Source organism: Pseudomonas sp. efr-133-TYG-23, from assembly GCF_030209215.1.
Lineage (GTDB): Bacteria > Pseudomonadota > Gammaproteobacteria > Pseudomonadales > Pseudomonadaceae > Aquipseudomonas > Aquipseudomonas rhodesiae.
This window is the reverse complement of the sequence record NZ_JARVSL010000016.1, coordinates 57,527-113,075: the sequence shown is the minus strand read 5'-3', so window position 1 is coordinate 113,075 and position 55,549 is coordinate 57,527. Positions and strand designations below refer to the sequence as shown.

Here is a 55,549-nt window from a genome sequence, read left to right as displayed (position 1 = left end):
GCTTCCTGACTCAGGTCAAACTTGAACTCAAATTGGATAACCTGCAGGTTATCCACAGCCGCGTCGAAGCCTTTACGCCTGAACAGCCCTTCAACGGAATTGTTTCCCGGGCGTTCAGTAGCATGGAAAACTTCAGCAACTGGACCCGCCACCTGGGCGACCAAGACACCCGTTGGCTGGCAATGAAGGGCGTCCATCCAAGCGATGAGCTGTTAGCATTGCCGACGGACTTCCACCTTGATAGCGAACACGCCTTGGCCGTACCCGGTTGCCAAGGCCAACGCCATCTGCTGATACTGCGCCGCACGGCATGATTGGGAACACAAGCAAGAATGGCTAAGGTATTCGCGATAGCGAACCAAAAAGGTGGCGTGGGCAAAACCACCACCTGCATCAACCTCGCAGCATCCCTGGTGGCCACCAAGCGCCGGGTGCTGTTGATCGATCTTGATCCACAGGGCAACGCCACCATGGGTAGCGGTGTGGATAAACACGGCCTGGAAAACTCAGTCTATGACTTGCTGATCGGCGAGTGCGACCTGGCCCAGGCCATGCACTATTCCGAACACGGCGGTTATCAGCTACTACCGGCCAACCGCGATCTGACTGCGGCCGAAGTGGTGCTGCTGGAAATGCAGATGAAAGAAAGCCGTCTGCGCAGCGCCTTGGCACCGATCCGCGAGAATTACGATTACATTTTGATCGACTGCCCACCCTCATTGTCGATGCTCACGCTCAACGCGCTGGTCGCTGCCGATGGGGTGATCATCCCCATGCAGTGCGAGTACTACGCGCTCGAAGGCTTGAGTGACCTTGTGGATAACATCAAGCGGATTGCCGAGTTGCTCAACCCGAACCTGCAGATCGAAGGTCTTTTGCGGACTATGTTCGATCCGCGCCTGAGCCTGATGAACGATGTGTCGGCGCAGCTCAAGGAACACTTCGGCGACCAGCTCTACGATACGGTGATCCCGCGCAACATCCGTTTGGCCGAAGCCCCGAGCTACGGCATGCCTGCCCTGGCTTACGACAAATCGTCCCGTGGCGCCATTGCCTACCTGGCACTGGCCGGCGAGATGGTCCGTCGCCAACGCCGCAACTCACGCACCGCTGCCGCCCAGCCAACTTAAGGAATCCCCATGGCCGTCAAGAAACGAGGTCTCGGACGTGGACTGGATGCACTGTTGAGTGGTCCGACCGTTACATCCCTTGAAGAACAAGCGGTGCAGGCTGACGAGCGCGAGTTGCAGCACCTGCCCCTGGACCTGATCCAGCGCGGCAAATACCAGCCGCGCCGGGATATGGATCCCCAGGCGCTGGAAGAACTGGCCAATTCGATCAAGGCCCAGGGTGTGATGCAACCGATCGTGGTTCGCCCGATCGGTGGGGGCCGTTTTGAGATCATCGCCGGCGAGCGCCGCTGGCGCGCCAGCCAGCAGGCCGGCAAAGAGACTATCCCGGCGATGGTCCGCGATGTGCCGGACGAAACCGCGATCGCCATGGCCTTGATCGAGAATATCCAGCGTGAAGACCTCAACCCCATCGAAGAAGCGATTGCGTTGCAGCGTCTGCAGCAAGAATTCCAGCTGACCCAGCAACAGGTGGCCGAGGCGGTAGGTAAATCCCGCGTAACTGTGTCCAACCTGCTGCGTCTGATCGCGCTGCCGGAAGTCATCAAGACCATGTTGTCCCACGGTGACCTGGAAATGGGCCATGCCCGTGCGTTGCTCGGTTTGCCGGAAAATCAACAGGTTGAAGGGGCGCGACACGTTGTCGCACGAGGGCTCACTGTTCGTCAGACCGAGGCATTGGTCCGGCAGTGGCTCAGTGGTAAACCTGCACCGGTCGAAACGGCCAAACCTGATCCGGATATCGCACGCCTCGAGCAGCGCCTGGCCGAGCGCCTGGGCTCTGCGGTGCAAATTCGCCATGGCAAGAAAGGCAAAGGCCAATTGGTCATCGGATATAACTCCCTCGATGAGCTTCAGGGCGTCCTTGCCCACATCCGCTGAAACATTTGCTTATGTAGCGCGTGATCGGAAATCACTACCCGACAGTTGAATAGGGGCTGAACCGCCCCTATACTCTGCGCGCATTTTGTCGGCACAAATTATGCCAAGTTATTGATTTCCGGCAGCCGACCATTGAGGAGCAAGAGTGATGGAAACCCGCACGCCAAACACGTTGCCGTTCCATCGCTTGGCCGTTTTCCCGGTTTTATTGGCTCAATTTGTCATCCTGCTGATCGCCGCATTGGCGCTTTGGTATTGGCATGGAGTCGTAGCCGGATATTCAGGACTCTGCGGAGGCCTGATAGCCTTGCTGCCCAATATGTACTTTGCTCATAGGGCCTTTCGGTTTTCCGGCGCCCGAGCAGCCCAGGCCATCGTCCGGTCTTTTTATGCCGGCGAGGCGGGGAAACTGATTTTGACGGCAGTGCTTTTTGCACTGACCTTTGCAGGTGTGAAGCCATTGGCGCCGCTGGCTGTATTCGGTGTCTTCGTGTTGACCCAACTGGTCAGCTGGTTCGCTCCCCTGCTAATGAAAACAAGACTTTCGAAACCTTAGGGCGTTTGAGGCAACCATGGCAGAAACAACCGCTTCGGGCTATATCCAGCACCACTTGCAGAACCTGACCTTCGGTCAGCTTCCCAACGGCGGCTGGGGCTTCGCCCACACCGCAGCAGAAGCCAAAGAAATGGGCTTTTGGGCTTTCCACCTGGATACTCTGGGCTGGTCGGTCGCACTGGGTCTGATCTTCGTCCTGATTTTCCGCATGGCGGCGAAAAAGGCGACTTCCGGTCAGCCGGGTGCCCTGCAAAACTTCGTTGAGGTATTGGTCGAATTCGTCGATGGCAGCGTGAAAGACAGCTTCCATGGCCGTAGCCCGGTGATCGCACCGCTGGCACTGACCATCTTCGTCTGGGTGTTCCTGATGAACGCCGTCGACCTGATCCCGGTCGACTGGATTCCTCAATTGGCGATCCTGATCTCCGGCGATCACCACATTCCATTCCGTGCCGTTTCCACCACGGACCCTAACGCCACCCTGGGCATGGCCCTGTCGGTGTTCGCGTTGATCATTTTCTACAGCATCAAAGTCAAGGGCATCGGCGGCTTCATCGGCGAGCTGACCTTGCACCCGTTCGGCAGCAAGAACATTTTCGTTCAGGCCCTGCTGATTCCGGTGAACTTCCTGCTGGAGTTCGTCACCCTGGTCGCCAAGCCGATTTCCCTGGCACTGCGACTGTTCGGCAACATGTATGCCGGCGAACTGGTGTTCATTCTGATCGCTGTGATGTTCGGCAGCGGTCTGCTCTGGCTTAGCGGCCTGGGCGTTGTTCTGCAGTGGGCGTGGGCTGTATTCCACATCCTGATCATTACCCTGCAGGCCTTCATCTTCATGATGCTGACCATCGTCTACCTGTCGATGGCGCACGAAGAGAACCATTAAGGCCGGTCTCGACCAGTCTGATGTCCTTCCCGGTGAAACGGGAAGGTGGCCCACCAGGGCTAATGAAACGATTTGTTTTACCGCTTTAAAATCTAAAAAACCTAAACCATACGACGTAAAAGTCGGGAGGAAAGATGGAAACTGTAGTTGGTCTAACCGCTATCGCTGTTGCACTGTTGATCGGCCTGGGCGCCCTGGGTACTGCCATTGGTTTCGGCCTGCTGGGCGGCAAGTTCCTGGAAGGCGCAGCGCGTCAGCCAGAAATGGTCCCAATGCTGCAAGTTAAAATGTTCATCGTCGCCGGCCTGCTCGACGCCGTGACCATGATCGGCGTTGGTATCGCACTGTTCTTCACCTTCGCGAACCCCTTCGTTGGTCAACTCGCTGGCTAATCACTCGATTTCGAGTGATTGGGGTGATGGACAACGAATGAGCGAGGTGTTGGCGTGAACATTAATGCAACCCTGATTGGCCAATCCGTTGCGTTCTTCATTTTTGTAGTGTTTTGCATGAAGTTCGTGTGGCCTCCGGTCATCGCGGCTTTGCACGAACGTCAGAAGAAGATCGCGGACGGCTTGGACGCTGCCAGCCGTGCAGCTCGCGACCTGGAGTTGGCCCAAGAAAAAGTGGGTCATCAACTGCGCGAAGCTAAAGCACAGGCAGCTGAGATCATTGAGCAAGCCAAGAAACGCGGTAACCAGATCGTCGAAGAGGCTGTTGAAAAAGCCCGCGTCGAAGCTGACCGTGTGAAGGCTTCGGCTCATGCCGAGATCGAACAGGAACTGAACGGCGTCAAAGACGCGCTGCGTGCCCAACTGGGTGCTCTGGCGGTCGGCGGTGCTGAGAAGATCCTCGGTGCCACAATCGATCAAAACGCGCACGCGGAGCTGGTTAACAAACTGGCTGCTGAAATTTAAGCGAGGGCGATCATGGCAGAACTGACCACGTTGGCCCGACCTTACGCTAAGGCAGCCTTCGAGCACGCCCAGGCCCACCAGCAGCTGGCCTCTTGGTCAGCCATGCTCGGCCTGGCTGCAGCAGTGTCGCAAGACGACACCATGCAGCGCGTGCTCAAGGCCCCGCGCCTGACGAGCGCAGACAAGGCCGCCACTTTTATTGAAGTGTGCGGCGACAAGTTTGATGTGAAGGTGCAGAACTTCATTCACGTCATTGCCGAAAACGACCGTCTCCCGCTGTTGCCGGAGATCGCCGCGCTGTTCGACCTGTACAAGGCTGAAGCAGAGAAATCGGTAGACGTTGAAGTGACCAGTGCTTTCGCATTGAACCAAGAACAGCAAGACAAACTCGCCAAGGTTCTCAGTGCACGACTCAATCGGGAAGTGCGCCTGCAAGCTTCGGAGGACGCATCCCTGATTGGTGGTGTTGTTATCCGTGCCGGCGACCTGGTTATCGATGGCTCGATTCGCGGCAAAATCGCGAAACTTGCCGAAGCATTGAAATCTTGAGTTTGAAGGGGCAGCAGAGCAATGCAGCAACTCAATCCTTCCGAAATAAGTGAAATTATCAAGGGCCGCATCGACAAGCTCGATGTGACCTCCCAAGCCCGTAACGAAGGCACTGTCGTCAGCGTATCTGACGGCATCGTGCGGATTCACGGTCTGGCCGACGTTATGTACGGCGAGATGATCGAGTTTCCGGGCGGCGTCTACGGTATGGCCCTCAACCTGGAGCAAGACTCCGTAGGTGCCGTTGTACTGGGCGCATACACCAGTCTGGCTGAAGGCATGAGCGCCAAGTGCACTGGCCGCATCCTGGAAGTTCCGGTTGGTAAGGAACTGCTGGGTCGCGTAGTCGACGCACTGGGTAACCCTGTTGACGGCAAAGGTCCACTGGGCAACACCGAGACCGACGCGGTCGAGAAAGTTGCTCCAGGCGTGATCTGGCGTAAGTCGGTAGACCAGCCTGTACAGACTGGCTACAAGGCTGTCGATGCCATGATCCCTGTCGGCCGTGGCCAGCGTGAGCTGATCATCGGTGACCGTCAGATCGGTAAAACCGCTCTGGCGATCGACGCGATCATCAACCAGAAGAACAGCGGCATTTTCTGCGTCTACGTAGCCATCGGTCAGAAGCAATCGACCATCGCCAACGTGGTTCGCAAGCTGGAAGAAAACGGCGCCCTGGCCAACACGATCATCGTGGCTGCCAGTGCTTCGGAATCTCCTGCGCTGCAATTCCTGGCACCGTACTCCGGTTGCACCATGGGTGAATTCTTCCGCGACCGCGGTGAAGACGCGCTGATCGTTTATGACGATCTGTCCAAGCAAGCAGTGGCTTACCGCCAGATTTCCCTGCTGCTGCGCCGTCCACCAGGCCGTGAAGCTTACCCAGGCGACGTGTTCTACCTCCACTCCCGTCTGCTGGAGCGCGCATCCCGCGTTTCGGAAGAGTACGTAGAGAAGTTCACCAACGGCGCAGTGACCGGCAAAACCGGTTCCCTGACCGCACTGCCGATCATCGAAACCCAGGCTGGCGACGTTTCCGCGTTCGTTCCGACCAACGTGATTTCCATCACCGACGGTCAGATCTTCCTGGAATCGGCCATGTTCAACTCGGGCATCCGCCCTGCAGTGAACGCCGGTGTTTCGGTATCCCGTGTGGGTGGTGCCGCTCAGACCAAGATCATCAAGAAGCTCTCCGGTGGTATCCGTACCGCTCTGGCTCAGTACCGTGAACTGGCGGCATTCGCCCAGTTCGCTTCTGACCTGGACGAAGCGACCCGTAAGCAACTTGAGCATGGTCAGCGCGTTACCGAGCTGATGAAGCAGAAGCAATACGCCCCAATGTCGATCGCTGACATGGCGTTGACGCTGTATGCCGCTGAGCGTGGGTTCCTGACCGACGTTGAAATCGCCAAGGTCGGCAGCTTTGAACAAGCGCTGATTGCTTACTTCAACCGCGATCACGCCGATTTGATGGCGAAGATCAACGTGAAGGGTGACTTCAATGACGATATCGACGCTGGCATGAAAGCCGGTATCGAGAAGTTCAAGGCCACCCAAACCTGGTAAGCCGCAGCGGGAGCCGCAAGGCTCCCGCTTGCTAACCTGATAGGTGTTACATGGCAGGCGCAAAAGAGATTCGCAGTAAGATTGCGAGCATCAAAAGCACGCAAAAAATTACCAGCGCCATGGAAAAAGTGGCGGTCAGCAAAATGCGCAAGGCACAAATGCGCATGGCTGCTAGCCGTCCTTATGCGGAGCGTATCCGCCAGGTAATTGGGCATCTGGCCAACGCCAACCCGGAATACCGCCACCCGTTCATGATCGACCGCGAAGTTAAGCGTGTTGGTTATGTCGTAGTGAGCAGTGACCGTGGTTTGTGCGGTGGTTTGAATACCAACCTGTTCAAGGCCCTGGTCAAGGACATGGCGGTAAACCGCGAAAAAGGCGTCGAGATCGATCTGTGTGTTGTTGGTAGCAAGGGTGCGGCCTTTTTCCGTAACTTCGGCGGTAACGTCGTTGCAGCTATCAGCCACCTGGGTGAAGAGCCGTCGATCAATGATTTGATCGGCAGTGTGAAGGTGATGCTGGATGCGTACCTGGAAGGCCGGATAGACCGCCTGTCCGTGGTATCCAACAAATTCATCAACACCATGACCCAGCAGCCGACCGTGGAGCAATTGATTCCACTGGTGGCGACCCCGGATCAGGAACTCAAGCACCACTGGGACTACCTCTACGAACCAGATGCCAAAGAGCTGCTTGACGGCTTGATGGTGCGCTACGTGGAGTCGCAGGTGTACCAGGCGGTGGTCGAGAACAACGCAGCTGAACAAGCGGCGCGGATGATCGCGATGAAAAACGCTACCGATAACGCCGGTGATCTGATCAGCGATTTGCAGCTGATCTACAACAAGGCGCGTCAGGCTGCGATCACCCAAGAGATCTCGGAAATCGTCGGCGGCGCTGCCGCGGTTTAACGGTTCAAATATTCAGAGGATCCAGCTATGAGTAGCGGACGTATCGTTCAAATCATCGGCGCCGTTATCGACGTGGAATTTCCACGCGACAGCGTACCGAGCATCTACAACGCGCTGAAAGTACAAGGCGCGGACACTACCCTGGAAGTTCAGCAGCAGCTGGGCGACGGCGTAGTTCGTACCATTGCGATGGGTTCCACCGAAGGCTTGAAGCGCGGTCTGGACGTTATCGACTCTGGCGCAGCCATCTCCGTACCGGTCGGTAAAGCGACCCTGGGCCGGATCATGGACGTACTGGGCAACCCGATCGACGAAGCTGGCCCGATTGCCACCGACGAACGTTGGGGTATCCACCGCGCCGCGCCGTCGTTCGCAGAACAGGCGGGCGGCAACGACCTGCTGGAAACCGGCATCAAGGTTATCGACCTGGTTTGCCCGTTCGCCAAAGGCGGTAAAGTCGGTCTGTTCGGTGGTGCCGGTGTAGGCAAGACCGTAAACATGATGGAACTGATCCGTAACATCGCCATCGAGCACAGCGGTTATTCCGTGTTCGCCGGTGTGGGTGAGCGTACTCGTGAGGGTAACGACTTCTACCACGAGATGAAGGACTCCAACGTTCTGGACAAAGTGGCACTGGTTTACGGTCAGATGAACGAGCCGCCGGGAAACCGTCTGCGCGTAGCACTGACTGGCCTGACCATGGCCGAGAAGTTCCGTGACGAAGGTAACGACGTTCTGCTGTTCGTCGACAACATCTACCGTTACACCCTGGCCGGTACTGAAGTATCCGCACTGCTGGGCCGTATGCCTTCTGCAGTAGGTTACCAGCCGACCCTGGCTGAAGAGATGGGCGTTCTGCAAGAACGTATCACTTCGACCAAGGAAGGTTCGATCACCTCGATCCAAGCGGTATACGTACCTGCGGATGACTTGACCGACCCGTCCCCAGCGACCACCTTCGCCCACTTGGACGCCACCGTTGTACTGTCCCGTGACATCGCTTCCCTGGGTATCTACCCAGCGGTCGATCCACTGGACTCGACTTCGCGCCAGCTGGACCCGAACGTGATCGGCCAGGAGCACTACGACACCGCTCGCGGCGTTCAGTACGTGCTGCAGCGTTACAAAGAACTGAAGGACATCATTGCGATCCTGGGTATGGACGAGCTGTCGGAAGCCGACAAGCAGTTGGTAAACCGTGCTCGTAAGATCCAGCGCTTCTTGTCGCAGCCGTTCTTCGTGGCTGAAGTCTTCACCGGTGCTTCGGGTAAATACGTTTCCCTGAAAGACACCATTGCTGGCTTCAAAGGCATCCTCAACGGTGACTACGACCACCTGCCAGAACAAGCGTTCTACATGGTCGGCGGCATCGAAGAAGCGATCGAGAAAGCCAAGAAACTGTAATCCAGGCGCCCGGAAACGGGCGCTCATCAGGTTGAGGCAATCAGATGGCTATGACAGTCCATTGCGATATCGTCAGCGCGGAAGGGGAAATCTTCTCCGGTCTGGTAGAAATGGTGATTGCACACGGCGAACTCGGTGACTTGGGTATTGCCATGGGCCACGCGCCATTGATCACCAGCTTGAAGCCAGGTCCGATCACTCTGACCAAGCAAGGCGGGGAAAAGGAGGTGTTTTACATCTCCGGCGGTTTCCTCGAGGTTCAGCCGAACATGGTCAAGGTACTTGCCGACACCGTGCAACGTGCGAGTGACCTGGATGAAGCCTCCGCTCAGGAAGCCGTCAAGGCTGCCGAGAAGGCCCTGAACGAAAAGGGTGCGGACTTCGACTACAGCGCTGCAGCTGTACGTCTGGCCGAGGCTGCAGCTCAGCTGCGCACGCTCCAGCAGATCCGCAAGAAGTAAGCGGCCACGCCGTCATGCTTCATGCGCGATTGATTAAAAAGGGTAGCCTCGGCTACCCTTTTTCTTTTTTTGCAAAACACTTCTTTGGTCTGAACCCGGACCGCCCAGGATTGGTAGCCATTCATGTCTCTTGAAATCGTCATTCTCGCCGCAGGCCAGGGCACCCGTATGCGTTCGGCCCTGCCTAAGGTGCTGCACCCGGTCGCCGGTCATTCAATGCTGGGTCACGTTATCCACAGCGCCCGGCAACTGCAGCCCCAGCGTATCCACGTGGTTATTGGCCACGGTGCCGATGTGGTGCGCGAACGCCTGGCGGCGGACGATCTCAACTTCGTCCTCCAAGACAAGCAATTGGGCACCGGGCACGCCACTGCGCAGGCGGTACCCTTTATCAGCGCAGATACTGTGTTGATCCTTTATGGCGACGTGCCGCTTATTGAAGTCGACACGTTGCAACGTCTGCTCCAGCACGTAGTTCCAGGCCAAATGGGCCTGCTCACCGTGGAACTGGATGACCCGACCGGTTACGGTCGCATCGTGCGCAACGCCGACGGTAAGGTCGCGGCTATTGTTGAGCACAAAGACGCCACCCAAGCCCAACGCGCCATTACCGAAGGCAACACCGGGATTCTGGCTGTGCCTGCCAAGAACCTCGCGGATTGGATGGGCCGCGTGTCCAACAACAATGCCCAGGGCGAGTACTACCTCACCGACGTCATCGAAATGGCGGTGAGCGATGGTTTGCTGGTGGCCACCGAGCAGCCCCACGACCCGATGGAAGTGCAGGGTGCTAACGACCGCAAGCAACTGGCCGAGCTTGAGCGTCACTACCAACTGCGCGAAGGTCGTCGCCTGATGGCCCAGGGCGTTACCCTGCGTGATCCGGCACGTTTCGACATCCGTGGTGAGGTGACCGTGGGCCGCGACGTGCTGATCGATATCAACGTGATCCTCGAAGGCCGCGTGATCATCGAAGACGACGTAGTGATTGGCCCGAACTGCGTGATCAAGGACAGCACCCTGCGCAAAGGCGTGGTGATCAAGGCCAACAGCCATATCGACGGTGCCGTAATGGGCGAGGGCAGCGATGCCGGCCCGTTTGCGCGGCTGCGCCCCGGCAGCGTGCTGGAAGCCAAGGCCCATGTGGGTAACTTCGTTGAACTGAAAAATGCCCATCTGGGCGAAGGCGCCAAGGCCGGTCACCTGGCTTACCTTGGGGACGCGGTCATCGGTGCGCGCACCAATATCGGCGCTGGCACCATCACCTGCAATTACGACGGCGCCAATAAACACCAGACCGTATTGGGCGAAGACGTATTTATCGGCTCCAACAATTCGTTGGTCGCGCCGGTCAAAGTGGGCGATGGCGCGACTACTGCCGCCGGTTCCACCATCAACCAGGATGTGGATAACTTGCAGCTGGGCGTCGCACGCGCTCGCCAGCGCAACATCGACGGCTGGAAGCGCCCGGTCAAGATCAAGAAGACCTGAGTTATCCACAGTTACATAAGCAGCTAGCTTCAAAGGGGGAGGGGGCTTGCCCCCGATGGCGGTGCGTCAGTGGCAGATGAGCTGACTGACCCAGCGCTATCGGGGGCAAGCCCCCTCCCACATTTTCATATGTGTCGTTTAAAAAATCTCTTCTCGACGCTTGACGATACCATCCCAATAGGTTTTGATTGCCTTCGTTATCTTTCGAAACGAAACTTATCACTACCATGTCGAAACGTAATACCCCCCAACGGCGCCACAACATCCTCACCTTGCTCAACGAGCAAGGCGAAGTCAGTGTGGATGAATTGGCCAAGCGTTTCGAAACCTCGGAAGTCACCATTCGCAAGGATCTGGCCGCGCTGGAAAGCAATGGCCTGTTACTGCGGCGCTACGGTGGCGCAATCACCATGCCTCAGGAATTGGTCGGTGATCCTGCCCAACCCATTTCCGCGTACAAACGCGCCATCGCCCGTGCTGCGGTCAAGCGCTTGCGTGAGCATGCGCGAATCATCATCGACAGCGGCAGCACCACAGCGGCCATGATCCCCGAGCTGGGCCATCAGCCCGGCCTGGTGGTGATGACCAACTCCTTGCATGTGGCCAGCGCGTTGAGCGAACTGGAACACGAGCCAGTGCTGTTGATGACCGGCGGCACCTGGGACCCGCATTCGGACTCGTTCCAAGGCCAGGTCGCCGAGCAGGTGCTGCGTTCCTACGACTTTGATCAACTGTTCATCGGCGCCGACGGCATCGATTTACAGCGCGGTACCACCACCTTCAACGAATTGCTGGGCCTGAGCCGCGTAATGGCCGAGGTCGCCCGTGAAGTGGTGGTGATGGTCGAGTCCGACAAGATCGGCCGCAAAATTCCCAACCTGGAACTGCCCTGGAGCAGCGTCCATACCCTTATTACCGATGATCGCCTGCCGCTTGAGGCCCGCGACCAGATCCAAGCCCGCGGCATTACGCTGATATGCGCGGCAATCATCTAGGAGAAATACCATGTGTGGCATTGTTGGCGCAGTCGCTGAACGTAACGTAACGCCCATCCTGATCGAAGGCCTCAAGCGCCTGGAATACCGCGGCTATGACAGCGCCGGTGTGGCGGTTTTTACCAACGCCGGCAAGCTTGAGCGCACGCGTCGCCCGGGCAAGGTCAGCGAATTGGAGCAGGCCCTGGCCGGCGAGCCGCTGGTCGGCCGCCTGGGCATCGCCCATACCCGCTGGGCCACTCACGGTGCACCGTGCGAGCGCAATGCCCACCCGCATTTTTCCGGTGATTTGGCGGTGGTGCACAACGGCATCATCGAAAACCACGAAGTGTTGCGCGAGCAACTCAAGGGTCTGGGTTATGGGTTCACCTCGGACACCGACACCGAAGTGATCGCCCACCTGCTCAACCATAAGCTCAAAGACCTCGGCGACCTGACCACCGCGCTCAAGGCCACCGTCAAGGAACTGCACGGCGCTTACGGCCTGGCGGTGATCAGCGCCAGCCAGCCCGACCGCGTCGTGGCCGCCCGCAGTGGCAGCCCGTTGGTGATTGGCCTGGGCCTGGGTGAAAACTTTCTGGCTTCCGACCAACTGGCCCTGCGCCAGGTGACTGACCGCTTCATGTATCTGGAAGAAGGCGATATTGCCGACATCCGTCGCGAAAGCGTGGCGATCTGGGACGTCAACGGCAACTCTGTCGAGCGCGAGGCGGTGCAATACCGTGATGGCGCCGAAGCCGCCGACAAGGGCGAGTTTCGCCACTTCATGCTCAAGGAAATCCATGAGCAACCATCCGTGGTGCAACGCACCCTGGAAGGTCGCTTGAGCCAGAACCAGGTCCTGGTCAACGCCTTCGGTCCACAGGCCGCCGAGCTGTTCGCCAAGGTCCGCAACGTGCAGATCGTTGCCTGCGGCACCAGCTACCACGCTGGCATGGTCGCGCGTTACTGGTTGGAAGAACTGGCCGGCATCCCGTGCCAGGTCGAAGTGGCCAGCGAGTTCCGTTACCGCAAGGTGGTGGTACAGCCCGATACGTTGTTCGTGACCATCTCCCAGTCCGGCGAAACCGCCGACACCCTGGCCGCCCTGCGCAACGCCAAGGAGCTGGGCTTCCTGGCCAGCCTCGCGATCTGCAACGTCAGCATCAGTTCCCTGGTGCGTGAGTCGGACCTGACCTTACTGACCCAGGCCGGTCGCGAAATCGGCGTGGCCTCCACCAAGGCATTCACCACCCAGCTGGTCGGCCTGTTGCTGCTGACCCTGTCCCTGGGCCAAGTGCGTGGCACTCTTGCCGCTGGCGTCGAAGCCACCTTGGTCGAAGAACTGCGTCGCCTACCAACCCGTTTGGGCGAAGCCCTGGCCATGGACAGCACCGTGGAGAAAGTCGCCGAACTGTTCGCCGACAAGAACCACACCCTGTTCCTCGGCCGTGGCGCGCAGTACCCAGTAGCAATGGAAGGCTCGCTCAAACTCAAGGAAATCTCGTACATCCACGCCGAAGCCTACCCAGCCGGCGAACTCAAACACGGCCCGCTGGCCCTGGTGGATGACGACATGCCAGTGGTCACCGTGGCGCCGAACAATGAACTGTTGGAAAAGCTCAAGTCCAACCTGCAGGAAGTGCGTGCCCGAGGCGGCCAACTGATTGTGTTCGCCGACGAAAAGGCCGGCATGACCAATGGCGAAGGCACCCACGTCATCAACATGCCGCACATCCACGACACCCTGTCGCCGATCCTTTACACCATCCCGCTGCAACTTCTGTCGTACTACGTGGCTGTGCTCAAGGGTACTGACGTCGACCAGCCGCGTAACTTGGCGAAGTCGGTGACGGTGGAGTAATACCGCACGCGCCTGGGGCCCATTCTGGGTCACCAGGCGCCTATGCAAGGACGCGACGCAGATGACACCAACCTTTTCCCAACTTGGCGAGCGTTTGCACAATCGTCGATTTGCGGTCACCAACAATACCCACGGGCTATCCGGTGCCGGCACGGTGTTTCACTACCTTGTTGAGGGTGACGCTATTTCCAGCACCTACAAGGGCGGTCGAATTCGCCTAGGCATGCAAGTCGGACGCGTAACCGGAGTCGATACCATCGAGCTGCTTTTTCATTGTCTGACACTGGACGGTGAACTGCTGTCCGGTTGGTCGCGGGGCACGGTGGGTGTGGATCAGACCGGGCGTACTATCCTGAGTTTTGTCTGGGGTTGGTTGTCGGGGGCTGTGGGAGGAGGGGAGTCCAGCTACGTAGAGGTTGTTGAGAACAAGCGGCATGCCTAAGGCACAAACTCCACCCGCAAGCCCCGACTCGCACTGCGGCCCTGATCGTCACTGACCCGCAACCGATAATCCCCCGACTTTCCCGGTCGCCAATTCAGCGTGGCCTGTGGTGGGCCCTGGCCGATCAACGTTTGGTCAGCAAACCAGTACAGGGTCACCGCGTCGCTGGCCGCGTTCGCGTTCAGCGGGATGCTTTCCTGGGGCTGGGACAGGCGCAGTTGGTAGCTCACTTGGGTCAACGGCGATCGAATCTGCGGCGCTTCGCTCTGGTCGCTGATGCGGTTGGGCTGGCAGTTCTTCATCACGTTGGGCGGTGTGCGGCGCGGCAGGCCGGCGGCGCGGTACAGGCGTTGTACGTCGCTGGGCCAGAATTCGAAGACTTCCTCGCGGGTGTACTGCGCCTCGAACGGTGGGCACGCCGCTTTGCCGGTGCGGGTGTCGATAAGTACCGGGCGGTGCAGGTTGGACACGCGAATCGGTGAGACGCCAGGGATGTACCAGGTCTTGCGGGTTTGCGGGCACCAGCGGTTGGGCAGTTCGCCGGAGGCGGCGCAGACGTCAATGCGCACCAGCCCGGTGGGCGGTTTGTCGGGTTTGATCACCACGTTGGGCAAGGCCAGGGGCAAGGCGTCGGCGATACGGAAGAACAGCGGCGCGGCGGTCTTGGCGCCGATAAACGCCGGGTTCGGGCGCCCGTCGAAGTTACCCACCCACACCACCAACACATACGGACCCACCAGGCCGGCGCTCCACGCATCATGAAAGCCCCAGGACGTGCCGGTTTTCCATGCGGTGCGCCAATGGCGCGCGGGCAGGCCATCCGGACGCGGGTTACGGCGCAGCATATCGCGCACCATGAAGGCGGCCTGAGGGGTGAGCAATTGCGCCCCTGTGGATGGCGCTTGTTCCTGCACATAGCGCAACGCCCGCAGATGCCCGTCACCCGCCAGCATTACGTATAGCCGCGCCAACTCTTCCGGAGTCATTTCGCCGCCGCCAAGGGCGAGGGCCAGGCCGTAATGGCTCTCATCGCGCAGGCCTTTGATGCCGGCACGTTGCAGCAAACCATACAACGACGGCGACTTGACCTGGCTGGCCAGCCACACCGCCGGGATATTGCGACTACGGATCAAAGCATCCCGCGCCGTCAGCGGGCCGACAAAACTGCCGTCGAAATTTTCCGGCTGGAAGTAGCCGAAGTTACTGGGCAAATCCTTGAGGATACTCATGGGATGGATAATCCCTTGGTCCAGCGCCAGCCCGTACAGAAAGGGCTTGAGCGTCGACCCCGGCGAGCGTCGCGACAACACGCCGTTGACCTGGCCGTGGATGCCTGTGGATAAGTAATTCGCCGAGCCCACCAGCGCCTTGACGCTCTGGTCGCGGCTGTCGATCAGGATGGCCGTGGCGTTTTCCACGCCGGTGCTGCGTCGCTCGGCAATAAAGCCGCTGATCAGACGTTCCAGCAATTGCTGGAGCGGCAGGTTGAGGGTGCTGTTGATTTGCGTGCCGGTCTCGGAGGCCAGCAGCTGTTCGCTCAGGTGCGGCGCCAGAAACGGGATCTGCTGGCGATTGCGCGCCTCCAGCGGCAGGTCGAGCAGACTGTCGTTGCGCGGGTCTTGTGGATAAGTCTCGCGCCAGTCGGCCATCAAGCGCAGCCGTGCGTTTTGCAGCGACGGCCCGAAGCGCGCACGCCGCCCCGGTTGCTGCGGAATCACCGCCAGCGCCAGCGCTTCGGACAGCGATAACTGCGCTGCCGATTTACCGAAGTAGATACGACTGGCCGCCTCGGCCCCCTCGATATTGCCGCCCATGGGCGCCAGGTTGAGGTAGGCCTCAAGGATGTCGTGCTTGCTGTAGCGCGCCTCCAGCCACAGCGCCAAGGCCATCTGCTGCAACTTGCCCGGTACCTGGCGAGTGTTCAGGTCCCACAGGCGCCGCGCCAGTTGCATGCTCAGGGTCGACCCACCCTGGCGTTGGCCGCCGCTGTAGGTAGCAAGGGCCGCGCGCAGCAATGCCGGGGGATTGATCCCCGGGTGCCAGTAGAAGTTGCGATCCTCCTTGAGCAATAAGGCTTCGATCAATGAAGGCGATATCCGCTCCAGCGGTAGCCATAGACGGTATTGGTCGTCATCCGCCAAGGTCATGCGCAGTAGCGCGCCGTCGTCGGCCAGCACCACCCGCGATGAGGTAACGGCCTGTTCCAGCGGGGCATGGGGCCACAGGCGCAGCCCCGCCACCACCACCGCCGCTGCGAGCAGCGGCGTCAGGCGCTTAAGGCTTGGTAATTTCAAGCTGGCCTACTTTGCCGCGCCCTTGCAGGGTGGTTTCGTACATGCCTTCGGCGTAGGCCGGTGGGGTATTGAAGGTCCCCGCGTTGGTGGCGCGCACGCGGTACACGAAGGTGCCTGCGTCACGCAGGGCAGTGCCGTACAGCACCACTCGATCATCGCGTACGTCCACATAGTCCGGCTGCCAATTACTTAGCTCGGTTTCGCCGATGGGGGCTTGCCATGTGTCCGCCTCTTGGCTGTCTTCACTGGTTTCCACGTACTCGGCGTCGTCACCTTCGCCTTCACTTTCCTCAGTGCTCGCCGCTTCCGGCTCCGGCGGCAAGTTATACACAGGCTCGACGCCGCCAGGCAGCAGATCGACCACCGCCACTTGCTGCACTTGGTCACGGTCAGTGGCGCGCAGACGCAGGCGCACCAAGAATTCATCGCCCACGGCCACCTTGCTTACGGGCTCGCCCTTGAGATCGAGGTACTCGTGGATGATTTCCAGGCCATTGTTGATCGGCTTGAGCTTGGCACCCTTGTCGAAACCGGCTTCGCTGAGCATGTAAAACGCCGCCGGGCCGTCGGACTTCTCCATCACCAGCTTCTTCGTGGCCGCCGGCACGGCAGCCCGCGGCGGCTGGCCGGCCATCTCCAACAGTTGTTGCTGCTTGTCGCTCAACCAGGCGCTGGCCTTGAGGGTCATGTCGCTTTGCGCCCGCTGGCCGTAGTTGTCCAGGGCGCGCAGCAGCAGGGCCGCCGACAGCGAGTTGTAGCGCTGTTCGTTGAGGCGCTTGCCGAGTTTATCCAGCAACGCTGTCGGTACGTCGTCCAGCATTTGCGGGAAGTGCCGGGCCAGCAGGTGCAGGTGTTCAGCATCGTGTACCAGCGGGTCGTAATAAAGGCCGTCGCTGTCCCACTTATCCACAAGGGCGCGCCATGGGATTTTGCGGAACAAGGCATCGGCCTGACGATCCTGTTTGAGCAACTTGTAGCTGGCGGCCAAGTAAGCTGCGCCCAAGTCGTTCTGCCAGGTGTCCTTGAAGTAGCTTTCGTAACGTTCGCGGATATCGCTTAAGGCGCCGCTGACCAGAATCCCCTGACGGCTCAACAGGTAACTGGCGTAAGCGCGATTGCGCAATTCCGACAGGCCTTCGCTAGGACCATTGGCCAGGTCTGTCAGATAAGCATTCGAGCGAACCAACAGGTCTTCCGGTACCAGCAGCCCGCGCTCCTTGGCTTCGATCAGGAAGTCGGTGGCGTATAGGCTGGCGTACGGCGCCACGTCGGGGTTGGCAGCCCACAAACCGAAGCCACCGGCCTGGTTCTGGCGCTGGCGCAGCATGCGTACCGCACTGCCGAAGGCTTGCTCGGCCTCCGGTGCCGTGCCGCCCCAGATCAACGCCGGCATGGCCTTGGACACCAATTGCTCGGTGCACGCGTAGCCGTAGTCATCCAAGTAATGCTTGAGGCCGTTGGCCCATACCAGCGGCGAAGCAGCCACGCCCAGTTGCACGTCTCGCAGTTGGCCGAACAGTTCGCGGGTCGGTTTCAGTTCTTTGCTGGCGCTGTCGAAGCGACCCAGGCTCAGGGCCACGCGATGCTCGCTCAGAGGACGGATCGACGTGGTTTCGGCCACTTGAATACGTTTGCCGTCCGGCAGCACCGCGACAAAGCGCAGGTCTGCCGAACCCAGGGTTTCGCCGACCTTGATCTTGAATTCGGCGGTGCCTTCCTTGCGCGGTTGCAAGGACAACGTGCTGCCCTTGTCACCCTGTACCACCAGACCGGTGCTGGTTTGCAGTTCAAACTTCACGTCCGCCGCCGCGTCGAGGTTGCTGAACACCCCGGCGCTGACATTGAACACGTCACCCGGCGCCACGAAGGCGGGTACGTTTGGCGTGATCACGATGGGGCTGCGCACTTCGGTGTTGGCTTCGCTGACGCCAACGCTGTCGCTGTCTACCGCCACCGCAAACAGGTGCAACTTGCCGTTGAAGCTGTCCGGCACCTGGTAGTGCAGCACGGTTTCACCGGCCGGCAAATCCACCAGGCCGGACCACCAGGCCACTGGTGGCTGGTGTTTGCGCTTGAACGGGTTGAGATGATTGGCCAGGGCGCCTTCCGTATCGCCACCGGGCGCCGCCCCACTGAGCAGGCGGCTGAATTCCGGCAGGATCAGGTCAAGGATCTGACTGGTGCCGACCTCCAACGCGCGCTTCTGGAAGAAAAAGCCCAGCGGGTCCGGCGTCTGATAGCGCGCCACCTGCAAGATGCCTTCGTCCACCGCGTACACCACTGCACGGCCCGGCCGATCGGTACTGACTTTGATGTCCAATGTCTGCCCCGGCTCGATCTTCGCCGGGCCTTCCACTTTCAACGCCATGCGCCGTGCATCCAGGTTGATGCTGAACGGCACCACCCCGTAGGACAACGGGCTCATGTACACCTCCGGCGAGCCCATATCGCGTACGAACTGCACGTTAACGTAGGCATTGCCCTCAAGGCCCGCAGGTACGCGGATATGTTGCACGCTGGTGGTGCTGTCGGCCTTGAACCACTGCTGGGTGTAGACCTTGTCGCGTTCGATGGTGATCAGGCCCGCCCCGGTGTACGGCGCCCGCAGGCTGATAGCGATCTCGTCACCGGTGGCATAGCTGCGTTTATCCAGGCGCAATTGCAGTTCGGCGTTGCGCTCCAGAGAGCGTGAGGTATTGCCATGGCCAGCGACGCTGTAGTCGATCTGGTTGAGCAGGTTGCCGTTGGCGTCCTTGACTTGCAGGGTGAAGTCGCCCGGTGTCGCGGTGTTCAACGTCTGTGTAGCGCCCTCCTTGGTCATCGCCAGCGGTGAGGCTGGCTGGCTGATGTTCTTGATACGCGACTCGTACTTGTAGGTACCGTTGGATTGTTTCACCAGCACCGAGACATAGCGGTGCTCGACCACTTCGCTGGTCAGGCCATCCACCGCCAGCGGCGTGAGGTCCGGCGCCACGGCCAGCCATTGCACCTGGCGCGGCGCATCCTTGGCGACGTACGACAGCGAATCCTGACTTTTCACACCCACCAGGTAGGGCGCGGACGACACCAGCAAGGCACTCTGCGCTGCCACATTGCGACCGCCCTCGGCTTCATACACCTGGGTCATCACTTGCAGGCGGTAAGTGCTGTTGGCGAAACGTTGCAGGTTGAGGTCGAGCACGGCTTGGCCTTTGTCGTCGAGTTTGCTTTCGGCGAGGTCTTCGGTGCTTGCGTCTTCCAGAGAGTCGTTAAGACGGAAGCGGTAATCGGGGTAGCGATCAAAGGCCGCGAGCGTCGGGCTCAGGGACATTTTGCCGGTGACGCGACGGTCCGCCGCCGGCGCGCCGAACAGGTGCATGGCAGTGACCTTGGCCACCACTTGGTCCGGCGCAATCCAACCCGCCACCGGGGTGTCGTGCAGGCTCAGGCTGACTTTCATGCGGTCCGGTTCGAAGTCACGCACCTTGAAGTTGACGCTGCCCAGGTCGGTGCGCGTCTGTTTCTGGCCGATCAGCTGCAGCGTTGCGGTGTAATCCCCGGCGGGGGCGACTTCGCTGCTGGGGAAATCAAAACTCTCAAAACCGCTGGCGGACAGCTTCAGCGGCTGGCGGATCACTTCCAGGCCGCGTGGATCGGTGATTTGCAGTTCCACCGGCAAGCCTTGCAGGGCGCCTTTCCAGTTACCACTGCGCACGATCATGCCCAGGTGCGCGGTTTCGCCGGGCCGGTACAGGCCGCGGTCGGTGAACAGGTAAGCGCTGAGGCGATCGATCGCACCGTCTTCTTCCAAACCGCCTACATCAAAACGCGATAAATCCAGTTGTTGGGACTGACGGGCAATGGGCAGGAAGGACTGGTCATTGCCGCGAGTGACCACATACATCAGCGGCGTTTTCTCACGGCGCAGTTCATCGAGCTTGGCGAAATGCGCATGGCCTTCGGCATCCGAATGGCCACTGGCGACCGGCAGGCCGTTGCGACCAATGATGTCGACCTGCGCATCGGCCACCGGAGAACCGCTGCCGATGGATTGCACATACACATCGTGGCTGCCATCGCTGGAACGTTTGGCGATGATGCCCAGGTCGGTCACCACGATAAACCGCAGGTCGCGGGTGCCGCTGCGGTCATAGTCGAAGGTGCGTTCGGCCTGTTCATCCTGGGGGCTGAGCTTAAGTACAAAAATACCGCGCCGGCCGCCATTGGCGGTGAGGTAGTGGCTCAGGTCCACATTGTCGTAGACGGTTTTGGCCGGGTCATTGGACGACAGGGGAATGTCCAGAGCCTGACGCTCGACCATGCGATCGAAGTACTCGTTACCAAAATTAGGGCGGGCGAAGCTGCCGCTGCTCTGGTCCACCAGGTGCTGCAGTTGATTAGGCAGCAGTCGCGCAATTTCCACATGGGCGCCGGGCACGCCACGGGCCATGAAGCCCAAGCGCTTTTCGCCGTTGAGGCTGAGCAACGCGCCGTCGGACAGAAACTGCAACGTGCGCGGATACGCCGGCATGCTTATCAGGGACGCCGTGGGATTTTTCGCCAAGTAGCCGCCGATAGCTTCCAAATTGGCGGGTACGCGCACGTAAAGGGCCCGGCCGGCCGGGGCCTTGAACTTGAACGCGTGCAGGGTGTTCAGCGGTTCCACGCTGGGCACGTGGGTGAGGCTGACTTTGGTGCTGCGGGCGAGCAGGGCATCGTCAATGTCGACGGTGGTGTAGGGACGGGTGTCGTCCTCGGCTTTTTCTGGCAACAGCCAGGCCTGCACCTTACCGGCGATGGTGTCATCGGCTACGGCGCTGGAACTGCTGAACATCAGCACCGGCTCCGGCTCGCCGCGCGCATTGTCCACAAAGCTCACTTCGGCACCGGTAAACGTCAGGCGATAACGCCCGGGCACAGTCACTTCCGCTACCAGCGGTGCAGTGCTGGCGTTGCCACCGTCGCGGGCCTTGATGCCTTCATCCAACTTGGCACTGACGGGCGTGCTTTCCAGCGGCGTGGCCAGCGCGGCGGAGCGCACATAGGCGTTGAGTTTGTGCTCGTCGAAGGTGATTTCCGGGCGATTGGGCAGCTGCGCATCACGGTACGCCAGGCCTTTGCCGAGGATGACCGACACGCGCTTACGTAGGCTGTCTTCATCTACCGGGTGGGAAAAATGGAAGGTCGCCACCAGCTGTTTTAGCGTCGGGTTGGACGGGTCTTGATACAACTCGTTTTGCGCCAGGGTGGCGCGGAAGGGCTGGGTGGAAAACTGGCTGCTGTATTGGCTGAGCAATACGCCATCGGCCAGCAGGTTTTTCTTGGCCAGGTCCAGGGTGTAACCCGCATCCACAGGCCAGTCTTTCTCCGGTACGAACAACAAGGTGCGGTCATCGGCCCAGCGCCAGGTGCCGGCCACGGTAGGCTTGAGGCTGATGCCTTCGCTCACCGGTTTGCCGATGGCCGCCAATGGGGCCACCGATTCGGCAAAACGCACCTGCAAGTTATCCACAACGGGGGATGGCTGTGTGTAGTCGGTCAGATTGGGTTTGTGCAGCGAATAGCCCACGGTGTGCGGCTGCGGCAGGTTGGAATACCACTGCCAACCATAAAAGCCCATGGCCGCCAGCAGCATCAGGCCCAAAACCCCGGCACCGGCTTGGCGTGGATAAGCACGCGCCTTGCGGCCCAGATTCGCCAGGCCATGGCCAATAGCACGCAGCCAGCGCGGCGGATGCCACTGGCCAAACACGGCCCCCACCAGAGTCAGAAACACACCCACAACACGGCGGCTGATGGCTTTAAGCGAATCGAACATGGTGAGCATCCCTGGCTGAGTGCGGCGTATCTTACACGGGTCTTTGTAACAAAAAGTGGGAGGGTTTTACCCCTCCCACCGTTTGATCATTAGTTGTTTGAGTGCGGTGATGTCAGGTCCACCAGTAGCGCACCAGATGAAAGAAAATCGGCGCAGCAAAACACACCGAATCCAGCCGATCCAACATGCCGCCATGACCTTCGATCATATGCCCCCAGTCCTTCACCCCCCGGTCGCGCTTGATCGCCGACATCACAATCCCGCCGGCGAAGCCGAGCAGATTGATCAGCAAGGCGATCAGGAATGACTGCCACGGGTTGAACGGCGTGGTCCACCACAACGCCGCGCCGATCAGGGAGGACAGCAGAATGCCGCCGACGAAGCCTTCCACGGTTTTGGACGGCGACAGGTTGGGCGCGATCTTACGTTTGCCGAATAACTTGCCGCACACGTACTGCAGCACGTCCGACAGTTGCACCACGATCACCAGGTAGGCGATCAGCAGCAGGTTGCGGCCTTCGTAGCCGGGAATGTCGAGGGTCAATAGCGCCGGCACGAACGACACGCAGAACACCGCGATCATCAGCCCCCACTGCACTTTCGACGCGCGCTCCAGAAAGTGCGTGCTGTCGCCGCCCAGGGACGCGAGGATCGGCAGCAGCAGGAACACGTACACCGGGATAAAGATCGAGAACAAACCGTACCAGTCCGAGTAAATCAGCAGGTATTGCAGCGGCAGCGCCAGGTAGAACGCGGCCACCAGCGCGGGGTAGTCGCTGCGTCGGGTGGGCGTGAGGGTCAGGAATTCGCGCAGGGCATAGAACGACACGGCGTAGAACAACAGGATCACCGCGCCGGTGCCGAGCCAGAAGGCAATGCCGATCACCACCACCATCACCCACCAGGCATTGATGCGTGCGTTGAGGTTGTCGATCACCGCGTTTGGCGTGCCACGGGTGCGCAGTTTGAGGATCAGCCCGATCAACGACGCCAGCACCAGGATCGCGCCGATCCCGCCGAACAACATCAGGGTTTGGCTAGGCATATCAGAAATGCTCCGGGGCGAGGGCGAGCAAGGCATCGCGGGTACGGGCGAGGAACGTGGCTTTGTCTTCGCCGTCCTCCAGGTGCAGCGGTGCGCCGAAGCTGGTGGTACACAGCAGCGGCAGCGGCAGAACTCGGCCCTTGGGCATGACCCGGTTGAGGTTGGCTATCCACACCGGCACCAGTTCGGCCTGTGGGTAACTTTTTGCCAGGTGGTACAGGCCGCTTTTGAATTGCAGCAGTCCGTCTTCCAGATTGCGCGTGCCTTCGGGAAAAATGATCAGTGAATCGCCGCCCTCAAGGGCATCGAGCATCGGCTGCAAGGGGTTATCCACAGGCTCTTTGCGCTCCCGATCAATCAGCACGCCATTGAATACGCGGTTGATGATGTAGCGACGCAGGGCGCTCTTGTTCCAGTAGTCGCTACCGGCCACTGGGCGCGTGAATGCGCGCAGATTTTGCGGCAGCGAGGCCCACAGCAGCACAAAGTCGCCGTGGCTGCTGTGGTTGGCGAAGTAGATACGTTGCACCGGCACCGGCGCGCAACCCAGCCACAGGCTGCGGGCGCCGGTGACGGTGCGGGCCATGGAGGTAATCAGCGTAGCAACCACAGGTTCGAACATGGGGATTCCTTATCCGGCAAAAGGCAGCCAAGGGCTGGCGAGGATCACGGCCAGGGTCAGCAGGGCTTGCGCGCCTAGCAACCAGGCTTGTTTGCGCAGCAGTTTGAGGGCGCCGCGACGGCGCTCGGCCCAAGGCCGGCCGGCGCGCTTGGCCGATTGCAGGCCCAGGCTTTGCAGCGCTTGGTCGAGGTCGGCGGTGCGTTCGGTGTCGCGGGCCAGCAACGCAAACAGGTCTGCATCGAAGGCCACGCGCAGCGCCCAATACTTTTGCAGCAAGCCAAGAATAATCATCCACAGGCTGAGCAACAGGCAGATCGGCGACACGCTGGCCATCAGCAACTGAGCGAGGCCGAACAATACACCGACCAGCGTAAGGCCTGTGGATAACTGATCCAGCGAGCGGCCGCGGCGCAGCAGGCTGGCGACGACCTGGAGTTCCATATCAGCGGGCATGGGGCAAACCCTCCAGCGCTAAACGGTGAGCAGGATGCAGGACCACTTCGGCCCGCGCTGTACGAATCATAGCCAGCGCCTCATCCACCGTTGCGGCGCGCCCGCTGTTTAGCAACCAGGCGGCGACGGCGGTGGCGCTGCGCGAATAACCCAGGGCGCAGCACACCAGCAATGGGCCGTCGTCGTGCAAACGCTCGATGGCCTGGGCCGCTTGCAGGCATTCGGCGGGTGTGGGCGTGGTCAGGTCCAACACCGGAATGCACTGATAGGCACGACCCTGTGGATGAATCGGTAACTCTGCGCATAGATCGATGATGGCGTTGAAGGAAGTTTGCTCGCCAGTTGTGGGAATTCGCCCGAGCCAGACGTTATCCACAATCAGATCCGGCTGGGGATGTTTGCGTGTCCACAGCCGCGAATTTATCCACGCCCCGGCCAGGTAAGGTGCGTACAGCCAGCGAGCGGCTGGCGTCAGTCGACCATCGCTGCGTTTTTGAAAACCGGCAGCGCCCAGCACGCAATAGTTCGTACTGACCAACCCCAGCGACACCGCCGGCCACAGCAGCCATAACCAGCCGCCGCCAAACGCCAAGGCCAGTATTGCCAGGGCCACGGCCATCAGCCCGTAGCGCAACCCCAGTCGCCAGCGCTTAGGGTCGCGGGCCAGGTGGGCATTCAGCAGCGGGCTCGGGTGCTCCACCGGCCACAACCACACGCACAGCCAGCCGGCAAGGGCGCCTGTGGGTAAGTCGATAAAGTGATGTTGATAAGTAGTCAGTACGGAAATACCGATCAAGGCAAACCAGCCATGCACCACCCAGCGCCACACGCCTTGAGCGTGCCGCTGGTACATCACCCACAGAATCACCAGCAGCGCGATATGCAGCGAGGGCGCCTGGTTGAAGGGTTTGTCGAAGCCCGCCAGTACGGCAAACAACCAGCCGAATACGCCATCCAGTTCGGGCCGCTCGAAGGTGAAGCGCAGCGGCCAGATCAAAAAGCAGCTGACAGCGATGACCTGGGCGGACAGCAAGCGCAGGGCGTGTTGTTTCAATTCATGGCGGCTGTTGGGCAGCAGCAGGGAGAAGCCATACAGCAGGTCAATGGACCAGTAGGGCACGATGGTCCAGGCCCAAAAGGGCATATGGCTTTCCCAATCGAACACCAGTGTGCCGACATCGCTGCGCTGGCTGGTGACCCAGGTGGCAAAGCCGTAGGTGCTGAAAAACAGCGGTGCCAACAGTAGCAGCCACAGAACGGCAGGCTTTAACAGGCCGGGTTCGCGCATGATCAGATCTTCTGGGCCAGGGACACGGTGAAAATGCCCCACTCATCCACGCGCTGGGTAATCTTGCGGAAACCGGCGGCTTCCACCAGTTGGTCCATTTCCGCCTGGCTGCGCCGACGCATGACCCAGGCTTGACCCTGGCGATGGCTGGTCAGCGCACGGGCGATCAGCTCCAGCTGCGGGTGCCATGGCTGGCCGGTGTAGACCAGATAACCGCCAGGCTCCAGCGCCTCGGCCAAGCCGGCCAGCGAGCCGCCGACCATGGCGTTATCGGCGAACAATTCGTACAGCCCGGACACCACCGCCAGGGTCGGCTTGGGGTCCAGCGCCGCCAGATCCTGGCGGTCAAACGCGTCGCCTTTGACGAACTGCGCAATATCCCCCAGGCCCTTTTCGCGGATCAGCGCGCCACCGTCGCGCACGTTGATGTCGCTGTAGTCGCGCAGCAGGATTGATTCCGGCAGCGGCGTCACCCCTTGCAACGCCTCTAGGATGTAACGGCCATGGCCGGCGGCGATGTCGACGATGCGCACCGCGCGCTGTTCATCGCGCAACCTGGCCATGGCCAGGCGCAGCAGTTCTTCGACGTTCAATTTGCGTTGGCGAATACCGCGCCAGCCGATGGAGTTGAGGTAATTGGTGTCGATCATCCGCCCCAGGGCGCCTTTGCCGGTGGGGGTGTTGCGGTATACGTAATCCAGGGTGCTGCCCGAGTCGAAACCGGTGTCGAAGCCCAGCTTGACCCCTTCGGACAGGTTCTTGCCCAGGCCCATGCTGGCGCGGGTCATGCGCCAGTACAGGTCACGCAGGGAGTTGCGCGGCAGCGGTGCGGCGAGGGCTTCGGACTCGGCGCAGGTGGTGCCCAGTTTGTCGGCATTCAGCAGCGAAGCGCGGTCCAGCGGTTGGGTGAAGTTCTGCAGAATAAACCGCCGTGCGCTGCTCACCGCCACCGCGCGGTCGCGTTCGCCGAGGGTGTCGTGAAAGAAACCGGGGAGGATATGCAGTTCTTTTTTCAGGCTGCCCAGGCGGTCGAAAAACTGCTGCTGGGGTTTGCGGTGCACCACGAAGTCGGCGCCAGACACCAGCAACTGAGTCGGCACCTGGATCGCCTGGGCGTCGGCTACTACCCGGTCGGCAGCTTCGTACAGGCCCAGCAGTACGTTGACCGAAATCGCCTTGGTGATCAGCGGGTCGCTGTCGTAGGACGCCACGCGCTCCGGGTCGTGGCTGAGGAACTTGGCCTTCACATAGCTGTTGACGAAAAAGTTGCCGCGAAACTTGCGCATCAAGGCCAGGCCCGGCCGCGCGAACGGCACATACAGCTTGACCTTGAACGCCGGGGAGGCGAGCACCAGCGCGCGGATTTTCGGCGCGTAATCATGTACCCAGGTGGCAGCGATCACCGCGCCGACACTTTGGGCGACCACGGCGAAGTTCTCTTGCTCGATGCCGTAGGTGACGCCGATATGGTCGCAAAAGGTCTGCACATCGCGAGCACTGGTAGCAAAACTGGGGCTGTCGCCGCGTTCGCCGGGTGACTGACCATGGCCACGGGCGTCCCAGGCGAAGAAGTCGAACTGAGGCAGGTCGAGTTCGTCGACCAAATGCGCGATACGCCCCGAATGCTCATGGCCGCGATGGAACAACACGATTGCCTTACGCGGCTCGCCGCCCGCTGGGGCGGTGGCCGGCCAGTGCCGATAGAAAAGCTCGACGCCATCATGGGTACTGAAGGTGTGCTCTTGCTGTTCGCGCATCGCAGAATCCTTTATGCAGAAGGGGAGGTGGTTTGAGCTTCTTTAATGCCTTGGCGTACCCGGTTGACCAGGGTGTAGGCCAGCAGCGCGGCGACCAGCCACATCACCGTGTCGACCCAAACGGCCCACAACCAGCCGAGCGCCACACCGGTGGCCAACACGCCCAGCACAAAGGCCCGGTCGCTTTTGCCCATCGGCCCGTCGTAGCGGCGCGATGCACCGACCATCGGACCCAGCACGCCGGCGTATTCGCTGAACACCGCCAGCAACGCCACCAGCAACACCGGCGCCAGGCTGACGCCGGGGATCAGCGCAAACGGCAGGATCAGCGCGCTGTCGGCGATCACGTCGCACAGTTCATTGAGGTATGCACCCAGGCGCGACTGCTGGCCGAATTCCCGCGCGAGCATGCCGTCGATGGCATTGAGCGCCATGCGCAGGATCATCCACAGCGGGATCAGCGCAAACAGCCACAAGTGTTGGGCAAAGCCGGCGATCAACAGGCCGACCAGCAGTGAAATAACACCGGCCAGCACGGTGATCTGGTTGGCGGTGGTGCCGTTGTCGTAGAGGCGCTGCACGAGGGGACGCAGCAGGTTTTGAAACCGCGGTTTGAGCTGATAGATCGAAATCATGGGAGGTGACGCTTCCTTGTCCGTGAGCCCGCTGGAGTGTGCCGATTATTCCGGGCCTGCACCAGTGATAGCGCGTGTTTATGGGGGTTTAATCACGCTCTTGACTGACACTCAACGGTGGGAGGGGGCTTGCCCCCCGATAGCTGCCTTGCAGTCGATGCATGTGTAGGCTGACCCAACCTCATCGGGGGCAAGCCCCCTCACACAGCGAACAAAAATTTCACGCTCTGTGTTATATCGTAACGAATTGTGTACGAGCAGGCGTGTTGGGATGCAAGTGGATCTAGAAGCTGACGGCGCCTCGGTGGAGGGCCTGCCGCGTTTTCAGCAGGGGCTGTTCCATGCCCGTCGATTGCGCCAGGCCGGTATCAGCCTGACGGTGCTGGCGGTGACCGGCTGGGTACTGGCGTTGTTTGTCGCGCTGTTTGCGCCGCTGTCGATCTGGCCGGTGGTGTTGATCAATTGCGCTTCGGCGTTGCTGGTGCTGGTGGCTGGGTTGCAATCGGCATGGTGGGTGGCGGATTGGCGCGCGCAGGCGCTGGAGCCGACGACGGCTGAGGCCATCGAACCCTCCGAGGCGCCCAGCGGCTGGTCGGCGCGGCTGTTCGAGCACTTCGGTAGCGGGCTACTGGCGCAGGTCGGTACGCCGGTGTTGTGGCTGTGCGGTTGGTCGCTGCTGGCGCTGATCAGCGTGGTGGAGTTCTGGAACCTGACGTTGCCGGCCGCCCAGGTCGGCCAATCCGCCAGTATCGGCGCCGCGCTGGCCTTGGCCCTGGCGTTTGGCGTGCTGGTGTTCGAGCGTCGGTTGGCCCAGGAAACCTCCGCGCAATGGCCGGAAGCCGCGCAGCTGGCGCAGTTGTGCCGGGTGGCGATCGGTTGCCTGGTGATCAGTGCGGTTTGCCTGCTGTTTGCCAGTGAGGCATCGGTGTGGCCGCTGCGTCTGGCGACCCTGATTGGGTTATTGCCGGCGCTGGTGGCGCTGGAGTTTTTGCTCAGGGCCGTGCTGTCGCTGTTCAGCCCGCGCCAGCCACGACGCGAGCCGCGCCTGCTGGCGCAGAGCTTTATCGCCGATCTGCTGCGTTGGCCGCCGCGCCCGTTGCTGACGCTGCAGCACGAATTGCACAACCGCTTCGGCATCGATCTGCGCCAGATCTGGGCATTTACCTACATGCGCCGAGCATTTTTACCGGTGTTGCTGGTGGTGCTGGCGATTGGCTGGGCGTTGACCGGTGTGCATGAAGTCTCGCTGCAAGGCCGTGGGATTTATGAGCGCTTCGGTAAACCGGTCGAGGTGTTCGGCCCTGGGCTGCACGCCGGATTGCCCTGGCCATTAGGGCGTGTGTTGCCAGTGGAAAACGGCGTGGTGCATGAGCTGGCGACCAGCGCCAGCGACGCCGCCGCCCCGGCACTGGCGCCCGCCGAAGGGCCGCCGCCGCTGATTGCCAATCGTCTTTGGGACGCCATCCATGTGAACGACAAATCCCAGGTCATCGCCAGCCGTCGGGGCGACACCCAGGGCTTTCAGATCGTCAATATGGACGTGCGTTTCGTCTACCGCATCGGCCTCAGCGACCAGGCCGCGCTCGCCGCTACCTATCACAGCGCGGATGTGCCGACGCTGATCCGCAGCACCGCCAGCCGCATCCTCGTGCATGAGTTTGCCTCGCGCACCCTTGATGAATTGCTCGGTGAGCAGCGCACCCGCCTGGCGGATGAAATCGGCCGCGCCGTGCAAGTAGATTTGCAGCGTCTGAACAGCGGGGTGGAAATCCTTGCCACGGTGGTGGAAGCCATCCACCCGCCGGCCGGCGCCGCCAACGCCTACCACGCCGTACAGGCCGCGCAGATCGGAGCCCAGGCCCTGATTGCCCGCGAACGCGGCGCCGCCAGCGAGCAGACCAACCAGGCCCAACTGCAAGCCAGCACCGCCCGTGACCAGGCCCAGGCCAGCGCTCGTGAAGTGAATGCCGCTGCACAGGCCGCGGACCTGCGATTCACGGCCGAACAAAAGGCCTATGCCACGGCGGGCCGGGCGTTTGTGCTGGAGCAGTATTTCAGCCAGCTCAGCCAGGGCCTGGCCCACGCCAAGTTGCTCATTCTGGATCACCGTCTGGGCGCCGATGGCGCGCCGACCATCGATCTGCGTTCTTTCACTTTGCCGGCCGACCCCATGGCGCCGCGTAAAGCCGTGCAATAAGGAGTCTGTCTGTTGAGCGCTCATTCCCACGATCACGGTCATCACCACGGCCATCATCACCACCATCACCATGGCGAGGAACACGCCGCCGGGCCGTTCCCTTGGCGGCGCATGGGCTGGGCCGCGTTGCTGGTGCTGTTTGCGCTGGCGGCGGCAAGCCTGGTGCAGGTGCGTTCCGGCGAGGCCACGGTGATCACCCGCTTCGGCAACCCGTCGCGGGTATTGCTGGAACCGGGCCTGGGCTGGCGCTGGCCGGCGCCGTTCGAAGCGGCGATCCCGGTGGACCTGCGCCTGCGCACCACTTCCAGCGGTTTGCAGGATGTGGGTACGCGCGATGGCCTGCGCATCATCGTGCAGGCCTACGTGGCCTGGCAGGTGCAGGGCGACGCCGAGCATGTGCAGCGCTTTATGCGCGCGGTGCAGAACCAACCGGATGAAGCCGCGCGGCAGATTCGTACGTTTGTCGGTTCGGCGCTGGAAACCACCGCCGCCAGCTTCGACCTGTCCAGCCTGGTCAACACCGACGCTGGCCAGGTGCGTATCGCCGATTTCGAGGCGCAGTTGCGCCAGCAGATCGATCAACAATTGCTCGCCACGTACGGCGTGCGCGTCGCGCAGGTGGGAATCGAACGGCTGACCTTGCCGTCGGTGACCCTCACCGCCACCGTCGACCGCATGCGCGCCGAGCGTGAAACCATCGCCACCGAACGTACCGCCGTGGGCAAGCGTGAAGCGGCGCAGATCCGTTCGGCCGCAGAGCGTGACGCACGGATCGTGCAAGCGGATGCCACGGTCAAGGCCGCCGATATCGAAGCCCAATCGCGGGTCGAAGCGGCGCAGATCTACGGGCGCGCCTACGCCAGCAATCCGCAGTTGTATAACCTGCTGCGCTCGCTCGACACCCTGGGCACGGTGGTCACGCCGGGCAGCAAAATCATCCTGCGCACCGATGCCGCGCCGTTTCGCGCGCTGGTGGACGGGCCCAAGGATGTTCAGCCATGACCGAGCGTAGCAGCCCGGACAGCTCCTGGATCCAGGCCGGACGCTTGACCTTTATGGCGCTGTACGCGGTGACGGTGCTGGCGGCGTTGGCCTGGGCGTTTTCCAATGTGCGCCAGATCGACCCGCAGAATCGCGCGGTGGTGTTGCACTTCGGCGCGCTGGACCGCATCCAGAATGCCGGGTTGTTGCTGGCCTGGCCGCAGCCGTTCGAACAGGTGGTGTTGCTGCCGGCGGCGGATCGCGTGATCGAGCGTCGGGTGGAAGGGTTGTTGCGTTCGGACGCGGCACTCCAGGCCGACCGCGTGGCCAGTTTCGCCACGCCGCTCAGCGACGCTTTGGCCGGTTCCGGTTATCTGTTGACCGGCGATGCCGGCGTGGTGCAACTGGATGTGCGGGTGTTCTACAAGGTCACCGAACCCTATGCCTTTGTATTGCAGGGCGAACATGTGCTGCCCGCGCTGGATCGCCTGGTGACCCGCAGCGCGGTGGCGCTGACGGCGGCGCGGGACTTGGACACGATCCTGGTGGCCCGCCCGGAATTGATCGGCAGTGACAACGGCGCCGCCGAACGCCGCGAGCGCTTGCGCGGCGATTTGGTGCAAGGCATTAACAAACGCCTGGCCGAGTTGACCGCCAGTGGGCGAGGCCTGGGTATCGAAGTCACCCGTGTGGATGTGCAATCGAGCCTGCCGGGCCCAGCGGTCAATGCCTTCAACGCGGTGCTCACCGCCAGCCAACAGGCCGATAAAGCCGTGGCGAATGCGCGCACCGAAGCTGAAAAACTGACCCAGGCTGCCACTCAGCAAGCCGACCGGCTGGTGCAAGTGGCCCATGCCCAGGCCAGCGAACGCTTGGCCAATGCCCAGGCGCAAACCGCTACGGTGGCTAGCCTGGCCCAGGTCAAAGATCCTGGCCTGCTGTTGCGCCTGTACCGCGAGCGCCTGCCGAAAATACTTGGCCAGGCCGGCTCCGTGACCACCGTCGATCCTAAAGACGACTCCCGCTTGATCATCCAGGGAGCCGAACAATGAGCACACCCATGCTGACGTCCGCCGAGCAGCGCAGTGCGGCGCGGCAATTGACCCTGGCGATGCTGGCGCTGGGCCTATTGATACTGGGCTTGGTGTGGCGCTGGCTGGCGCCGGACCAGAGCGGGGTGAGCCAGTTGCTGCTGGGCGTGGCCTCGCTGCTGGTGGCGGTGCCGGTGATGCGTTCGGCCTGGTACAGCCTGCGTTTTCCCAGCCTGCATGGCATCACCGATCAACTGATCGCCTTGGCCATGCTCGGCGCCTGGGCCACTGGCGATCTGCTGACCGCGGCGTTGCTGCCGATCATCATGATTTTCGGCCATGTGTTGGAAGAACGCAGTGTGATCGGCTCCCAAGAGGCGATCCACGCCCTGGGCAAGCTGACCCGCAGCCACGCGCGGCTTGTGCAGGCCGACGGCAGCATTCATGAAGTGGACAACGGCACGCTGAACACCGGTGATATCGTCGAAGTGCGCGCGGGCGACCGGGTGCCAGCCGATGGCGTGGTGCTGTCGGGTCAGGCCAGCCTGGACACGGCGCCCATCACCGGTGAATCGGTGCCACTGGAGGCCAGCGCCGGTGTGCAGGTGTTTGGCGGGGCGATCAATCTAGATGGCTTGTTGCGTCTTGAAGTGACGCGTACCGGTCATGAGTCGACCTTGGGCAAAGTCATTGCATTGATGCAGAACGCGGAACGCTCCAAGCCGCCGATCACGCGGCTGCTGGAGCGCTATGCGGGCAGTTACATGGTGCTGGTGTTGCTGTTGGCGGCGGTCACCTGGTTTGTGACCAACGACGCCCAGGCGATGCTCGCCGTGCTGGTGGCGGCGTGCCCGTGTGCGTTGGTGTTGTCGGCACCGGCCACGGCGATTGCCGGGATTGCCGTGGCGGCGCGCCATGGAATTTTGATTCGCAGCTCGGCATTTCTAGAGGAATTGGCGGACCTGACGTCCCTGGTGGTCGACAAGACCGGCACCCTGACCTTTGGCACCCTGCGCCTGCAATCCATCGAAACCACTGCGCCCGATCGGCAGGTGTTGCTGAACCTGGCAGCCAGCCTGGGCTCGGCCAGCAGCCATCCGGTCAGCCGGGCGTTGGCGGGGTTGGCGACGCAGGAACAGATGTGGGTGCTGACCGACATCCGCGAACGCCAGGGCCTGGGCGTGGTGGCACAGACCGAGGAGGGCGAAGCGGCCCTGGGACGCCCTGAGTTGTTCAAGCAATTGGGCATCGTGACCAGCGCAGTGCCGACCCATGACGGCCCGATTGCCGGGTTGGCGCTGAACGGGCAATTTTTGGCCTGGCTGCTGCTGGCCGACAGCGTCAAACCGGAGGCCCGCCAGGCTCTGCAAGAGCTGCGCGAGCTGGGCCTGGGGCGTCAGTTGCTGCTCACCGGCGACCGCCAAAGTGTCGCCGACAGCCTGGCGTTGGAGGTGGGCATCAGTGATGTCGCCGCCCAGGCGCTGCCGGAGGACAAGCTCAACCGCGTGCTGGCCGAGATCGATAGCGGCTTCCGGCCGATGGTGGTGGGTGATGGCATCAACGACAGCCTGGCACTCAAGGCCGGCGTGGTCGGCGTGGCCATGGGCGCGGGCGGGGCAGATATCGCGCTGGCCTCGGCGGACGTGGTGCTGATCGGCAGCGATCTGCGGCGCTTGGGCACCTGTGTGCGCTTGAGTCGCCAGTGCCGGCAGACGTTGCAGGTCAATGTGATCATTGGCCTGGGCTGGACGCTGGCCATCGTCGTGTTCGCGGCCTTCGGCTGGTTGGGTGCAGCGGGGGCGATGATTGCGGCGCTGTTGCATAACCTCAGCACGCTACTGGTACTGGGCAATGCCGGGCGTTTGCTGCGGTTTCAGGAGCCGCTGCTGAAACCGGAAGAATAAATTTTCAGAAATAATTGCGAACGGCTGTAACGCCGATGGGGGGCCTCACTCTAGTGGCATGTCAGGACCGAGCGCAGTGCTCGGCCGACTTCCCAACTGAACAATGAGGATGACCCCATGAATATCAAACAAGCCGTTTCCGGTGCTGCCCTGGCGATCGCCGCCGCTTCCATGTTTGCCGGTGTCGCCACCCAGGCACAAGCGGCTGATGCTCAGGTGCATTGCTACGGCGTCACGTCTTGCAAAGGCATGAACGACTGCAAGACCGCGGAAAACGCCTGCAAAGGCCAGGCGGTGTGCAAGGGCCACGGTTTCAAGGCCATGACCAAGGCGGAATGCGATAAGGCGGGCGGCAAAGTCGGCGAATAAACGCAAGCCAAGTGCTCCCGCAGCGTGTTTTGCGACCGCTGCGGACACTTTTTCCGGAGTCCATGATGGCCACCTCTCTTCCCTTCCTGGGTTACGGCCTGGGTCTACGCAACGAATATTACGAACAGATTCTTGAGCAATCCCCTGCGGTGGATTGGTTTGAAGTGATCTCCGAGAATTACCTGGTGCAGGGTGGCAAAGCCTTGTACTACCTGGACGCCATCGCTGAGCGCTACCCATTGGTGATGCACGGCGTGTCCCTGTCCATCGGTGGGCCCCATGCCCTCGATTTCGATTATCTGAAGCAGATCAAACAGCTCGCCGAGCGCATCCAGCCGGCGTGGGTGTCCGACCATTTGTGCTGGAGCCGCGGCAACGCGCACCAGTTGCATGACCTGCTGCCGTTGCCCTACACCGAGGAAAGCCTTTATTACGTGGCCGGCCGCGTTCGTCAGGTGCAGGACGTATTGCAGCGGCCTTTGGTGCTGGAAAACGTCTCCAGCTATGTGCGTGCCAATGCCGATGAGTTCAGCGAGTGGGAATTCCTCAATGCCCTGGCCCATTTGTCGGGGTGCCAATTGCTGCTGGACGTGAACAACGTCTATGTCAGCGCGCGTAACCATGGGTTCGACCCGTGGACCTTTATCTGTAACCTGCCGCCGCAGAGCATCCGCCAATTGCACCTGGCCGGGCATCGCGATTATGGCGATTACGTGGTCGATACCCATGACCACCCGGTGTGTGATCCGGTGTGGGCGCTGTATCAACAAACCCTCGCGCACATCGGGCCGGTGTCGACCTTATTGGAGCGCGATGACCATTTCCCGCCGTTTCAGGAACTGCTCGACGAATTGGCTAAGGCGCGCCAATTAGGCGCATCCGCCTTGGCCGGGAGAGCCTTATGCGCCTGACCGACTGGCAGCTGGCGTTCGAGGCGTACCTGCTGAACGACGCGCCAGCGCTCGACCAAGGGTTTGCCGCGACATTGCGCGGCGGGCCGAGTCTGGATGTGGACACGGGCCTGGCGATATACCACAACGCTTATCGCGCGCGCCTGTTGGAAGTGCTGCGGCATGATTTCAGCGCCGTGCGCTACTGGTTAGGGGATGATGAGTTTGCCGCGCTGGCCGGCGCTTATGTGCGGCGTTATCCGTCCGAGCATTACAGTTTGCGCTGGCTCGGTGAGCGGTTCGCGACGTTTATCCTTGAGCACCTGGCGCAAGAACACGGCGCGCCGCTGGCCGAACTGGCCCGTTTGGAATGGGCGTTTACTCTGGCCTTCGATGCGCCCCATGGCGAGCCGTTGACCCTGGCGGACATGGCCGAGCTACCGCCGCAGGCGTGGCCGGGGCTGCAAGTGGCGTGGGTTCCGTCGGTGCAGCAACTGGGTTGCCATTTCAACTCCCTGGCAATCTGGCGCGCGGCCAAAGATAACGGTGACTTTCCAGGCAGCCATGCGGTGGAACCTGCGCAGACCTGCCTGGTATGGCGCCATGAACAGGTGTGTCGCTACCGCACGCTGGAGCCGGCGGAAGCCAGCGCCCTGGCGACCATGGTGACGACCGGTGGGTGTTTTGCAGAACTGTGTGCCCAACTGGCAGTCACTTATGCAGAGGGTGCCCCATTGCAGGCTGTTACATGGCTGAAACAGTGGGTCCAGGACGGTTTGCTGCAGCATCGAGCGCCATAGTCAGGCGCTATTAAATCGATAGCCTCCTACGCGTCTTGAGATGGTCTACCCTCACAGCAGACGTCTGAAACAAGGGGGGACTACTCATGCTCGCGCAACTTCCACCGGCCTTACAGAATCTTCAGCTGCCGCTGCGTCTTCGACTCTGGGATGGCCATGAATTCAACTTGGGCCCAGAGCCCAGCGTCACCATCGTGGTCAAGGACCCCACGGTCGTGTCTCAGCTTTCCCATCCCACGCTCGATACCTTGGGCGAAGCCTTTGTGGTGGGCAAATTGGAGCTTGAAGGCTCCATCACCGAAGTGATCCGGGTGTGCGACGAGTTAAGTCACGCCCTGGTCGATGACGACGAAGGCAGTCGTCCGGTGCGCTCGATCCACGACAAGGCCACAGACGCAGCGGCCATTTCCTACCATTACGACCTGTCCAACGCCTTCTATCAGCTGTGGCTCGATCAGGACATGGCGTACTCCTGCGGCTATTTCGAAACCGGCAGCGAATCCATCGACCAGGCCCAGCAGGACAAATTCCGCCACCTATGCCGCAAGCTGCGGTTGCAGCCGGGCGAATACCTGCTGGATGTCGGTTGCGGCTGGGGTGGGCTGGCGCGGTTTGCGGCGCGGGAGTTTGGGGTCAAGGTGTTCGGCATCACCCTGAGCAAAGAGCAATTGCAACTGGCCAGGGAGCGGGTCAAGGCCGAGGGTTTGCAGGATCAGATCGACCTGCAACTGCTCGACTACCGCGATCTGCCCCAGGATGGCCGCTTCGACAAAGTGGTCAGCGTGGGTATGTTCGAACACGTTGGTCACGCTAACCTGGCGCAGTACTGCAAGACCCTGTTCGGCGCCGTGCGTGAAGGCGGCCTGGTGATGAACCACGGCATCACCGCCAAGCACACCGACGGCCGCCCGGTCGGGCGTGGCGCGGGTGATTTTATCGAGCGCTACGTGTTCCCCAATGGCGAGCTTCCGCATCTGGCGATGATGACCGCCGAGCTCAGCGAAGTGGGGCTGGAAGTGGTCGATGTCGAGAGCCTGCGCCTGCACTACGCGCGCACGCTTGACCACTGGAGCGAGCGCCTGGAAGACAACCTGGAAGCCGCAGCCAAAATGGTGCCGGAACAGGCACTGCGTATCTGGCGGCTGTACCTGGCGGGCTGTGCTTATGCGTTCGCCCGGGGCTGGATCAACCTGCACCAGATCCTGGCGGTCAAACCCCATGCCGATGGCAGTCATGAACTGCCGTGGACGCGGGAAGATATCTACCGCTGAACCGGTGATACAGAGGGGGGAGGGGGCAAGCCCCTCCCACCATTTTCTACCGTGTTGGCAGTTAGAGAATCGGTGAGATCAAGCGCGCGACGCGCATTCCCAAATGCTGCAACTGGCGGGTTTCGCGGCTTTCTTCCTGGCTGACTTCATGGGCTTGGGCGAAGTCGTCGAGCAACATGTGCTCCACCTGCTGGGCGAAGGCTTCATCGACGGTCAGCAGCATCACTTCGAAATTCAGGCGGAACGAACGGTTGTCCATATTCGCACTGCCGATGGCGCTGATTTCGCCATCCACCAGCACCACTTTCTGATGCAGAAAACCGGGCGTATAGCGGAACACGCGCACCCCGGCGCGCACGGCTTCAATCGCGTACAGACTGGAGGCGGCGTAGACGATGCGATGGTCGGGGCGCGATGGCAGCAGAAGGCGCACATCCACGCCGCGCAACACCGCCAGGCGCAGGGCGGCGAACACGGCCTCGTCGGGGATGAAATACGGACTGGTAATCCACACCCGTTCGGTGGCGGCGTGAATCGCCTCGACGAAAAACAGTGAGCAGGTTTCGTACGGGTCGGCCGGACCGCTGGACAGCAATTGGCAGAGCACGCCATCCTCGGGATAGGAATCCGGCAGGATCAGCGGCGGCAGTTCCCGCGCGGCCCAGAACCAGTCCTCGGCAAACGACTCCTGCAGGCACGCCACCACCGGGCCGATGACTTGCACATGGGTGTCACGCCACGGTGCCAGCGGCGGCTTTTTGCCCAAGTATTCGTCCCCCACGTTGTGCCCGCCGACAAACCCCGTGATGCCGTCCACTACCACGATCTTGCGATGGTTGCGGAAGTTGACCTGGAAGCGGTTGAGCCAGCCGCTGCGGGTGGCGAAGGCTTTGATCTGCACACCCGCGTCACGCAGTGATTGCACGTAGTGATGGGGCAGGGCGTGGCTGCCGATGCGGTCGTACAGCACATGAATGGCCACGCCTTGCGCGGACTTTTCCTTCAAAAGGGCGTGCAATTGCCGGCCAAGTTCGTCGTCATGAATGATGAAAAACTGGAACAGCACAGCGGACTTGGCGTTGCGGATGGCGTCGAAGATCGCGCTGAAAGTGGCATCCCCATTGACCAGCAGTTGCACTTGGTTATTGGCCAGGCACGGCATGCGGCCCAGTTTGGGCATGGCGCGCAATGAGCCGTAGGCGCTGGAGTGACGCGCGGCCAGTGCTTCCTCGACCCACGGGCGCCAGTTGAGCGCGGCGATGGCGCTGTGCATTTCCTGGTTGGCCTGGCGGCGCGCCTGGATATACGCATCGAAGGTGCTGCGGCCGAAAATCAGGTAAGGGATCAGGGTCAGGTACGGCATGAACATCAGCGACAAGGCCCAGGCGATGGAGCCTTGGGCGGTCCGGACGGTCAGCACCGCGTGGATCGCGGCTAGGGTGCCAAAGAAGTGCAGGGTGGCGATAAAGTACGCCAGCAGGTGCGGGCCAAAAAAATCCATGGACGACATTACTCCAGGCAATCCAGTGCCTAACAGACCATGTTCGGCCACGAATGTCGCTATTTTATTTGCCGTGCAACACTGGCTGTTTTGCGGCGTCTAACGCTCCACCTTTACCCAGGAGTTACCCGATGAATGCTCGTCTGCTGTGTATGACCATGGTTGTTGGTTTGTCGTTGCCCGTGGCGGCGCAGGCCCAGATGTTGGCGCCGGGCTTGTGGGAAGTGACCACCAGCAATATGAAAGTCGATAACCAGGAGCTGCCGGATCTGTCGCTGATCCTCGGCCAGCTCAAGCAACAGATGACCCCCGAACAGCGCGCCATGCTGGAAAAACAGGGCATCACCATGGCCGGTAAAGGCGTGCAGGTGTGTCTGACGCCGGCGCAGGTGGCGTCCGATTCGATCCCCCTGACCGACCCACAATCGGGCTGCCGCCAGGAAGTGACCGACAAGACCGGCAACCAGTGGAAATTCCGCTTCAGTTGCCCCAAAGCCCAGGGTACGGGCGTGGCCACCTTCCAGAGCCAGAAAGAATTCACCACCACCGTCAATGGCACTTTCAATGCCACTGGCATGCAACAAAAGGGCAGCCTGGACAGCCATGCCCAATGGCTGGGCAACGACTGCGGCACCGTCAAGCCGCGCGCCTAACGCTGGAAGTACAGCGGCAAGCCTTGGCAACTGTCGACCACCTGGCCGTTGTGCCACGCCAGGTGACCGGAGACTAACGTGGTACTGACGCTGTGGCGAAAGCGGCGCTCGGCGAAGGGCGTCCAGCCGCAGCGGGCCAGGATCGGTTCCTCACTGACCGGCTTGCCTTGGGGCTCAGGTTTGATCAGCACCAAGTCGGCCCAATAGCCTTCGCGTATATAGCCTCGATCCGGGATGGCGAAAAGATCGGCCACTCGGTGGCTGGTTTTGGCCACCAGCGTGGTCAACGGCAATAGCCCATCGGCCACCAATTCCATCAAAGCCGGCAGCGCATGCTGCACCAGAGGCAAGCCCGCCGGTGCCTCGCGATAACCCAACTGCTTTTGTGCCCAGGTATGCGGCGCATGGTCACTGCCAATCACGTCCAGACGATCACTGAGTAAGGCCTGGCGCAGTGCGTCGCGGTCGGCGCGAGTCTTGATCGCTGGGTTGCATTTGATTTGATGGCCGAGGCGGTGATAGTCACGGTCATCGAATAGCAGATGGTGCAGGCACACCTCGGCGGTGATGCGTTTTTCCGTCAGGGGTTTGTCTTCGAACAACGCCAGCTCGCGGGCGCTGGTCAGGTGCAGCACATGTAGCCGCGTGCCGTACCGCCTGGCCAGCTCCACCGCATAAGACGACGAGCGATAGCACGCCTCGGCATCGCGGATCAGCGGGTGCGCCACCGCTGGGATTCCATCGCCGAAGCGTGCGCGCAGGCGCTGCTCATTGGCCTGGATGCTGGGGCTGTGTTCGCAATGGGCGAGCAGAAGGGTCGGCACTTCGGCGAACAGCCGCTCCAGAATCCGCGGGTCGTCCACCAGCATATTGCCCGTTGAGGCACCCATAAACACTTTGACCCCGGCGACCTCGCGCGGGTCGAGGGCGGCAACCGTATCGAGGTTGTCGTGGCTGACGCCAAAGTGAAAGCCATAGTTGGCCACCGAATGCAGCCCCGCGCGGCGTTTTTTGTCGGCCAGGGCCGCCAGGTTCAAGGTGGCGGGGGAGGTGTTGGGCATGTCCATAAAGCTGGTGATACCCCCGGCCACCGCCGCCCGCGATTCACTGTAGAAACTACCTTTGTCCGGCGCACCGGGGTCACGGAAATGCACCTGGTCATCGATCATGCCGGGCAGCAGCCACTGGCCCTGCGCGTCGATCGCCACAGCGGCGTTACAGCCGGTGATGCTGTTGGCGATCTTTTCGATGCGGCCGTTGGCGACCAGCACATCGGCGTCTCGGACCTGGCCTTCGTTGACCAAGCGTGCGTTGCGAATCAGCAGCCGGCTCATGGTTCAGAACTCGTTTTGCAGGGCTTTGTAGCCGCGCACCAGATCGACATTGGTGCGCGCCACGTCTTCGGAAAATTCCGAGGCACTGATGCTGACCGGCGGGAACTGCGACAGGTCGGTGTGCGGGCCGATGCGGGTGGTGGAGGGTACGTAGAAGGCGTCCGGTAAATCGCGGCCGTCGACCACCGAGTTATGCCGCACCACGCAGCCGTCACCCACTGCGCAGTTGAACAACACGCTGTTGAAGCCGATGAACACGCGGTCGCCCACGGTGCAAGGCCCGTGGACGATGGAGCGGTGGGCGATGGAGGTGAACTCGCCGATGGTCACCGCCGCGCCGGACTTGGAGTGGATCACCACCCCGTCCTGGATATTGGAGTTGGCGCCGATGGTGATCGGGTCCATGGCGCCGCTGGCGTCGACCTCATCGGCGCGGATCACGGCGTAAGGGCCGACGAATACGTTCTCGCCGATGATCACCTTGCCGCAGATGATCGCGGTTTTATCCACGTAGGCCGATTCGGCAATCACCGGCAGATCGCCTGAAGGGTTCTTACGGATCATGGCTTGCCCAATGTGTTGCACAGGGTGTTGAGGTTGTATTCGAACAGCCCGATAAAGGTGCTGGCCGGGCCTTCGGCGGCGAGGGCGTCGGAGTACAGCGTCCCGCCGATCTGCGCGCCACTTTCGTCAGCGATCTGCTTGAGCAGGCGCGCGTCCTTGATGTTCTCCATAAACACCGCTTTGACCTTGTCCTTGCGAATCTGCGTAATCAGCGCGGCGACTTCGGCTGCGGAAGGCTCACGCTCGGTGGACAAACCTTGGGGGGCGAGGAACTGAATGCCATAGGCCTGGCCCAGGTAACCGAAGGCATCATGGGAGGTGACGATGCGGCGATTACCCGGCGGTAGCGCGCCGAACTTGGCTTTGGCGTCGGCCAGCAGGCGGTAGATTTGTTTCAGATAGGCTTGGCTGTTGCGCTGGTAATCGGATTGGTTGGCCGGGTCGGCGGCTATCAGCGCCTTGGTGATGTTGTTCACATAGATTTCGGCGTTGGCCAGGTTGTGCCAGGCGTGTGGGTCGGGGATGGTTTCGCCGTCCTCTTCCATGGTGTGAGAGATCACGCCTTTGCTGGCGGTGACCACGGTGGCCCGGGTTTCGGTACTCGCCACCAGGCGGTCCAGCCACGGCTCGAAGCCCAGGCCGTTCTTGATAATCAGCTTGGCTTTGAGCAGCGCCTTGGCATCGTCCGGGGTGGGTTCGTAAGTATGGGCGTCGGCGTCGGGGCCGACCATATTGCTGATCTGGATGTGATCGCCACCAATCTGGTGGGTGATGTCATCGAGAATACTGAAACTGGTGACCACTTGGAGTTTGTCGGCGGCCTGGGCCATCGACAGCGGTAGCAACAAACTGAACAGCACGAGTAGAGCGCGCATCGGCAAACACCTCATTGGGATGACAGTAGGGGCGGGCGGCGCAGCAAGCCGTGCACCGGACCGAAGACCACGGACAACAAGTACCCGGCGCCCGCCACCAGCACGATTGCTGGGCCGCTGGGCAACGAGTAGTAGAACGACAGCAACAAGCCAAGCCATACCGACAGGCATCCCAGCACCGCCGATACCGCGATCAACACCGGCAGGCGCCGGCTCCAGAACCGTGAAGCGATGGCCGGCAGCATCATCAACCCCACCACCATCAGCGCGCCGATGGCTTGGAAACCGATCACCAGGTTCAGCACCACCAGGGTCAAAAACAGCCCGTGAGCCAGAGGGCCGAGGCGGCTGACGGTTTGCAGGAACAGTGGGTCGAGTGTGTCCAGCAGCAGCGGTTTGTAGATCAGCGTCATGGCGATCAGGCTGACCCCTGACACCCACAGCATGCCGGTAAGGGTGGTTTCATCCACCGCCAGGGCAGAACCGAATAACAGGTGCAACAGGTCCAGGCGTTTGCCGGCGATGCCGAGGATCAACACGCCGGCGGCTAGGGAAATGGGGTAGATGGCGGCGAGGCTGGCGTCCTCGCGCAGGCCGGTGCGGCGGGTGATCCACGCCGACAATCCGGCCATGCCCAGGCCGGCACCGAGTCCGCCCAGGGTCAGCGCCGGCAGGCTCAAACCGGCGAACCAAAACCCCAGAGCGGCGCCGGGCAGGATGCCGTGGGCCACGGCGTCGCCGATCAGGCTCATGCGCCGCAGAATCAGGAACACGCCCAGCGGCGCGGTGCTGCACGCCAGCACCAGCCCGCCAATCAGTGCGCGGCGCATAAACACGAAGTCAAAGAATGGCATCCACAGGTGGGCGGCGAAGTGCATCAGGCCACCTGCATTTGGGGCTGGGGTCGGATCAGCTCTTTGCTCGGGCCCAACAAGCAGCCAGTGCTTTTGATCTGCAACACGTTTTGAGTGTGATGGCGCACGGATGCCAGGTCATGGCAGACCACCACCAAGGTGCGGCCCGACGCGTGCCAGGCATGGATGTGTTTCCAGCACAGCGCCTGGCCCTCTTCATCAAGGGCAGCGTGGGGTTCGTCGAGCAGCAGCACCGACGACTCCGACAGGCTCATGCGTGCCAGCAGCGCACGCTGCAACTGGCCGCCAGACAAGGCCATTAACGGGCGCTGTTCCAGGCCGCTGAGGCACCAGTCTTCAAGTACGGCTTGCAGGCGCTGGCTGCGCTGTTGCGGGCTGAGCTGCAAACCCCAGAAACCGGCGGCGACCAGTTCTTGCAGGCTGATGGGGAACTGGCGATCCAAGTGCTGTTGCTGCGGCAGGAACGCCAGGCCGCCACGTCGCGGCACGTTCACGCTGACCTTACCGGTCAACGGCTTTTGCAGGCCCGCAATGACTTTGAGCAGGCTGCTCTTGCCGGTGCCATTGGCGCCGATCACGCCGGTGAGGCTGCCTTTTTCCAGGGTGAAATCCACAGGTGGCGTCAGCGGTTGGCCGGGGGCGCCCCAGCGCAAAGCGGTGCAGGTGATCATGCAGAGTGTCTCGTCCAGCGGCTTTCAGCCACGGCATCGTGCGCGTGCAGGCTTTCGGCGTGGATCACTTTGAGATGAAAGGCGTTGATCGCGTCCGAGCGTTTCAAGGCGAGGTTTACGCGGCGGGCGGCGTCTTCGCAGAACATCAGGTTCTGCCCGTTGGCCAGGGCGAAGGCTTGCTCGTCGGCGCGTTTCACCGCGGTTTGCACGGCGGTGCCGAGTGCGGCTTCCACGTCATTGATCAGTTCGACCAAGGGCAGTTGCTCACTTTGTAAGTGCACATGTAACTGCGCGCTGCTGCGCTGGCTGTGGGGTGTGGCGACAATGCCCTTGGCGCTGCCGAGCCAGGTCAGTACGTCTGCATGCTGCAAGGCCGTGTTGGCGAAATCATCGATAAATTGCTGCTGAATCAACTGCCTGGCGAGCGCAGCGGAGCATGGGCATGTTGAGGAGTACGCGACGTCAATTTTTAGTTCCACGTGGAACATCTGGTTTTTCAACTGCGCTTCGATGCTGATCGGATAGCTTTTCCAGCCGGCCAACGGGCTGACCAACGCTGGGCGCTTGAGCAGCAAATGAGTGTGGATGCGCAGGTAAGCGTTCTTAGATAAACCTTCATGACTGTCGAGAAAACGCTGCAGTACAGTGCGCAGAAGTGCAGGGGTGAGGGGCTGCTGGTCGAGTATCTCCAGTGCCAGGTACAGGCGTGACATATGAATGCCGCGTGCGGTGCCGTCGTCGAGGCTGACACCCGCGTCGGCGGTGGCGGCCAGGCGCTGGCCGTCTATCAGAATTGGCAGGGCAATGCCGCACATGCCGACCCAGTCGAGTGGCAAGGCTTGGCGTGAAGCCTGCGCGGCAATGTCCGGCAAGGTCAGCGCGTTCATAAGCAGGTCCATCGTTGGAAATAATTCGACATGTTATAGTATAACAATCAAATCGACGATGAATTTTCTACGCCCGCCTTTGTTCAGCCATGTCGAGCAGGGACGCTCCTTTATTTGCGGTATTTGTCATGCACAGACGTCAGCTTCTTAACCTGCTCCTGGCTAGCCCACTTTTCGTCCTGCCGTTCACGGTTCACGCCACGCAAATCCGCAACGCGCGCTTATGGCGTTCGGACGACAAGCTACGGCTGGTGTTCGACCTTAGTGGCCCGGTGCAGAACAAGACCTTCTCGCTGACCGCGCCGGAGCGTTTGATCATCGACCTGAGCGGCGCCGGGCTCAGTGGGGATTTTTCGCAGCTGGTGCTGAAAAACAGCGGCATCACTTCGATTCGTTCGGGACATTTCGGCCAGAACGACACGCGCATCGTGCTGGACCTGGCGGCGCCGATGCAGCTCAACAGCTTTGTGCTGCCGCCCCAGGATGGCCAAGGGCACCGTCTGGTGCTGGACTTGACCCGCGCGACTCAGGCGCCCCGTCAAATCGCAGCTGAATCGGCGCCTTTAGTGGCTTCGGTGGACAAAGCCCATCCCAAGCGCGACATCATCGTAGTGGTCGACCCCGGTCACGGCGGCAAAGACCCCGGCGCCATTGGCTCCAAGGGCCAGCGCGAAAAAGATGTGGTGTTGTCCATCGCCCAACTGCTGGCCAAGCGCTTGAAGCGCGAAAAGGGCTTTGATGTGAAGCTGGTGCGCAACGACGACTTCTTCGTGCCGCTGCGCAAGCGCGTGGACATCGCCCGTCGACACAAAGCCGATATGTTCATCTCAGTACACGCCGACGCCGCGCCACGCCTGACCGCGTCGGGGGCTTCGGTGTATGCGTTGTCCGAAGGCGGCGCCACCTCCGCCACGGCGCGCTTTATGGCTCAGCGCGAAAACGGCGCGGACCTGCTGGGCGCCACCACGCTGCTCAATCTCAAGGACAAGGACCCGATGCTGGCCGGGGTGATTCTTGATATGTCGATGAACGCCACCATCGCTTCCAGCCTGCAATTGGGCAGTTCGGTGCTGGGCAGCCTGCAGAGCATCACGTCGTTGCATCAGAAGCGTGTGGAACAGGCCGGTTTTGCGGTGCTCAAGTCACCGGATGTGCCGTCGATTCTGGTGGAGACCGGGTTTATCTCCAATGCCCGGGACGCGCAGCGGCTGGTGACTGCACGTCACCAGCAGGCTGTGGCTGACGGATTATTCGAGGGCCTGAGAAATTACTTCCAGAAGAATCCGCCGATCAACAGCTATATGGCCTGGGTGCAAGACCAGAAAAACGCCCGTGCTTAGCAGCCGGTGAGACGGCTGCAGGTGAAGGTGGCGCCGGCGCCCCCGGAACTGGAGAAGCGGTTGATCGTGGTCCAACCGACTCTGCGTGTGTAACCGACCCACGCTTCGCCGTCCGACGCCAGGCCGGTAAAGAACGTCAATTGTCCGTAACGGCTGTTGGTCTGCGCCCAGTAGCGTTTACCTATCACCTCAAAGCCACGCAAATATGTGGTGCTGCCAACCGTCGCTACGCTGTAGGCGTTGCCCAGCGGGTCTACGCAGGCCAGCAGGTTGGCGCTGCGCGTGCAGTTGGCCAACAGGCTTGGTGTTTGGGCATTGGCCTGGGTCGCGAAAATCAGCAGCAGGCCATACAGCAGATAGTTCATGGGCGTTCTCGACATCAGCAGGCGCCAGCATTGCCGTCTTCATCACGTTGAGCAAGCGGGGGTTGGCTTATTTGTGTTGTTATACTATAACATTAATAACAGCCCGATTCGAACGGGCGGCCTGATGAGTATGACCTGATGCCCAATCGACTCCCCGTTACCGTGCTGTCCGGCTTCCTCGGCGCCGGTAAAAGTACGCTGCTTAACTACATCCTGCGCAACCGCGACAACCTGCGGGTGGCGGTGATCGTCAACGACATGAGTGAAATCAACATCGACGGCAGCCAAGTGCAGCGCGATGTCACCCTCAACCGCGCCGAAGAAAAACTGGTGGAGATGAGCAACGGCTGCATCTGCTGCACCTTGCGTGAAGACCTGCTGGAAGAAGTCGCCAAGCTCGCCAGGGACGGGCGCTTCGATTACCTGCTGATCGAATCCACGGGTATTTCCGAGCCTCTGCCGGTGGCCGAAACCTTCACTTTCCGCGATGAAAACCAGCAAAGCCTGGCGGATATCGCACGTTTGGACACCATGGTCACCGTGGTCGACGGCATCAACTTCCTGCTCGACTACCAGGCTGCCGAAAGCCTGGCCTCGCGCGGTGAGACGTTGGGTGAAGAGGACGAGCGCTCGATCACCGACCTGCTGATCGAGCAGATCGAGTTCGCCGACGTGATTCTAATCAGCAAGATCGACCTGATCAGCCAGCACGAGCGCGAGGAGTTGATGGCGATCCTTGAGCGCCTCAACGCTCACGCCAAGATCATCCCGATGGTGATGGGCGAGGTGCCTCTGGACCAGATCCTCAACACCGGCCGCTTCGACTTCGAGCGCGCCGCCCAGGCGCCCGGCTGGCTGCAGGAATTGCGCGGCGAGCATGTGCCGGAAACCGAAGAGTACGGTATCGCGTCCACCGCTTATCGTGCGCGGCGCCCGTTCCACCCGCAGCGTTTCTACGACTTTATTGACCGCCCCTGGGTCAACGGCAAATTGCTGCGTTCCAAAGGCTTTTTCTGGCTGGCCAGCAAGCATCAGGATGCGGGCAGTTGGTCCCAGGCCGGTGGCTTGATGCGCCATGGATTCGCCGGGCGCTGGTGGCGTTTCGTGCCGAAAAACCAGTGGCCGCAGGATGAAGAAAGCGTCGCGGCAATCATGGGCAATTGGCAACTGAGCAGCGGCGATTGCCGTCAGGAACTGGTGTTTATCGGGCAACACATCGACTTTGCCCAGCTACGCGCCGAGTTGGATGCGTGCTTGCTCACCGATGCAGAAATGGCTTTGGGTGTCGATGGATGGCGCTTGCTGGCCGATCCTTTTGGCCCTTGGTACGACGAGGTGGCCTGATGCTCGCTGCACTGACGCCCTTGCGCCCGCTGATTCGCCAAACCCGCGGCGAAACCCCGTTGGCGCTGTCTGAGATCCTCGAAGATGGCGTAAATCTGGCGCTGTGGCAGCGCCAATTACCCCTGCACATTGCCGAATTCGGCGCCTTGCTGGTTTCGCTCAACGAGCCCGTAGCCGATTCGTTGGTGGTGGAACTGGGCAGTGATGAGGCAGTGCCGAATTTGCAAGGATTGGCGGGCAATTGCCGCGATCTTGAAGGCTATGAGGGATTTATTGCCGATGTGTCCTGGTTGACCAGCGCCTTTGCCTGCCTGCTCGGCGCCCGACGCATAGGCGTGCGCCTGCGCTTGCTGGATAAAGCCATGTGCCCACGGTTTCACGTCGACCACGTACCGGTGCGGCTGATCACCACCTATGCCGGGGTCGGCAGCCAGTGGTTGCGGGAGGGGGTCATGGACCGGCGTCGCTTGGGACAACCCGAAGCCGAACCCACCTCGCGTGTTGAGCAGATCCATTGTGGCGAAGTGGCCTTGCTCAAAGGCAGCAAGTGGCACGGTAACGAAGGCCACGGTTTGATCCATCGTTCGCCGGCGCTCAAAGAAGGCGAGCGCCGATTGATCCTGACGCTGGATTGGCTGGCATAACCGCGTAGGATCAAGCGCTCTACACGGCCTGAATGATGCCCTCTATGCTGCAGAACATTCCCACTCATGTGATAGCCGGGCCATTAGGTGCCGGCAAGACCAGCCTGATCAAGCAACTGCTGGCCCAACGCCCGGAAGATGAGCGCTGGGCAGTATTGATCAATGAGTTCGGCCAGATCGGCTTGGACGCCGCGCTGCTGACCCAGGATGACGACGGTATTGCCTTGGGCGAGGTCGCCGGTGGCTGCCTGTGTTGTGTGAACGGTGCACCGTTCCAGGTAGGTCTTGGCCGTTTGTTGCGTAAGGCCAAGCCGCATCGTTTGTTTATCGAGCCATCGGGGTTGGGCCACCCGGCGCAGTTGCTCAAGCAGTTGCGCCAGGCGCCGTGGCAGGGCGTGTTGACGGTCCAGCCGTGTGTGCTGGTCCTGGATGCCCAGGCCCTGGCCAGAGGCACCCCTTTGCCGCCGGCACAACAGGAAACGCTGACCAATGCTGGGCTGCTGGTCTTGAACAAGGAGGAGGGGCTGGACGCGGCGCAGCGTCAGGCGATTGAGGCCCGGTTACCCGATTGCCCGCGTTACTGGACCCATCAGGCGCATCTGCCATTGGCCCTGCTGCCGGGGTTGGATCAGCACGCGGGCGAGGCTGTGGATAAAGGTCATGAGTCTCAAGGCTTGGCGCATATACCGGTGATCTGGAGCGATCCGACCGTGCCGATCTGCTTGAGCCATGCCCAGGACGGCGGCTGGAGTGTGGGTTGGCGTTGGCATCCTAGCCAGCAATTCGATACTCAACGCGTGGCGGCGTGGCTGGCGGACCTCGCGTGGCGGCGCGCCAAGCTGGTTATCCACAGCCGCGACGGTTGGGTCAGCGCCAATGCTGTGGATAACTGCTCGCTCGCGTGGCTGCCCAGCGAATGGCGCCGTGATTCTCGTGTTGAATTGATCTTCAGCACGCCACAGGACGTGGCGGCATTGCAGGCCGGGTTGGCGGCCTGCCGTTATTGACGGTGCTTGGTGCTGTGGTCCTGGCGCCATTGGCTCAGCTCGATAATCTCGGCGCTGGGCAAAGGTGTCTTGATCTCGAACGGGTAGGGCGCCAGTTCAATCTGCGCGCTATGGGCGCCGAACTGAGTGATGGTGCCGGGGTGGCGGGTTTCGCCGGTCACGGTGAACTCGAAATTGTAGACCCGCGCCAAACGCCGCCGCCCATTGGCATCTTTTACAAAGCCGATGCGCTTGAGCGCTACCGCGCCGTCCAGCAGCTCGATGTCGAGCTTGGCGCAATGCTGCTTGACCCGCTCCAACGCGCGCTCGCGCAAGCCGTGGTTGTGCCACACCCAGGCGGCACCGGTCGCCAGCAGCATCAACACAAACATGTTTCCCAGGGTCAGCATGCGATGAACTCCAACAAAGTGAGAGCAGCTTAACTGTGTCGCCGGTCTGTCGTACAGGCTGCGTTTAGTCGCATACTGCGCGGCCAGAATCCAAACGGCTTTACGGAAATCCCCTGCATGAAACGCACCCCTCATCTGCTTGCGATCCAGTCTCATGTGGTCTTTGGCCACGCCGGAAACAGCGCCGCCGTGTTCCCCATGCAGCGGGTCGGGGTAAACGTCTGGCCGCTCAACACGGTGCAGTTCTCCAACCACACCCAGTATGGACAGTGGGCGGGAGAAGTGTTGGCGCCGCAGCAAATTCCTGCGTTGGTGGAAGGCATTGCCGCCATCGGCGAGCTGGGTAACTGCGACGCCATCCTGTCCGGTTACCTGGGCAGTGCGGACCAGGGCCGGGCGATCCTCAATGGTGTGGCGCGCATCAAGGCGGTCAATCCCAAGGCGCTTTACTTATGCGACCCGGTAATGGGGCATCCGGAAAAAGGCTGCATCGTGCCCCAGGAAGTCAGCGATTTTCTGCTTGATGAAGCCGCGGCCATGGCCGACTTCCTGTGCCCCAACCAACTGGAACTGGATAGTTTTGCCGGGCGCAAACCGCGCTCGCTGTTCGATTGCCTGGCCATGGCCAAGGCGTTGCTAGCCCGTGGGCCCAAGGCGGTTCTGGTCAAGCATTTGGATTACCCGGGCAAGTTGCCGGACGGCTTCGAGATGCTGCTGGTAACCGCCGACGCCAGTTGGCACCTGCGCCGGCCGTTGCTGGCCTTCCCGCGCCAGCCGGTGGGGGTGGGAGACCTGACATCCGGGTTATTCCTGGCGCGTGTGTTGTTGGGGGACAGCTTACTGGCGGCCTTTGAGTTCACCGCTGCGGCTGTCCACGAAGTACTGCTGGAGACCCAGGCTTGCGCCAGTTATGAATTGGAGCTGGTGCGCGCCCAGGACCGTATCGCCCATCCTCGCGTTCGCTTCGAAGCGACACCCATCACTTTGTAAGCTCACCTGACCCAATGTGGGAGCAAGCCCGCTCCCACATTGTTGTTGGGTTTACGGCCTCGGACTTACGGTGCGTCGGCCTTGATTTCCTGATAGCGCTTTTCCAGCTCCTGGCGGATCTGCCGACGTTGCTGGGCCTGCACGAAGCGGCGCTTGCCTTCGCTGTTATGCGGTTGCAACGGCGGTACGGCCGCCGGTTTGCGCTGGTCGTCCACCGCCACCATGGTAAAGAAGCAGCTGTTGGTATGCCGCACCGAGCGCTCGCGAATGTTCTCGGTGACCACCTTGATCCCCACTTCCATGGAGGTATTGCCGGTGTAGTTGACCGACGCGAGAAAGGTCACCAGCTCGCCGACATGGATCGGCTCGCGGAAAATCACCTGATCCACCGATAACGTCACCACATAGCGCCCGGCGTAACGGCTGGCGCAGGCGTAGGCCACTTCGTCGAGGTACTTGAGCAACGTGCCGCCGTGGACATTGCCTGAGAAGTTGGCCATATCAGGGGTCATCAAGACCGTCATCGACAGCTGGGCGTTTCCGGGTTCCATAGCACACTCACGGGTTGTAGGCATTGGTGGGGGGAGCACCTCTGCGGGTGCTGGACTCTTTACTGCGCTAGCCCTAACGGGACGCCGGCGGGCGGCTTGCCGTCACGCGTAGGCCGATCTGTTTCCATATATTGCACCGGCTTTTCGCCGGAAGTCGCGGTGTTAACCTTCAAAAGCCCGTCTCAGGGCATTTCTTACGATTTAGGTAGACTTTTCCTTCAGCTTTTTAAGACCAGTTAACGCTGCGAGCTGAAGTGGGAAAAGCGCCGGTACCCTCAAGGAGCCCCCTCGCCATGCACGCCATCAGCTTTATCCAGGACTTGGCTGTGATCATGTTGGTGGCAGGGGTGGTTACCATCCTGTTTCATCGGCTTAAGCAGCCTGTGGTGCTGGGGTATATCGTCGCCGGCTTTATCATCGGCCCCCACACGCCACCCTTCGGGCTGATCCACGACGAAGACACCATCAAGACCCTGGCCGAGCTGGGGGTGATCTTCCTGATGTTCTGCCTGGGCCTGGAGTTCAGCCTACGCAAGTTGTTCAAGGTGGGTGCCACTGCGTTTATCGCGGCGTTCCTGGAAATCATCCTGATGATCTGGATCGGCTACGAAATTGGCCGCTGGTTCGACTGGAGCACCATGGACTCGCTGTTCCTCGGCGCGATCCTGGCCATCTCTTCCACCACCATCATCGTCAAAGCCCTCAATGACCTGAAGATGAAAGACCAGCGCTTCGCCCAACTGATTTTCGGCGTGCTGATCGTGGAAGACATCCTTGGGATCGGCATCATCGCGCTGTTGTCGAGCATCGCCGTCAGCGGCACGGTCAGCTCCGGCGAGGTGTTTTCCACGGTCGGCAAGCTCTCGCTGTTCATGGTCGTCGCGCTGGTGATCGGTATTTTGCTGGTGCCGCGCCTGCTGGCCTATGTGGCCAAGTTCGAAAGCAACGAGATGTTGCTGATTACCGTGTTGGGCCTGTGCTTCGGTTTCTGCCTGCTTGTGGTCAAGCTGGAATACAGCATGGTGCTGGGCGCGTTCCTGATTGGCGCGATCATGGCCGAGTCGCGGCAGTTGCTTAAGATTGAGCGCCTGATCGAGCCGGTTCGCGACATGTTCAGTGCGATTTTCTTTGTCGCCATCGGTCTGATGATCGACCCTCAGATCCTGCTTCAGTACGCCTGGCCTATCGCTGTGATCACCGTCGCGGTGGTGCTGGGCAAGACGCTTTCCTGTGGCCTGGGAGCGTTTATCGCGGGTAACGATGGGCGTACGTCATTGCGGGTCGGCATGGGCCTGTCACAGATAGGCGAGTTTTCCTTCATCATCGCGGCGCTGGGGATGACGTTGCAGGTGACCAGCGACTTTCTGTATCCGGTGGCGGTGGCGGTCTCGGCAATTACCACTTTGCTCACCCCCTATCTGATTCGTGGGGCCGACCCGTTGTCATTGAAGATGGCGGCAGTGATGCCTCGGCGCATGAGCCGGGTGTTCGGTATGTATGGCGAATGGCTGCGCAGCATTCAGCCTCAGGGAGAGGGCGCGATGCTGGCGGCGATGATCCGCAAAATCGTCCTGCAAGTGGGGGTGAATCTGGCGCTGGTGGTGGCGATCTTCTTTGCCGGCAGCTATTTCGCCGCACGTATCGGCGGGTATCTGGAAGGTTGGATCAGCGATCCCAGCTGGCAAAAGGCATTGATCTGGGGCGGGGCGCTGCTGTTGTCGCTGCCGTTTTTGATCGCGGCGTACCGCAAGCTCAAAGCCCTGTCGATGTTGCTAGCGGAGATGAGCGTCAAGCCGGAAATGGCCGGGCGGCATACCCAGCGTGTGCGGCGGGTGATTGCCGAGCTGATTCCGATTCTGTCGCTGTTGGTGATCTTTCTGCTTTTGGCCGCGTTGTCGGCCAGTATCCTGCCGACCAACAAGTTGCTGGTGCTGATCGCGGTGGTGGCGGCGGCGGTGGCGGCGGTGCTCTGGCGCTGGTTCATCCGCGTGCATACGCGGATGCAGGTCGCGTTGTTGGAAACGCTGGACAACCATAACGATACGCCGGAGCACTAAAGCGCCGAGTACGGGACTCAGCTTTCCAGCCAGACGTCCCGCGCCCAGTGCCATACCGATTCCCAGGTTTCTTCCTGGACAAGTTCCTCTTCGGCGGACCACAGCACCACAGTGCCGTCTTCCTCAACGCAGTAGTAGTCGTCGCCGTCCTGGCAGATCGGGATCAGGCTACGCTCCACACCGGCATCCCAGGCATTGGCGGCCACGTCCGGCAGGTAGGTATGAGATTGAGGGTCGGTGACGGTCACCGGCTCCAGGCTGCCGTAGACCACGTCGCTGACGGTCAGCAGAAATTCGCGGAAGACAAAGGGGATATCGATGAACAGCTGTTCTTCGATTTCCACCAGCAGGTCTTCGTCAGGCAGTTCCAGCGGAACCGGAACCGGTTCGTTGGCTTCACGCAGTTGTTCGATGATTTCTTCCACGGCCGGGATCCTCTTGCTGATGGCGCGGGTTGATAGGGGCGTTTTATACAGTAGCTCGCTATAAGTGCAACCGTGAAATAGAAAACCCCGGACAGGTCCGGGGTTTCGTTGTTGCGGTCTCAAGCGAGCGGGGATCAGCCGTTCTGGCGGATACCGGCGACCAGCCAAGGCTGGTTATCGCCCTGGGCGCGTTCCATGTTCCAGCTTTCGCTGAACGCTTCGCCCTGGTCGAAACGCGAGGTTTTCGACACACCGCTGAAGGTCAGGGTGGCGATGGTCTTGTCGGCGCGGTCATCCACACCGTCAAGCTGGACGCGCAGGTCGTCAATATAGGTCGATTGGAAACCGTCGCCCAGATCGGCGCGTTCGCGCTTGAGGAACTCCAGCAGTTGTGGGGTCACGAACTCGGCGATCTTGTCCATTTCGTTGGCGTCCCAGTGCTGCTGCAGGGACTGGAAGTGGCTGCGGGCCGCTTCGATAAAACGCTCTTCGTTAAACCAGGCCGGCGCATTGATCACCGGACGGGCGGCAGGCGCTGCCGAACCACCGAAGATCGAGCCCATGACCGGCTTCTGCTCGAACACTTCACGCTGCATCGGCGCGCCGGCCGGAGCCAGGTGCTCCTGCTGCTTGCGGCGACGGGCGGCGATAAAGCGGAAGATCACGAAGGCGATGACCGCCAGGATCAGGATGTCGAAGATCTGCATGCCCTGGAAGCCGCCACCCATGAACATGGATGCCAGCAGGCCACCGGCTGCGATACCGGCCAGAGGGCCCAACCAGCGCGAAGCGCCGCCAGCTTTGGCCGCAGCGCCTGCTGCACCGGCCGCGCCTGCGGTGGCTGCTGCACCGCCCGCACCGGCGGATGGGGCCATTTGGCTGGTCTGGTGAGTGGGGGCTGCGCCCGAACTTTTGCCGCCACCGAAGCGTTTGGCGTTGGCGTCGAGGCTCATCGTCAGGCCGATGCACAACGCCATGGCGATGCTAAGAAAACGTTTCATAAAGGGAATTCCCATTTGTGGATTGCACGCGCGCCATGTTGCACAGGTGTAATGACAGTGGCTAGCGACATAATGTTTCGGGCTTTTGCGTAGGACTGAATCCGAAAGATCTGTAGGACTAATTACAGATATGGGCCCGCGCTCGTTAAAAACAAGGATAACGAGCGGCAAGCCCGCAGTTCAGATCGCTTCGAGCTTGGCGTAACCCATCATCAGCCACTTGCTGCCTTCGGCGAAGTTCACCTGCACGCGGGCCTGGGCACCGGCGCCTTCGAAGTTGAGGATCACGCCTTCGCCGAAGATCGCATGCTTGACCTGCTGGCCAAGGCTGAACGTTGTTTCCGGAATCTCGGAACCGGCGAACATGTTGCTGGAGTTCTGCTGCTGGCCACCGCCGAACGGGCGACTGACGCTGTTGGACAAGCGCACTTCCTGGATCAGACCCTTGGGCACTTCGCGTACGAAGCGCGACACCTTGTTGTAGGTTTCGCTGCCGTACAGCCGTCGGGTCTCGGCGTAGGTCATCACCAGGTTCTGCATGGCCCGGGTAATGCCCACGTAGGCCAGCCGGCGTTCTTCCTCAAGGCGGCCGGGTTCTTCCAGGCTCATCTTGTGTGGGAACAGGCCCTCTTCCATGCCCACCAGAAACACGTACGGGAATTCCAGGCCCTTGGCGCTGTGCAGGGTCATCAGCTGAATGCTGTCTTCG

52 protein-coding genes (1 of these 52 only partly in view) are annotated in these 55,549 nt (G+C 61.1%); 31 read left to right on the top strand and 21 right to left on the bottom strand.

The genetic code is table 11. The annotated features are described in order from the left end of the window. The 16 genes from QRN41_RS11520 to QRN41_RS11445 form a co-directional block, all read left to right on the top strand. On the top strand, nucleotides 1-314 hold a 314-nt coding region (locus tag QRN41_RS11520), incomplete at its 5' end, for a 16S rRNA (guanine(527)-N(7))-methyltransferase RsmG (protein ID WP_285421587.1). Nucleotides 315-332: 18 nt separating this feature from the next. Continuing rightward, the gene (locus tag QRN41_RS11515) at nucleotides 333-1,130 is read left to right on the top strand and encodes a ParA family protein (RefSeq protein ID WP_016978715.1); all 798 of its coding nucleotides are present in this window, start codon (nucleotides 333-335) and stop codon (nucleotides 1,128-1,130) included. A gap of 9 nt (nucleotides 1,131-1,139) precedes the next feature. After that, nucleotides 1,140-2,012, top strand: coding sequence for a ParB/RepB/Spo0J family partition protein (locus tag QRN41_RS11510; protein ID WP_016970690.1), 873 nt, complete (start codon nucleotides 1,140-1,142; stop codon nucleotides 2,010-2,012). 148 nt (nucleotides 2,013-2,160) lie between these two features. After that, nucleotides 2,161-2,568: a F0F1 ATP synthase subunit I gene (locus QRN41_RS11505; RefSeq protein WP_010565865.1), complete on the top strand. Its 408-nt coding sequence runs from the start codon at nucleotides 2,161-2,163 to the stop codon at nucleotides 2,566-2,568. Between the two features lie 16 nt (nucleotides 2,569-2,584). Then, nucleotides 2,585-3,454, top strand: coding sequence for a F0F1 ATP synthase subunit A (gene atpB, locus QRN41_RS11500; RefSeq protein ID WP_034101609.1), 870 nt, complete (start codon nucleotides 2,585-2,587; stop codon nucleotides 3,452-3,454). A 134-nt stretch (nucleotides 3,455-3,588) separates the two neighbouring features. Next, complete coding sequence (gene atpE, locus QRN41_RS11495; protein ID WP_002555987.1) at nucleotides 3,589-3,846, top strand: F0F1 ATP synthase subunit C; 258 nt, start codon at nucleotides 3,589-3,591, stop codon at nucleotides 3,844-3,846. A gap of 54 nt (nucleotides 3,847-3,900) precedes the next feature. After that, a complete protein-coding gene (locus QRN41_RS11490; protein ID WP_003177066.1) occupies nucleotides 3,901-4,371 on the top strand; it encodes a F0F1 ATP synthase subunit B in 471 nt (156 codons plus the stop codon). 12 nt (nucleotides 4,372-4,383) lie between these two features. Next, the gene (locus QRN41_RS11485) at nucleotides 4,384-4,920 is read left to right on the top strand and encodes a F0F1 ATP synthase subunit delta (protein WP_003195833.1); all 537 of its coding nucleotides are present in this window, start codon (nucleotides 4,384-4,386) and stop codon (nucleotides 4,918-4,920) included. Nucleotides 4,921-4,941: 21 nt separating this feature from the next. Further along, on the top strand, nucleotides 4,942-6,486 hold the full coding sequence (gene atpA, locus QRN41_RS11480; protein ID WP_285421586.1) for a F0F1 ATP synthase subunit alpha: 1,545 nt from the start codon (nucleotides 4,942-4,944) through the stop codon (nucleotides 6,484-6,486). A gap of 50 nt (nucleotides 6,487-6,536) precedes the next feature. After that, a complete protein-coding gene (atpG, locus tag QRN41_RS11475; protein ID WP_010207685.1) occupies nucleotides 6,537-7,397 on the top strand; it encodes a F0F1 ATP synthase subunit gamma in 861 nt (286 codons plus the stop codon). Between the two features lie 27 nt (nucleotides 7,398-7,424). Then, nucleotides 7,425-8,801: a F0F1 ATP synthase subunit beta gene (atpD, locus tag QRN41_RS11470; protein WP_034101603.1), complete on the top strand. Its 1,377-nt coding sequence runs from the start codon at nucleotides 7,425-7,427 to the stop codon at nucleotides 8,799-8,801. Between the two features lie 44 nt (nucleotides 8,802-8,845). Beyond that, nucleotides 8,846-9,262, top strand: a complete 417-nt coding sequence (locus QRN41_RS11465) for a F0F1 ATP synthase subunit epsilon (RefSeq protein ID WP_034101601.1) — start codon at nucleotides 8,846-8,848, stop codon at nucleotides 9,260-9,262. Between the two features lie 123 nt (nucleotides 9,263-9,385). Continuing rightward, nucleotides 9,386-10,753 (top strand): bifunctional UDP-N-acetylglucosamine diphosphorylase/glucosamine-1-phosphate N-acetyltransferase GlmU, encoded by a 1,368-nt coding sequence (gene glmU / locus QRN41_RS11460; RefSeq protein ID WP_285421585.1) that lies wholly within the window; start codon nucleotides 9,386-9,388, stop codon nucleotides 10,751-10,753. A 227-nt stretch (nucleotides 10,754-10,980) separates the two neighbouring features. Further along, complete coding sequence (locus QRN41_RS11455) at nucleotides 10,981-11,748, top strand: DeoR/GlpR family DNA-binding transcription regulator (RefSeq protein ID WP_040266624.1); 768 nt, start codon at nucleotides 10,981-10,983, stop codon at nucleotides 11,746-11,748. Between the two features lie 10 nt (nucleotides 11,749-11,758). Then, complete coding sequence (gene glmS / locus QRN41_RS11450) at nucleotides 11,759-13,591, top strand: glutamine--fructose-6-phosphate transaminase (isomerizing) (RefSeq protein ID WP_285421584.1); 1,833 nt, start codon at nucleotides 11,759-11,761, stop codon at nucleotides 13,589-13,591. Nucleotides 13,592-13,652: 61 nt separating this feature from the next. Next, the gene (locus QRN41_RS11445; RefSeq protein WP_034115504.1) at nucleotides 13,653-14,033 is read left to right on the top strand and encodes an avidin-fold protein; all 381 of its coding nucleotides are present in this window, start codon (nucleotides 13,653-13,655) and stop codon (nucleotides 14,031-14,033) included. On the opposite strand, the gene pbpC is transcribed toward QRN41_RS11445, so the two are convergent. From pbpC to QRN41_RS11405, 8 genes are all read right to left on the bottom strand, one after another. Next, a complete protein-coding gene (pbpC, locus tag QRN41_RS11440) occupies nucleotides 14,030-16,327 on the bottom strand; it encodes a penicillin-binding protein 1C (RefSeq protein ID WP_285421583.1) in 2,298 nt (765 codons plus the stop codon). The genes QRN41_RS11445 and pbpC overlap by 4 nt on opposite strands. Continuing rightward, a complete protein-coding gene (locus tag QRN41_RS11435; RefSeq protein ID WP_285421582.1) occupies nucleotides 16,308-22,124 on the bottom strand; it encodes an alpha-2-macroglobulin in 5,817 nt (1,938 codons plus the stop codon). The genes pbpC and QRN41_RS11435 overlap by 20 nt, the downstream gene beginning before the upstream one ends. 112 nt (nucleotides 22,125-22,236) lie before the next feature. Continuing rightward, nucleotides 22,237-23,169, bottom strand: coding sequence for a phosphatidate cytidylyltransferase (locus QRN41_RS11430; RefSeq protein ID WP_034101582.1), 933 nt, complete (start codon nucleotides 23,167-23,169; stop codon nucleotides 22,237-22,239). A gap of 1 nt (nucleotide 23,170) precedes the next feature. Further along, complete coding sequence (locus QRN41_RS11425) at nucleotides 23,171-23,791, bottom strand: lysophospholipid acyltransferase family protein (RefSeq protein WP_285421581.1); 621 nt, start codon at nucleotides 23,789-23,791, stop codon at nucleotides 23,171-23,173. A 9-nt stretch (nucleotides 23,792-23,800) separates the two neighbouring features. Then, the gene (locus tag QRN41_RS11420; RefSeq protein WP_034101580.1) at nucleotides 23,801-24,244 is read right to left on the bottom strand and encodes a hypothetical protein; all 444 of its coding nucleotides are present in this window, start codon (nucleotides 24,242-24,244) and stop codon (nucleotides 23,801-23,803) included. Then, a complete protein-coding gene (locus tag QRN41_RS11415; RefSeq protein WP_285421580.1) occupies nucleotides 24,234-25,532 on the bottom strand; it encodes a phosphatase PAP2/dual specificity phosphatase family protein in 1,299 nt (432 codons plus the stop codon). The genes QRN41_RS11420 and QRN41_RS11415 overlap by 11 nt, the downstream gene beginning before the upstream one ends. Nucleotides 25,533-25,534: 2 nt before the next feature. After that, nucleotides 25,535-27,289, bottom strand: coding sequence for a bifunctional alpha/beta hydrolase/class I SAM-dependent methyltransferase (locus tag QRN41_RS11410; RefSeq protein WP_285421579.1), 1,755 nt, complete (start codon nucleotides 27,287-27,289; stop codon nucleotides 25,535-25,537). Between the two features lie 11 nt (nucleotides 27,290-27,300). Next, complete coding sequence (locus QRN41_RS11405) at nucleotides 27,301-27,924, bottom strand: CDP-alcohol phosphatidyltransferase family protein (protein WP_285421578.1); 624 nt, start codon at nucleotides 27,922-27,924, stop codon at nucleotides 27,301-27,303. A gap of 271 nt (nucleotides 27,925-28,195) precedes the next feature. On the opposite strand from QRN41_RS11405, the gene hflK (QRN41_RS11400) reads away from it, so the two are divergent. From hflK (QRN41_RS11400) to cfaB, 8 genes are all read left to right on the top strand, one after another. Then, nucleotides 28,196-30,121 (top strand): protease modulator HflK, encoded by a 1,926-nt coding sequence (gene hflK, locus QRN41_RS11400; RefSeq protein ID WP_285421577.1) that lies wholly within the window; start codon nucleotides 28,196-28,198, stop codon nucleotides 30,119-30,121. A 9-nt stretch (nucleotides 30,122-30,130) separates the two neighbouring features. Continuing rightward, nucleotides 30,131-31,123 (top strand): protease modulator HflC, encoded by a 993-nt coding sequence (gene hflC, locus QRN41_RS11395; protein ID WP_167417401.1) that lies wholly within the window; start codon nucleotides 30,131-30,133, stop codon nucleotides 31,121-31,123. Further along, nucleotides 31,120-32,154 (top strand): protease modulator HflK, encoded by a 1,035-nt coding sequence (hflK, locus tag QRN41_RS11390; protein WP_285421576.1) that lies wholly within the window; start codon nucleotides 31,120-31,122, stop codon nucleotides 32,152-32,154. The genes hflC and hflK (QRN41_RS11390) overlap by 4 nt, the downstream gene beginning before the upstream one ends. Further along, entirely contained in the window at nucleotides 32,151-34,037 is a 1,887-nt protein-coding gene (locus QRN41_RS11385; protein WP_285421575.1) for a cation-translocating P-type ATPase, read from the top strand. Before hflK (QRN41_RS11390) ends, QRN41_RS11385 begins: the two co-directional genes overlap by 4 nt. Nucleotides 34,038-34,154: 117 nt before the next feature. Further along, complete coding sequence (bufA2, locus tag QRN41_RS11380) at nucleotides 34,155-34,406, top strand: BufA2 family periplasmic bufferin-type metallophore (RefSeq protein ID WP_034101572.1); 252 nt, start codon at nucleotides 34,155-34,157, stop codon at nucleotides 34,404-34,406. 65 nt (nucleotides 34,407-34,471) lie between these two features. Further along, complete coding sequence (gene bufB / locus QRN41_RS11375; protein ID WP_285421574.1) at nucleotides 34,472-35,317, top strand: MNIO family bufferin maturase; 846 nt, start codon at nucleotides 34,472-34,474, stop codon at nucleotides 35,315-35,317. Next, nucleotides 35,308-36,096, top strand: a complete 789-nt coding sequence (locus QRN41_RS11370) for an HvfC/BufC N-terminal domain-containing protein (protein ID WP_285421573.1) — start codon at nucleotides 35,308-35,310, stop codon at nucleotides 36,094-36,096. Before bufB ends, QRN41_RS11370 begins: the two co-directional genes overlap by 10 nt. 86 nt (nucleotides 36,097-36,182) lie before the next feature. Then, the gene (gene cfaB, locus QRN41_RS11365) at nucleotides 36,183-37,367 is read left to right on the top strand and encodes a C17 cyclopropane fatty acid synthase CfaB (RefSeq protein WP_236216588.1); all 1,185 of its coding nucleotides are present in this window, start codon (nucleotides 36,183-36,185) and stop codon (nucleotides 37,365-37,367) included. Nucleotides 37,368-37,428: 61 nt separating this feature from the next. On the opposite strand, the gene cls is transcribed toward cfaB, so the two are convergent. Continuing rightward, entirely contained in the window at nucleotides 37,429-38,868 is a 1,440-nt protein-coding gene (gene cls, locus QRN41_RS11360; RefSeq protein ID WP_285421572.1) for a cardiolipin synthase, read from the bottom strand. A gap of 131 nt (nucleotides 38,869-38,999) precedes the next feature. Between cls and QRN41_RS11355 the strand changes: the two genes are divergently transcribed. Continuing rightward, the gene (locus tag QRN41_RS11355; protein WP_034139875.1) at nucleotides 39,000-39,521 is read left to right on the top strand and encodes a DUF3617 domain-containing protein; all 522 of its coding nucleotides are present in this window, start codon (nucleotides 39,000-39,002) and stop codon (nucleotides 39,519-39,521) included. Here the strand turns inward: QRN41_RS11355 and QRN41_RS11350 are convergent. Genes QRN41_RS11350 through folE2 form a run of 6 tightly spaced genes read right to left on the bottom strand, consistent with a single transcriptional unit; the run spans nucleotide 39,518 to nucleotide 44,727 of the window. Further along, nucleotides 39,518-40,855, bottom strand: coding sequence for a dihydroorotase (locus tag QRN41_RS11350; protein WP_285421571.1), 1,338 nt, complete (start codon nucleotides 40,853-40,855; stop codon nucleotides 39,518-39,520). The two genes, QRN41_RS11355 and QRN41_RS11350, sit on opposite strands and share 4 nt — an antisense overlap. Nucleotides 40,856-40,858: 3 nt before the next feature. Then, the gene (locus QRN41_RS11345) at nucleotides 40,859-41,419 is read right to left on the bottom strand and encodes a gamma carbonic anhydrase family protein (protein WP_034115493.1); all 561 of its coding nucleotides are present in this window, start codon (nucleotides 41,417-41,419) and stop codon (nucleotides 40,859-40,861) included. Beyond that, complete coding sequence (locus QRN41_RS11340) at nucleotides 41,416-42,294, bottom strand: metal ABC transporter substrate-binding protein (RefSeq protein WP_285421570.1); 879 nt, start codon at nucleotides 42,292-42,294, stop codon at nucleotides 41,416-41,418. Before QRN41_RS11340 ends, QRN41_RS11345 begins: the two co-directional genes overlap by 4 nt. Nucleotides 42,295-42,305: 11 nt before the next feature. After that, on the bottom strand, nucleotides 42,306-43,172 hold the full coding sequence (locus tag QRN41_RS11335) for a metal ABC transporter permease (protein WP_285421569.1): 867 nt from the start codon (nucleotides 43,170-43,172) through the stop codon (nucleotides 42,306-42,308). Next, complete coding sequence (locus tag QRN41_RS11330) at nucleotides 43,172-43,840, bottom strand: metal ABC transporter ATP-binding protein (protein ID WP_285421568.1); 669 nt, start codon at nucleotides 43,838-43,840, stop codon at nucleotides 43,172-43,174. The genes QRN41_RS11335 and QRN41_RS11330 overlap by 1 nt, the downstream gene beginning before the upstream one ends. Beyond that, nucleotides 43,837-44,727: a GTP cyclohydrolase FolE2 gene (folE2, locus tag QRN41_RS11325; RefSeq protein ID WP_285421567.1), complete on the bottom strand. Its 891-nt coding sequence runs from the start codon at nucleotides 44,725-44,727 to the stop codon at nucleotides 43,837-43,839. Before folE2 ends, QRN41_RS11330 begins: the two co-directional genes overlap by 4 nt. A 128-nt stretch (nucleotides 44,728-44,855) precedes the next feature. Here folE2 and QRN41_RS11320 point away from each other — a divergent pair, with 128 nt between their 5' ends. Further along, on the top strand, nucleotides 44,856-46,067 hold the full coding sequence (locus QRN41_RS11320) for an N-acetylmuramoyl-L-alanine amidase (RefSeq protein ID WP_285421566.1): 1,212 nt from the start codon (nucleotides 44,856-44,858) through the stop codon (nucleotides 46,065-46,067). On the opposite strand, the gene QRN41_RS11315 is transcribed toward QRN41_RS11320, so the two are convergent. Beyond that, complete coding sequence (locus QRN41_RS11315; RefSeq protein ID WP_094064434.1) at nucleotides 46,064-46,432, bottom strand: glutamine synthetase; 369 nt, start codon at nucleotides 46,430-46,432, stop codon at nucleotides 46,064-46,066. The genes QRN41_RS11320 and QRN41_RS11315 overlap by 4 nt on opposite strands. Before the next feature lie 138 nt (nucleotides 46,433-46,570). Here QRN41_RS11315 and zigA point away from each other — a divergent pair, with 138 nt between their 5' ends. From zigA to QRN41_RS11300, 3 genes are read left to right on the top strand one after another with little or no spacing between them, the layout of a single operon-like run. Then, nucleotides 46,571-47,776, top strand: coding sequence for a zinc metallochaperone GTPase ZigA (gene zigA / locus QRN41_RS11310; RefSeq protein WP_034139866.1), 1,206 nt, complete (start codon nucleotides 46,571-46,573; stop codon nucleotides 47,774-47,776). Next, entirely contained in the window at nucleotides 47,776-48,420 is a 645-nt protein-coding gene (locus QRN41_RS11305; RefSeq protein WP_167417347.1) for a DUF1826 domain-containing protein, read from the top strand. The genes zigA and QRN41_RS11305 overlap by 1 nt, the downstream gene beginning before the upstream one ends. Before the next feature lie 44 nt (nucleotides 48,421-48,464). Then, a complete protein-coding gene (locus tag QRN41_RS11300; RefSeq protein WP_285421565.1) occupies nucleotides 48,465-49,427 on the top strand; it encodes a CobW family GTP-binding protein in 963 nt (320 codons plus the stop codon). On the opposite strand, the gene QRN41_RS11295 is transcribed toward QRN41_RS11300, so the two are convergent. Further along, a complete protein-coding gene (locus QRN41_RS11295) occupies nucleotides 49,421-49,816 on the bottom strand; it encodes a DUF3301 domain-containing protein (protein ID WP_034101555.1) in 396 nt (131 codons plus the stop codon). The two genes, QRN41_RS11300 and QRN41_RS11295, sit on opposite strands and share 7 nt — an antisense overlap. A 117-nt stretch (nucleotides 49,817-49,933) precedes the next feature. Here QRN41_RS11295 and pdxY point away from each other — a divergent pair, with 117 nt between their 5' ends. After that, nucleotides 49,934-50,806: a pyridoxal kinase PdxY gene (gene pdxY, locus QRN41_RS11290; RefSeq protein WP_167417345.1), complete on the top strand. Its 873-nt coding sequence runs from the start codon at nucleotides 49,934-49,936 to the stop codon at nucleotides 50,804-50,806. A gap of 65 nt (nucleotides 50,807-50,871) precedes the next feature. Here pdxY and QRN41_RS11285 read toward each other — a convergent pair whose 3' ends face one another. After that, on the bottom strand, nucleotides 50,872-51,357 hold the full coding sequence (locus tag QRN41_RS11285; protein ID WP_181077622.1) for an acyl-CoA thioesterase: 486 nt from the start codon (nucleotides 51,355-51,357) through the stop codon (nucleotides 50,872-50,874). A gap of 293 nt (nucleotides 51,358-51,650) precedes the next feature. Here QRN41_RS11285 and QRN41_RS11280 point away from each other — a divergent pair, with 293 nt between their 5' ends. Beyond that, nucleotides 51,651-53,414 carry a cation:proton antiporter gene (locus QRN41_RS11280; protein WP_285421564.1) on the top strand — a complete coding sequence of 588 codons (1,764 nt, stop codon included), beginning with the start codon at nucleotides 51,651-51,653 and terminating at the stop codon, nucleotides 53,412-53,414. 17 nt (nucleotides 53,415-53,431) lie between these two features. On the opposite strand, the gene QRN41_RS11275 is transcribed toward QRN41_RS11280, so the two are convergent. The 3 genes from QRN41_RS11275 to uvrD all read right to left on the bottom strand — a co-directional run. Then, nucleotides 53,432-53,839: an SMI1/KNR4 family protein gene (locus QRN41_RS11275; protein WP_034101551.1), complete on the bottom strand. Its 408-nt coding sequence runs from the start codon at nucleotides 53,837-53,839 to the stop codon at nucleotides 53,432-53,434. 134 nt (nucleotides 53,840-53,973) lie between these two features. Beyond that, nucleotides 53,974-54,840, bottom strand: a complete 867-nt coding sequence (locus QRN41_RS11270) for a Tim44 domain-containing protein (protein WP_285421563.1) — start codon at nucleotides 54,838-54,840, stop codon at nucleotides 53,974-53,976. A 180-nt stretch (nucleotides 54,841-55,020) separates the two neighbouring features. After that, a protein-coding gene (gene uvrD / locus QRN41_RS11265; protein ID WP_167417344.1) for a DNA helicase II crosses the window boundary here: on the bottom strand, nucleotides 55,021-55,549 show its final stretch. 1,655 nt of this gene lie beyond the right edge of the window; 529 of the gene's 2,184 nt are visible here — the last part of the coding sequence; the start codon falls outside the window, past its right edge — the gene reads right to left on this strand; the stop codon is at nucleotides 55,021-55,023.

Bases quoted from the DNA above. Each gene is read 5' to 3' on its own strand.
- QRN41_RS11515 (WP_016978715.1), top strand. From the start codon at position 333: ATGGCTAAGGTATTCGCGATAGCGAACCAAAAAGGTGGCGTGGGCAAA.
- QRN41_RS11510 (WP_016970690.1), top strand. From the start codon at position 1,140: ATGGCCGTCAAGAAACGAGGTCTCGGACGTGGACTGGATGCACTGTTG.
- QRN41_RS11505 (WP_010565865.1), top strand. From the start codon at position 2,161: ATGGAAACCCGCACGCCAAACACGTTGCCGTTCCATCGCTTGGCCGTT.
- atpB (WP_034101609.1), top strand. From the start codon at position 2,585: ATGGCAGAAACAACCGCTTCGGGCTATATCCAGCACCACTTGCAGAAC.
- atpE (WP_002555987.1), top strand. From the start codon at position 3,589: ATGGAAACTGTAGTTGGTCTAACCGCTATCGCTGTTGCACTGTTGATC.
- QRN41_RS11485 (WP_003195833.1), top strand. From the start codon at position 4,384: ATGGCAGAACTGACCACGTTGGCCCGACCTTACGCTAAGGCAGCCTTC.
- atpA (WP_285421586.1), top strand. From the start codon at position 4,942: ATGCAGCAACTCAATCCTTCCGAAATAAGTGAAATTATCAAGGGCCGC.
- atpG (WP_010207685.1), top strand. From the start codon at position 6,537: ATGGCAGGCGCAAAAGAGATTCGCAGTAAGATTGCGAGCATCAAAAGC.
- atpD (WP_034101603.1), top strand. From the start codon at position 7,425: ATGAGTAGCGGACGTATCGTTCAAATCATCGGCGCCGTTATCGACGTG.
- QRN41_RS11465 (WP_034101601.1), top strand. From the start codon at position 8,846: ATGGCTATGACAGTCCATTGCGATATCGTCAGCGCGGAAGGGGAAATC.
- glmU (WP_285421585.1), top strand. From the start codon at position 9,386: ATGTCTCTTGAAATCGTCATTCTCGCCGCAGGCCAGGGCACCCGTATG.
- QRN41_RS11455 (WP_040266624.1), top strand. From the start codon at position 10,981: ATGTCGAAACGTAATACCCCCCAACGGCGCCACAACATCCTCACCTTG.
- glmS (WP_285421584.1), top strand. From the start codon at position 11,759: ATGTGTGGCATTGTTGGCGCAGTCGCTGAACGTAACGTAACGCCCATC.
- QRN41_RS11445 (WP_034115504.1), top strand. From the start codon at position 13,653: ATGACACCAACCTTTTCCCAACTTGGCGAGCGTTTGCACAATCGTCGA.
- QRN41_RS11435 (WP_285421582.1), bottom strand. From the start codon at position 22,124: ATGTTCGATTCGCTTAAAGCCATCAGCCGCCGTGTTGTGGGTGTGTTT.
- QRN41_RS11430 (WP_034101582.1), bottom strand. From the start codon at position 23,169: ATGCCTAGCCAAACCCTGATGTTGTTCGGCGGGATCGGCGCGATCCTG.
- QRN41_RS11425 (WP_285421581.1), bottom strand. From the start codon at position 23,791: ATGTTCGAACCTGTGGTTGCTACGCTGATTACCTCCATGGCCCGCACC.
- QRN41_RS11420 (WP_034101580.1), bottom strand. From the start codon at position 24,244: ATGCCCGCTGATATGGAACTCCAGGTCGTCGCCAGCCTGCTGCGCCGC.
- QRN41_RS11415 (WP_285421580.1), bottom strand. From the start codon at position 25,532: ATGCGCGAACCCGGCCTGTTAAAGCCTGCCGTTCTGTGGCTGCTACTG.
- QRN41_RS11410 (WP_285421579.1), bottom strand. From the start codon at position 27,289: ATGCGCGAACAGCAAGAGCACACCTTCAGTACCCATGATGGCGTCGAG.
- QRN41_RS11405 (WP_285421578.1), bottom strand. From the start codon at position 27,924: ATGATTTCGATCTATCAGCTCAAACCGCGGTTTCAAAACCTGCTGCGT.
- hflK (WP_285421577.1), top strand. From the start codon at position 28,196: ATGCAAGTGGATCTAGAAGCTGACGGCGCCTCGGTGGAGGGCCTGCCG.
- hflK (WP_285421576.1), top strand. From the start codon at position 31,120: ATGACCGAGCGTAGCAGCCCGGACAGCTCCTGGATCCAGGCCGGACGC.
- QRN41_RS11385 (WP_285421575.1), top strand. From the start codon at position 32,151: ATGAGCACACCCATGCTGACGTCCGCCGAGCAGCGCAGTGCGGCGCGG.
- bufA2 (WP_034101572.1), top strand. From the start codon at position 34,155: ATGAATATCAAACAAGCCGTTTCCGGTGCTGCCCTGGCGATCGCCGCC.
- bufB (WP_285421574.1), top strand. From the start codon at position 34,472: ATGGCCACCTCTCTTCCCTTCCTGGGTTACGGCCTGGGTCTACGCAAC.
- QRN41_RS11370 (WP_285421573.1), top strand. From the start codon at position 35,308: ATGCGCCTGACCGACTGGCAGCTGGCGTTCGAGGCGTACCTGCTGAAC.
- cfaB (WP_236216588.1), top strand. From the start codon at position 36,183: ATGCTCGCGCAACTTCCACCGGCCTTACAGAATCTTCAGCTGCCGCTG.
- cls (WP_285421572.1), bottom strand. From the start codon at position 38,868: ATGGATTTTTTTGGCCCGCACCTGCTGGCGTACTTTATCGCCACCCTG.
- QRN41_RS11355 (WP_034139875.1), top strand. From the start codon at position 39,000: ATGAATGCTCGTCTGCTGTGTATGACCATGGTTGTTGGTTTGTCGTTG.
- QRN41_RS11350 (WP_285421571.1), bottom strand. From the start codon at position 40,855: ATGAGCCGGCTGCTGATTCGCAACGCACGCTTGGTCAACGAAGGCCAG.
- QRN41_RS11345 (WP_034115493.1), bottom strand. From the start codon at position 41,419: ATGATCCGTAAGAACCCTTCAGGCGATCTGCCGGTGATTGCCGAATCG.
- QRN41_RS11340 (WP_285421570.1), bottom strand. From the start codon at position 42,294: ATGCGCGCTCTACTCGTGCTGTTCAGTTTGTTGCTACCGCTGTCGATG.
- QRN41_RS11335 (WP_285421569.1), bottom strand. From the start codon at position 43,172: ATGCACTTCGCCGCCCACCTGTGGATGCCATTCTTTGACTTCGTGTTT.
- QRN41_RS11330 (WP_285421568.1), bottom strand. From the start codon at position 43,840: ATGATCACCTGCACCGCTTTGCGCTGGGGCGCCCCCGGCCAACCGCTG.
- folE2 (WP_285421567.1), bottom strand. From the start codon at position 44,727: ATGAACGCGCTGACCTTGCCGGACATTGCCGCGCAGGCTTCACGCCAA.
- QRN41_RS11320 (WP_285421566.1), top strand. From the start codon at position 44,856: ATGCACAGACGTCAGCTTCTTAACCTGCTCCTGGCTAGCCCACTTTTC.
- QRN41_RS11315 (WP_094064434.1), bottom strand. From the start codon at position 46,432: ATGAACTATCTGCTGTATGGCCTGCTGCTGATTTTCGCGACCCAGGCC.
- zigA (WP_034139866.1), top strand. From the start codon at position 46,571: ATGCCCAATCGACTCCCCGTTACCGTGCTGTCCGGCTTCCTCGGCGCC.
- QRN41_RS11305 (WP_167417347.1), top strand. From the start codon at position 47,776: ATGCTCGCTGCACTGACGCCCTTGCGCCCGCTGATTCGCCAAACCCGC.
- QRN41_RS11300 (WP_285421565.1), top strand. From the start codon at position 48,465: ATGCTGCAGAACATTCCCACTCATGTGATAGCCGGGCCATTAGGTGCC.
- QRN41_RS11295 (WP_034101555.1), bottom strand. From the start codon at position 49,816: ATGCTGACCCTGGGAAACATGTTTGTGTTGATGCTGCTGGCGACCGGT.
- pdxY (WP_167417345.1), top strand. From the start codon at position 49,934: ATGAAACGCACCCCTCATCTGCTTGCGATCCAGTCTCATGTGGTCTTT.
- QRN41_RS11285 (WP_181077622.1), bottom strand. From the start codon at position 51,357: ATGGAACCCGGAAACGCCCAGCTGTCGATGACGGTCTTGATGACCCCT.
- QRN41_RS11280 (WP_285421564.1), top strand. From the start codon at position 51,651: ATGCACGCCATCAGCTTTATCCAGGACTTGGCTGTGATCATGTTGGTG.
- QRN41_RS11270 (WP_285421563.1), bottom strand. From the start codon at position 54,840: ATGAAACGTTTTCTTAGCATCGCCATGGCGTTGTGCATCGGCCTGACG.